This window comes from Escherichia sp. MOD1-EC6162, from assembly GCF_002965125.1.
Taxonomy (GTDB): domain Bacteria; phylum Pseudomonadota; class Gammaproteobacteria; order Enterobacterales; family Enterobacteriaceae; genus Escherichia; species Escherichia marmotae.
This window is the reverse complement of record NZ_PTSB01000010.1, coordinates 1-57,671: the sequence shown is the minus strand read 5'-3', so window position 1 is coordinate 57,671 and position 57,671 is coordinate 1. Positions and strand designations below refer to the sequence as shown.

General features: G+C 49.4%; 45 protein-coding genes, 4 tRNA genes and 1 pseudogene (1 of these 50 running past the window's edge). 26 read left to right on the top strand and 24 right to left on the bottom strand.

The window, feature by feature from the left end:
* The 3 genes in view from A9587_RS10500 to ygeW are tightly spaced (at most 58 nt apart) and all read right to left on the bottom strand, a layout consistent with a single transcriptional unit that may run on beyond the window.
* A protein-coding gene (locus A9587_RS10500) for a YgeY family selenium metabolism-linked hydrolase (RefSeq protein WP_001107131.1) crosses the window boundary here: on the bottom strand, positions 1-739 show its 5' portion. 473 nt of this gene lie to the left of the window's left edge; only the first 739 of its 1,212 coding nucleotides appear in the window; its start codon is at positions 737-739; its stop codon lies beyond the left edge, outside the window.
* Positions 740-797: 58 nt separating this feature from the next.
* The gene (dpaL, locus tag A9587_RS10495) at positions 798-1,994 is read right to left on the bottom strand and encodes a diaminopropionate ammonia-lyase (protein WP_000110506.1); all 1,197 of its coding nucleotides are present in this window, start codon (positions 1,992-1,994) and stop codon (positions 798-800) included.
* Between the two features lie 57 nt (positions 1,995-2,051).
* Positions 2,052-3,239 (bottom strand): knotted carbamoyltransferase YgeW, encoded by a 1,188-nt coding sequence (gene ygeW / locus A9587_RS10490; RefSeq protein WP_001360948.1) that lies wholly within the window; start codon positions 3,237-3,239, stop codon positions 2,052-2,054.
* A gap of 478 nt (positions 3,240-3,717) precedes the next feature.
* Between ygeW and A9587_RS10485 the strand changes: the two genes are divergently transcribed.
* Positions 3,718-5,496, top strand: coding sequence for a sigma-54 interaction domain-containing protein (locus tag A9587_RS10485; protein ID WP_001517013.1), 1,779 nt, complete (start codon positions 3,718-3,720; stop codon positions 5,494-5,496).
* A 39-nt stretch (positions 5,497-5,535) separates the two neighbouring features.
* Here A9587_RS10485 and xdhC read toward each other — a convergent pair whose 3' ends face one another.
* From xdhC to xdhA, 3 genes are read right to left on the bottom strand one after another with little or no spacing between them, the layout of a single operon-like run.
* Entirely contained in the window at positions 5,536-6,015 is a 480-nt protein-coding gene (gene xdhC, locus A9587_RS10480) for a xanthine dehydrogenase iron sulfur-binding subunit XdhC (RefSeq protein WP_001016641.1), read from the bottom strand.
* Positions 6,012-6,890 carry a xanthine dehydrogenase FAD-binding subunit XdhB gene (gene xdhB, locus A9587_RS10475; protein ID WP_016249155.1) on the bottom strand — a complete coding sequence of 293 codons (879 nt, stop codon included), beginning with the start codon at positions 6,888-6,890 and terminating at the stop codon, positions 6,012-6,014. Before xdhB ends, xdhC begins: the two co-directional genes overlap by 4 nt.
* A gap of 10 nt (positions 6,891-6,900) precedes the next feature.
* Positions 6,901-9,198, bottom strand: a complete 2,298-nt coding sequence (gene xdhA, locus A9587_RS10470; protein ID WP_105263562.1) for a xanthine dehydrogenase molybdenum-binding subunit XdhA — start codon at positions 9,196-9,198, stop codon at positions 6,901-6,903.
* Positions 9,199-9,586: 388 nt separating this feature from the next.
* On the opposite strand from xdhA, the gene actS reads away from it, so the two are divergent.
* Positions 9,587-10,342 carry an amidase activator ActS gene (gene actS, locus A9587_RS10465; protein WP_001517011.1) on the top strand — a complete coding sequence of 252 codons (756 nt, stop codon included), beginning with the start codon at positions 9,587-9,589 and terminating at the stop codon, positions 10,340-10,342.
* A 78-nt stretch (positions 10,343-10,420) separates the two neighbouring features.
* Positions 10,421-10,494 (top strand) — tRNA-Gly (locus tag A9587_RS10460).
* Between the two features lie 39 nt (positions 10,495-10,533).
* On the opposite strand, the gene A9587_RS10455 is transcribed toward A9587_RS10460, so the two are convergent.
* The 5 genes from A9587_RS10455 to A9587_RS10435 all read right to left on the bottom strand — a co-directional run bounded on the left by A9587_RS10455 (position 10,534) and on the right by A9587_RS10435 (position 16,554).
* Entirely contained in the window at positions 10,534-11,940 is a 1,407-nt protein-coding gene (locus A9587_RS10455) for a winged helix-turn-helix domain-containing protein (protein WP_105263563.1), read from the bottom strand.
* Positions 11,941-12,604: 664 nt separating this feature from the next.
* Positions 12,605-13,087, bottom strand: a complete 483-nt coding sequence (locus tag A9587_RS10450; RefSeq protein ID WP_001517003.1) for a hypothetical protein — start codon at positions 13,085-13,087, stop codon at positions 12,605-12,607.
* The gene (locus tag A9587_RS10445) at positions 13,074-13,889 is read right to left on the bottom strand and encodes a winged helix-turn-helix domain-containing protein (RefSeq protein WP_010378573.1); all 816 of its coding nucleotides are present in this window, start codon (positions 13,887-13,889) and stop codon (positions 13,074-13,076) included. Before A9587_RS10445 ends, A9587_RS10450 begins: the two co-directional genes overlap by 14 nt.
* A gap of 344 nt (positions 13,890-14,233) precedes the next feature.
* Positions 14,234-14,866, bottom strand: coding sequence for a helix-turn-helix transcriptional regulator (locus tag A9587_RS10440; RefSeq protein WP_001517001.1), 633 nt, complete (start codon positions 14,864-14,866; stop codon positions 14,234-14,236).
* A 458-nt stretch (positions 14,867-15,324) separates the two neighbouring features.
* On the bottom strand, positions 15,325-16,554 hold the full coding sequence (locus A9587_RS10435) for an amino acid permease (protein WP_000036848.1): 1,230 nt from the start codon (positions 16,552-16,554) through the stop codon (positions 15,325-15,327).
* Positions 16,555-16,809: 255 nt separating this feature from the next.
* Here A9587_RS10435 and A9587_RS10430 point away from each other — a divergent pair, with 255 nt between their 5' ends.
* The 5 genes from A9587_RS10430 to ygeA all read left to right on the top strand — a co-directional run bounded on the left by A9587_RS10430 (position 16,810) and on the right by ygeA (position 22,463).
* Positions 16,810-17,991 (top strand): acetyl-CoA C-acetyltransferase, encoded by a 1,182-nt coding sequence (locus A9587_RS10430; protein ID WP_105263832.1) that lies wholly within the window; start codon positions 16,810-16,812, stop codon positions 17,989-17,991.
* 288 nt (positions 17,992-18,279) lie between these two features.
* Positions 18,280-19,116, top strand: coding sequence for a 5-dehydro-4-deoxy-D-glucuronate isomerase (gene kduI / locus A9587_RS10420; protein ID WP_000383241.1), 837 nt, complete (start codon positions 18,280-18,282; stop codon positions 19,114-19,116).
* A gap of 29 nt (positions 19,117-19,145) precedes the next feature.
* Positions 19,146-19,907, top strand: coding sequence for a 2-dehydro-3-deoxy-D-gluconate 5-dehydrogenase KduD (gene kduD / locus A9587_RS10415; RefSeq protein ID WP_000602501.1), 762 nt, complete (start codon positions 19,146-19,148; stop codon positions 19,905-19,907).
* A gap of 314 nt (positions 19,908-20,221) precedes the next feature.
* Complete coding sequence (araE, locus tag A9587_RS10405; protein WP_000256427.1) at positions 20,222-21,640, top strand: arabinose-proton symporter AraE; 1,419 nt, start codon at positions 20,222-20,224, stop codon at positions 21,638-21,640.
* A 130-nt stretch (positions 21,641-21,770) separates the two neighbouring features.
* Positions 21,771-22,463: an amino acid racemase gene (gene ygeA, locus A9587_RS10400; protein WP_001516999.1), complete on the top strand. Its 693-nt coding sequence runs from the start codon at positions 21,771-21,773 to the stop codon at positions 22,461-22,463.
* 4 nt (positions 22,464-22,467) lie between these two features.
* Here ygeA and lysR read toward each other — a convergent pair whose 3' ends face one another.
* Positions 22,468-23,385 (bottom strand): DNA-binding transcriptional regulator LysR, encoded by a 918-nt coding sequence (gene lysR / locus A9587_RS10395; protein ID WP_001516998.1) that lies wholly within the window; start codon positions 23,383-23,385, stop codon positions 22,468-22,470.
* Positions 23,386-23,506: 121 nt separating this feature from the next.
* Here lysR and lysA point away from each other — a divergent pair, with 121 nt between their 5' ends.
* Positions 23,507-24,769 carry a diaminopimelate decarboxylase gene (gene lysA, locus A9587_RS10390; RefSeq protein WP_105263833.1) on the top strand — a complete coding sequence of 421 codons (1,263 nt, stop codon included), beginning with the start codon at positions 23,507-23,509 and terminating at the stop codon, positions 24,767-24,769.
* Positions 24,770-24,775: 6 nt separating this feature from the next.
* On the opposite strand, the gene galR is transcribed toward lysA, so the two are convergent.
* Positions 24,776-25,807: an HTH-type transcriptional regulator GalR gene (gene galR, locus A9587_RS10385; RefSeq protein WP_001516996.1), complete on the bottom strand. Its 1,032-nt coding sequence runs from the start codon at positions 25,805-25,807 to the stop codon at positions 24,776-24,778.
* Positions 25,808-26,394: 587 nt separating this feature from the next.
* Between galR and aas the strand changes: the two genes are divergently transcribed.
* Positions 26,395-28,554, top strand: coding sequence for a bifunctional acyl-ACP--phospholipid O-acyltransferase/long-chain-fatty-acid--ACP ligase (gene aas, locus A9587_RS10375; protein ID WP_001516995.1), 2,160 nt, complete (start codon positions 26,395-26,397; stop codon positions 28,552-28,554).
* A complete protein-coding gene (gene lplT, locus A9587_RS10370; RefSeq protein ID WP_000004668.1) occupies positions 28,547-29,740 on the top strand; it encodes a lysophospholipid transporter LplT in 1,194 nt (397 codons plus the stop codon). Before aas ends, lplT begins: the two co-directional genes overlap by 8 nt.
* A 38-nt stretch (positions 29,741-29,778) precedes the next feature.
* Here the strand turns inward: lplT and A9587_RS25020 are convergent, their stop codons facing one another.
* The 6 genes from A9587_RS25020 to mutH all read right to left on the bottom strand — a co-directional run bounded on the left by A9587_RS25020 (position 29,779) and on the right by mutH (position 33,701).
* On the bottom strand, positions 29,779-30,153 hold the full coding sequence (locus A9587_RS25020; RefSeq protein ID WP_001516993.1) for a DUF4139 domain-containing protein: 375 nt from the start codon (positions 30,151-30,153) through the stop codon (positions 29,779-29,781).
* The gene (locus A9587_RS25015) at positions 30,113-30,595 is read right to left on the bottom strand and encodes a DUF4140 domain-containing protein (protein ID WP_225996897.1); all 483 of its coding nucleotides are present in this window, start codon (positions 30,593-30,595) and stop codon (positions 30,113-30,115) included. The genes A9587_RS25020 and A9587_RS25015 overlap by 41 nt, the downstream gene beginning before the upstream one ends.
* A gap of 129 nt (positions 30,596-30,724) precedes the next feature.
* Positions 30,725-31,765, bottom strand: coding sequence for an NADP(H)-dependent aldo-keto reductase (locus A9587_RS10360; protein ID WP_001199280.1), 1,041 nt, complete (start codon positions 31,763-31,765; stop codon positions 30,725-30,727).
* Positions 31,766-31,872: 107 nt separating this feature from the next.
* Positions 31,873-32,091, bottom strand: a complete 219-nt coding sequence (ygdR, locus tag A9587_RS10355; protein WP_000758660.1) for a lipoprotein YgdR — start codon at positions 32,089-32,091, stop codon at positions 31,873-31,875.
* A 137-nt stretch (positions 32,092-32,228) separates the two neighbouring features.
* Positions 32,229-32,942 (bottom strand): TerC family protein, encoded by a 714-nt coding sequence (locus A9587_RS10350; RefSeq protein WP_000895631.1) that lies wholly within the window; start codon positions 32,940-32,942, stop codon positions 32,229-32,231.
* A 69-nt stretch (positions 32,943-33,011) separates the two neighbouring features.
* Positions 33,012-33,701: a DNA mismatch repair endonuclease MutH gene (gene mutH / locus A9587_RS10345; protein ID WP_000082178.1), complete on the bottom strand. Its 690-nt coding sequence runs from the start codon at positions 33,699-33,701 to the stop codon at positions 33,012-33,014.
* 185 nt (positions 33,702-33,886) lie between these two features.
* Between mutH and A9587_RS25435 the strand changes: the two genes are divergently transcribed.
* The 13 genes from A9587_RS25435 (at position 33,887) to recD (ending at position 52,730) form a co-directional block, all read left to right on the top strand.
* Positions 33,887-34,033, top strand: coding sequence for a hypothetical protein (locus A9587_RS25435; RefSeq protein ID WP_001516990.1), 147 nt, complete (start codon positions 33,887-33,889; stop codon positions 34,031-34,033).
* 352 nt (positions 34,034-34,385) lie between these two features.
* Positions 34,386-34,916 carry an RNA pyrophosphohydrolase gene (gene rppH, locus A9587_RS10340; protein WP_000564487.1) on the top strand — a complete coding sequence of 177 codons (531 nt, stop codon included), beginning with the start codon at positions 34,386-34,388 and terminating at the stop codon, positions 34,914-34,916.
* A gap of 12 nt (positions 34,917-34,928) precedes the next feature.
* Complete coding sequence (gene ptsP, locus A9587_RS10335; protein WP_000957931.1) at positions 34,929-37,175, top strand: phosphoenolpyruvate--protein phosphotransferase; 2,247 nt, start codon at positions 34,929-34,931, stop codon at positions 37,173-37,175.
* Between the two features lie 150 nt (positions 37,176-37,325).
* Complete coding sequence (lgt, locus tag A9587_RS10330; RefSeq protein ID WP_000204650.1) at positions 37,326-38,201, top strand: prolipoprotein diacylglyceryl transferase; 876 nt, start codon at positions 37,326-37,328, stop codon at positions 38,199-38,201.
* Between the two features lie 6 nt (positions 38,202-38,207).
* Positions 38,208-39,002 carry a thymidylate synthase gene (thyA, locus tag A9587_RS10325; RefSeq protein ID WP_000816232.1) on the top strand — a complete coding sequence of 265 codons (795 nt, stop codon included), beginning with the start codon at positions 38,208-38,210 and terminating at the stop codon, positions 39,000-39,002.
* A 185-nt stretch (positions 39,003-39,187) separates the two neighbouring features.
* Positions 39,188-39,658: a prepilin peptidase-dependent protein gene (locus A9587_RS10320; RefSeq protein ID WP_105263834.1), complete on the top strand. Its 471-nt coding sequence runs from the start codon at positions 39,188-39,190 to the stop codon at positions 39,656-39,658.
* On the top strand, positions 39,649-40,212 hold the full coding sequence (locus A9587_RS10315) for a prepilin peptidase-dependent protein (RefSeq protein ID WP_000111600.1): 564 nt from the start codon (positions 39,649-39,651) through the stop codon (positions 40,210-40,212). Before A9587_RS10320 ends, A9587_RS10315 begins: the two co-directional genes overlap by 10 nt.
* Positions 40,209-40,616, top strand: coding sequence for a DUF2509 family protein (locus tag A9587_RS10310; RefSeq protein WP_016249147.1), 408 nt, complete (start codon positions 40,209-40,211; stop codon positions 40,614-40,616). Before A9587_RS10315 ends, A9587_RS10310 begins: the two co-directional genes overlap by 4 nt.
* Positions 40,601-40,924 carry a prepilin-type N-terminal cleavage/methylation domain-containing protein gene (locus A9587_RS10305; protein WP_001276464.1) on the top strand — a complete coding sequence of 108 codons (324 nt, stop codon included), beginning with the start codon at positions 40,601-40,603 and terminating at the stop codon, positions 40,922-40,924. The genes A9587_RS10310 and A9587_RS10305 overlap by 16 nt, the downstream gene beginning before the upstream one ends.
* A gap of 12 nt (positions 40,925-40,936) precedes the next feature.
* A complete protein-coding gene (gene recC / locus A9587_RS10300; RefSeq protein WP_016249146.1) occupies positions 40,937-44,305 on the top strand; it encodes an exodeoxyribonuclease V subunit gamma in 3,369 nt (1,122 codons plus the stop codon).
* A 175-nt stretch (positions 44,306-44,480) separates the two neighbouring features.
* A complete protein-coding gene (ptrA, locus tag A9587_RS10295; RefSeq protein WP_001516985.1) occupies positions 44,481-47,369 on the top strand; it encodes a pitrilysin in 2,889 nt (962 codons plus the stop codon).
* Positions 47,362-50,904 carry an exodeoxyribonuclease V subunit beta gene (gene recB / locus A9587_RS10290; RefSeq protein ID WP_001516984.1) on the top strand — a complete coding sequence of 1,181 codons (3,543 nt, stop codon included), beginning with the start codon at positions 47,362-47,364 and terminating at the stop codon, positions 50,902-50,904. Before ptrA ends, recB begins: the two co-directional genes overlap by 8 nt.
* On the top strand, positions 50,904-52,730 hold the full coding sequence (recD, locus tag A9587_RS10285) for an exodeoxyribonuclease V subunit alpha (protein ID WP_000775997.1): 1,827 nt from the start codon (positions 50,904-50,906) through the stop codon (positions 52,728-52,730). Before recB ends, recD begins: the two co-directional genes overlap by 1 nt.
* Before the next feature lie 236 nt (positions 52,731-52,966).
* Here recD and argA read toward each other — a convergent pair whose 3' ends face one another.
* A complete protein-coding gene (gene argA / locus A9587_RS10280; protein WP_038355694.1) occupies positions 52,967-54,298 on the bottom strand; it encodes an amino-acid N-acetyltransferase in 1,332 nt (443 codons plus the stop codon).
* A gap of 230 nt (positions 54,299-54,528) precedes the next feature.
* On the opposite strand from argA, the gene amiC reads away from it, so the two are divergent.
* Positions 54,529-55,782: an N-acetylmuramoyl-L-alanine amidase AmiC gene (amiC, locus tag A9587_RS10270; RefSeq protein WP_000016909.1), complete on the top strand. Its 1,254-nt coding sequence runs from the start codon at positions 54,529-54,531 to the stop codon at positions 55,780-55,782.
* 74 nt (positions 55,783-55,856) lie between these two features.
* Here amiC and A9587_RS10265 read toward each other — a convergent pair.
* The 3 genes from A9587_RS10265 to A9587_RS10255 form a co-directional block, all read right to left on the bottom strand.
* Positions 55,857-55,933 (bottom strand) — tRNA-Met (locus A9587_RS10265).
* A gap of 34 nt (positions 55,934-55,967) precedes the next feature.
* A tRNA-Met gene (locus tag A9587_RS10260) sits at positions 55,968-56,044 on the bottom strand.
* Between the two features lie 34 nt (positions 56,045-56,078).
* Positions 56,079-56,155 (bottom strand) — tRNA-Met (locus A9587_RS10255).
* A gap of 208 nt (positions 56,156-56,363) precedes the next feature.
* Between A9587_RS10255 and mltA the strand changes: the two genes are divergently transcribed.
* On the top strand, positions 56,364-57,458 hold the full coding sequence (gene mltA, locus A9587_RS10245) for a murein transglycosylase A (RefSeq protein WP_105264081.1): 1,095 nt from the start codon (positions 56,364-56,366) through the stop codon (positions 57,456-57,458).
* On the opposite strand, the pseudogene A9587_RS10240 reads toward mltA, so the two are convergent.
* Positions 57,455-57,671: pseudogene (locus A9587_RS10240) on the bottom strand (IS4 family transposase); the annotation flags it as partial. The gene mltA and the pseudogene A9587_RS10240 sit on opposite strands and share 4 nt — an antisense overlap.

The window sequence follows — 57,671 nt, the reverse complement described above, 5'->3', positions numbered from 1 at the left end:
TAAAGAAGATTTCGGAAACGGTCAGCGTACCTTTACCGAGAAATTCGTCATAGCCCAGACGTTGGGACAGTTCTTGTAATTCGCCAAGAATTGGGCCCATTTTGAAAATGGCGTTATCTCCGCGTTCTGGTGCAGAACCGTGGCAGCTAACACCCTGAACATCAACACGAATTTCCATACGACCGCGCTGACCACGGTAGACCTGGCAGTCGGTCGGTTCAGTACTGACCACAAATTCCGGACGAATACCGGATTGTTCAATAATGTACTGCCAGCACAGACCGTCGCAGTCTTCTTCCTGCACTGTCCCCGTTACCAGCAGGGTGTATTCATCTTCCAGCCCCAGATCTTTGATGATTTTACCGGCATAAACCATAGACGCCATGCCGCCTTCCTGGTCAGAAGTACCGCGACCGCCGATCAGTTCATCAGTTTCCATACCTTCGTACGGGTCGAATTCCCAGTTTTTGATGTTGCCAATACCGACGGTGTCGATGTGAGCATCCATTGCAACCAGACGCGGGCCGTGGCCGATATAACCGAGAACGTTGCCCATCGGGTCGATTTCAACTTTATCGAAACCTACTTTTTCCATCTCTTCTTTAATACGATGCACTACGCGTTTTTCATCGCAACTTTCGCTGGGAATCGCAACCATATCGCGCAGGAAGCGGGTCATGTCTGCCTGGTAATCTTTTGCTTTTTCAAGAATCAGTTTGAATGGAATATTCTTAGCCATTATTTTTCTCCAGATTTTTGACTCCCCGTTTGGCGGGGAGCTATTTCCAATAGGGTGATTATGGTGCTACAGAGTGTTTGCCTTCCCAGACAACTTCGCGGTAGTGCTTCACGTCAGTGTCGCCTTCAGTGCTGATAACCAGCACCACGGCATCTTTGTTCAGCGCCAGTTTTTCCATCAGACTTTGACGTTGCGGGTGATAATGAACAGCCGCAAGAACGCCTAAACCGACAGCGCCAGATTCACCGGAGATGATGCGCGGATCGTTGCCGTAGGGATTACCCAGCACGCGCATACCTAATGCGGCAACGCTGTCCTGGCAGGAGATGAATTGGGTGGCACAGTTACGTAAGATTTCCCAACCCAGCGGATTCGGTTCGCCGCAGGCCAGGCCCGCCATGATGGTGGCCATATCGCCGCCAACGTTAACGATGTCGCCTTTGACGCCAGAGCGATAAATACAGTCAGCTTTGTCAGGTTCAACAATGATGCTGTGCAGATTTTGAGGACTATAGACATCCACCAGATATCCCAGCACGCCGCCGGCCATTGCGCCGACGCCAGCCTGCAGCAGGACGTGAGTTGGCGTAACGCCCATTTCACGCATTTGCTCAACAGCCTCATCCGCTAATGTGGCGTAGCCCTGCATGATCCAGGTTGGGATTTTGGTATAGCCTTCCCAGGCGGTATCTTGTACGACTTCCCAGCCGTGTTGCTGAGCGTGTTGCATGGTCAGGCGGACGGTATCGTCATAATTCATGTCGGTGACGATGCACTCGGCGCCGAGGTTCAGAATGGCGTCTACACGCTCCTGAGCAGAACCTTTCGGCATGTAAATCACCGCGTTTTGACCGAGTTGTTGAGCAGCCCAGGCAACACCGCGCCCGTGGTTGCCGTCGGTGGTGGTGGCGAAGGTCATCTTTTCGCCAATGGCATTTTTCAGATGCTCAAATGACAGTGTTTCGATATCCAGATGATATTTTTCGCACAGTAACTGAGCGATAGCGTACGCACCGCCGAGCATTTTGAAGGCGTTCAGACCGAAGCGTTTTGATTCGTCCTTAACGAGAATTTTCTTTACACCAAAAAGAGTTGCGAGATCGTCCAGCGCACAAAGCGGTGTTGGGCGATAGCCAGCAATTTTCTGGTGAAACTGGCGCGCCAGTTTTGCCTGGTTTTGCGAAAAGAGCGGTGATGTTTCGCCGTTGAAAAATTTGTTATCGACGATATCAACCTTCAATGAGAAAACGGACATATCCTATCCTTTTGGCCTCTGGAAATAGAGAGCCGACCTGCCGATCGGCTCGAGGGGTTATTTCACGCGTTCTTGCGCTTCTTTCAGCAGTTGTTCGAGCAGTGCACCAGGTTTGGAATATTTACGGGAAAGGATCATCGCGGCGATGATATAGGGTTTCCAACTGGCTTCTTTGTAGGTAGCGATACGGTATTTTTCGAATACGCCTTCCGTGACTTCACCTTCTTTGCAGGATACGCCGCTAATATCGGCTGGCAGACAGTGCATATACAGGGCTTCACCGTCGCGGGTGAGTTCCATCATCTCTTCAGTGCAATGCCAGTCTTTATGTTGCGCGTTCTGTGCCAGGCACTGTTTTTCCAGTGCTTTTAAGCCTTCGTGATCGTTCGCGCGCAGCAGTTCAGTTCGCTCTTCCATCACTTTATAAGGTGCCCATGACTTCGGATAAACGATGTCTGCGTCTTTGAATGCTTCTTCCATGCTGGTGACCTGACGGAAGCTACCGCCGGATGCTTTAGCGTTGTTTTTAGCCACTTCAACGACATCCGGAATCAGGTCATAGCCTTCCGGATGAGCCAGGGTGACATCCATACCGAAGCGAGTCATCAGGCCGATAATGCCTTGCGGTACAGAGAGCGGTTTACCGTAGCTTGGGGAATACGCCCAGGTCATGGCGATTTTTTTACCTTTCAGGTTTTCCAGTGAACCAAAGTGTTCACGTAACCATGCCAGGTCGGCCATAGACTGAGTCGGGTGGTCGATATCGCATTGCAGGTTAACTAAAGCCGGACGCTGCGGCAGTACGCCCTGTTTGTAGCCGTCGTCAAGCGCGGCTCCCACTTCACGCATATAGGCGTTGCCTGCCCCCAGATACATATCGTCACGAATACCGATAGCATCGGCACAGAAGGAGATCATATTGGCCGTTTCACGAACGGTTTCGCCGTGCGCAATTTGTGATTTACCTTCATCAAGATCTTGCTGCGCCAGGCCGAGCAGATTAAGCGCGGAAGCATAAGAAAAACGGGTGCGGGTAGAGTTGTCGCGGAATACGGAAATACCTAATCCACTATTAAAGACTTTGGTCGAGATGTTTTCAGCACGCAGTGCTTTTAACGCTGCGGCAACGTCCAGTACTTGTTTCAGTTCATCTGGCGTCTGTTCCCACGTTAACAAAAAATCTTTCTCGTGAAGGTGAGAGGTCAGCGAATTGATATCCTTAATCAGCTCATTAACAGTTTTCATCATAAAGTCCCGATAGTGGAATGACAGGCAAAGTGGTTTATTTCACTGTGACATGCCAATGTGATTGGTGTTTTCACAGCTATACCAGGAACTAACAATAAACATGCCAGAATTATCTGCATGGTTATGAAATGCTAATTTAACGAATAATGTGTGGGTTTGATCACAAATTATTGATGTGCTATGGAACATCAAAATATACGGAAACGATTGGCTTTTTTTATGCAGTTATTTATTTGCTGCTAAGCATCAGAAATAAGATAAAGAGGCAGGTAAATCGACGTCAGTTTGATAAATGCACTCCCGTAATTCTCATATTGATATAGAAATGTGATATTACTTCCATAATTTCATTAGAAAATGATAAAAATCCTATGTTTTTAGCAAAGCTATATTTGTCTGAGTTAATATCGTCATGACCTGTGAACCATCAACGTCTTCAATGATCGACTTTTAAGTGATTCTGGAAGGTAAAGCTATGGAGCTTGTTTCTACGCAGTCAGTATTGATGCAAATTCAACCAACAATTCAGCGTTTTGCCAGAATGCTAGCCAGCGTTTTGCAGCTTGAGGTTGAGATCGTTGATGAAAACTTGTGCCGCGTCGCTGGAACTGGCGCATATGGGAAATTTCTTGGTCGCCAGTTGAGTGGCAACTCGCGCTTGCTCCGCTATGTCCTCGAAACCAAAACCGAAAAGGTTGTGACACAATCTCGCTTCGATCCCCTTTGTGAAGGTTGCGACAGTAAAGAGAGTTGTCGTGAAAAGGCATTTCTGGGCACGCCTGTTATTCTACAGGAACGCTGTGTCGGGGTAATAAGTTTGATTGCTGTTACTCATGAGCAACAAGAACATATCAGTGATAATTTACGCGAATTTTCAGATTACGTTCGCCATATATCGACTATTTTTGTTTCAAAGCTTCTGGAAGATCAGGGGCCAGGAGATAATATAAGTAAAATATTCGCTACCATGATTGATAATATGGATCAGGGAGTATTAGTTATTGATGAAGACAATCGTGTTCAGTTTGTTAACCAGACTGCATTAAAAACTCTCGGTGTTGCTCAAAATAATATGGTTGGGAAACCTGTTCGTTTCAGGCCATTAACATTTGAGAGTAATTTTACTCATGGCCATATGCAGCATATCGTTTCGTGGGATGATAAAAGTGAATTGATAATTGGTCAGTTGCATAACATACAGGGCCGACAGTTATTTTTAATGGCATTTCACCAATCTCATACCAGTTTTTCCGTGGCGAATGCCTCTGATGAACCGCATATTGAACAATTAGTTGGCGAATGCCGGGTTATGCGGCAATTAAAACGACTCATTAGCCGCATTGCGCCTAGCCCATCCAGTGTTATGGTCGTTGGTGAAAGTGGCACCGGGAAAGAAGTGGTGGCTCGCGCAATCCATAAGCTGAGTGGACGGCGGAACAAACCATTTATTGCTATCAACTGTGCGGCGATTCCGGAGCAGCTTCTGGAGAGTGAGCTGTTCGGTTATGTTAAAGGCGCATTTACTGGCGCTTCAGCCAACGGCAAAATAGGGTTGATTCAGGCGGCGAATACAGGCACGTTGTTTCTTGATGAAATTGGCGATATGCCATTGATGTTGCAGGCTAAATTACTGCGAGCTATTGAGGCGCGTGAAATCCTGCCGATTGGTGCCAGTAGTCCAATACAGGTCGACATCCGCATCATTTCTGCAACCAACCAGAATTTAGCCCAGTTCATTGCCGAAGGTAAATTTCGCGAAGATCTCTTCTACCGACTCAATGTCATTCCTTTAACTTTGCCACCGCTGCGTGAACGTCAGGAAGATATTGAACTGCTGGTGCATTACTTTTTACATCTACATACCCGTCGTTTGGGATCGGTTTACCCAGGTATTGCTCCCGATGTTGTGGAGTTACTGCGTAAGCATTATTGGCCAGGGAACCTGCGAGAGTTAAGCAATCTGATGGAATATCTGGTCAACGTTGTTCCTTCTGGTGAAGTCATTGACAGCACGCTTTTGCCACCCAATCTGGTAAATAACGGTGCGATGGAGCAAAGTGAGATGCCAGAAGCTTGCGAGGCACATTTGGCACTTGATGATACTGGAGGCACGGCGCTGGAGGAGATGGAAAAACAGATGATACGCGAGGCGCTTTCACGTCATAACAGCAAGAAGCAAGTTGCTGATGAACTGGGTATCGGCATTGCTACCCTCTATCGTAAGATTAAAAAATATGAGTTGTTAAGCGTGTAACCACGGTAAATCCGGCCTGAATTCAGGCCGGATTTCGTTTTACTTCGTTTCTTCGCAGTCCAGTACTGTATTCACAATCATCTGATAACCGGTGCAGCGACAGAGATTTCCCGCCAGGCCACGACGAATCTCCGTAATGGTTAATGGTTTCTCTCGTGGTTTCGCCAGCATTGCCGTGGTGGCCATAATCAGCCCTGGCGTACAAAAGCCACACTGCACTGCGCCGGATTTCGCATAAGCCTGTTGAACATGAGAAAGTTTGCCACCTTTTGCTTCGCCTTCCAGCGTGCGGATCTCTTTTCCTTCAGCCCATGCGGCCAGGTATAAACAACTGTCGATTGCCGTTCCGTCAACCAGTACTGTACAGGCACCGCATTCGCCAACGCAGCAACCTTGCTTGACACTAAGCAGTCCTTGTTCGCGGAGCATCTCCGAAAGTGGCATTCCTGGTGCGGCGTGAAGCTGAAAAGGCATACCGTTAATGACACATTCAATGGTAATACTTTTGCTGTGATTCATTGCAATGTTCCCCCCGCCGCGGCGACGGCTTCGCTAATGACTTTTTTGGTCATCGTCTGGATGAGATGCAGACGAAACTCTTTACTTGCACGCCAGGAAGAACGCGGGGCGACATCCTGTAGGACTGATTCGCTAATAGCTTCCAGCGTTTGCTGAGTTAATGGCGCGTTTTGTGCAGCCTGTTCAGCATGTTGGCAGCGAATCGGCGTTGGTGCGGCAACACCAAATGCCAGGCGTAATTCACTGAAATTGCCGTTGTCCAGGCGGCAATGAGCAGCGCAACCGATGGTTGAAATATCCATCGCGTCGCGCATGGCATATTTAAAATGCGCGCTACCTGCATGTTCTTTCGGTTGCGGTGGGAAATGAAATGCGACAAGGATTTCATCATGCTCAAGGGAAACCTTGCCCGGCCCGGTATGAAAGCCGTTAATCGGGACGAAGCGAACACCGCGCGGGGAGTGGATCTCCAACTTCGCGTCATATATCAGTGTTGGCGTGGCTGAGTCTGCGCTGGTGGCACCGTTGCAAATATTTCCACCGTAGGTCGCGACGTTACGGATCTGCGGCCCGGCAATTGACGAAGCCGCAGCACATAACGCCGGGAGATGACGCTGGGTTAATAGATTTTCAATTAACTGGGTAAAGGTTGTCGCGGAACCGATTCGTAGCGCGCCATCTTCCGCCAGCGTAATCCCCCGAAGATCTGCCAGATTGTGGATATCAACAATATGACGGTAACGGTCATTGTGATGGTGGAGCTGAATCAGCACGTCAGTGCCACCGGCGAGCAGTTTGGCCTGCGGATTGTGAGTCAGCAGGTTGATGGCATCGGCAAGGGTGGTTGCGCGATGGTAAGATGCAAAATCAAACATGATGTTATCCTCAAATCAATCCTGCCAGATGGAACTCTTCGTATAACCGTTTTGGCGTCAGCGGCAGGGTATTGATTGCAACACCGGTAGCCATTTTCACCGCGTTACGAATCGCAGCGGCGACAGGAATTATTGGCGGCTCACCCAGTGACTTATGTCCGTATGCGGATTGTGGTTCATTGATTTCGACAAACGCGCTTTCCAGTTGTGGCAGATCCGGCATGGTCGGCATTTTGTAATCCAGCAGATTGGGGTTACGTACCACACCACTTTTCGCATCGATAATCATCTCTTCAAATAACGCCCAGCCAATGCCCATTCCCATTCCGCCGTGAACCTGACCTTCAGCCAGCAGCGGGTTAAGAATATGGCCCGAATCATGGACGTTGAGGATGCGATTGATGGTCACTTTACACAGCGCAATATCAACCGTCAGATCAACAAAAGTACAGCCAAATGCCGGTGGGTTAGTGGTGGTTTTGATCGAGCTTTCAGCAGAAAGTTGCCCGCCGCGCTCAGGATGATAAAAAGCATCCATCGCCAGATCTTTTAACGACAGCAATGGCTCTTCCGGCCTTTTAACCAGCGCGATATGGCCTTTTATCAGTGTCAGATTCATCGCTGACTGATGTAGCATTACAGCGGCATGAGCGATGATTTTCTCTTTCAATAGCAATGCAGCACTGCGTAACGCAGGCGCGGCAACATAGCTCTGGCGTGAAGCAAACGCACCTGGATCGAATGGCGTAATATCGGTATCTTGTGTCGAAATCACGCGGACATCGCTGACCGGAACACCCACGGTTTCAGCCACCATTTGCGAGAACACAGTGTCGGCACCCTGACCGATTTCCGTAGCGCCGCTTTGCACGTTGATAGTTCCATCCTGATTCATCAACAAGCGTGCGCCCGCGATTTCTACACCAACAGGCCAGGTGTTAGAGGTGTAGCTAAAACAGGCAACGCCAACGCCGCGGCGCAAATTGCCTTGCAGGTTCTGGCACTCTGCACGTCGTTTTTCCCATTCAAAGATTTCCCGCCCTTTTTCCAGACACTCAGGTAATCCGGCACTGTAAATGCGTTTTCCAGTGAGTGGATTTGCATCGCCTTCACGGGCGGCATTACGTAAACGAATTTCTACCGGGTCAAGATCTAACGCGGTAGCGGCGTCATCCAGCATTGATTCGACGGCAAAAACGACTTGCGGTGCGCCATAACCACGCATTGCGCCAGCCGTGGGTAGATTGGTATAGCAGGTCTTTGAGCTGTAAGCGTAGGCGCAACGAGGATAAAGATACGCGACTTTGTTACCACCTGCGGAAGCAATGGAATGGCCGTGAGAGGCATAAGCACCCGTGTTGGACAGAACATCCAGACTATAGCCTTTCAGCGTACCATCGTGGTTAACCCCCATTTTCCCGTCAATGGTAAAAGCGTGGCGGGTACGGGTCGCCAGGAAACACTCTTCACGACTAAGGGAAACTTTCACCGGAATACCGCCGAGCTTGCTGGTCAGGAATGCCGCCATTGGCTCCTCCAGCACATCTTGTTTATTACCAAAACCTCCACCGACAAACGGTTTGATTACCCGCACGCATGACCAGGGAATATCCAACGCCTGACCGACAACGCGGCGAACAATGTGCGGGATCTGCGTACTGGAGACGATGGTAATTCGCGCGTCATCCTCCATCCACGCCAGCGATGTCACACTTTCCATGTGGCAATGTTGAATGACGGGGGTCTGATAGTGTCCCTGCACCTGGTAATCGGCGGCATCGATTGTTTGCTGGACATTGCCCGTAGACATCGTGCTTTGCTTAAGCAAATTACCGCGGCTGTGAATTTTAGCGGCGTCTTCTGCAAGTGCCGCTTCTGGTGTGGTGATAACGGGTAATTCTTGCCACTCAATACTGACTAATTGCGCTGCTTTTTCTGCTGTGAGTTCATCTCGGGCCACGACGATGGCAACGGCATCACCATGATGGCGAACATGGCGAGTTAACAGTGCGCGATCGGCGGTATCGCGTTTATTTTCGTCAAGTGTCCAGGCATGCCCTGCCGTGGCGAATGGGATATCCGGTACATCTTCCCAGGTAAAAATAGCCAGTACGCCAGGCAGACTTCTGGCTTGTTCATCATTAATACTTACGGCATAACCATGTGCGATAGGACTACGTACATATTTCGCGTAACACATGCCCGCCATAACATAATCGTCAGTATATCGTGCCCGCCCGGTAACCTTAGCAATGGCATCTACGCGCATACATGATTCACCTGTAGCGGTTGCTTCCCGCGCTTCCATAGAAATCCCCTTGATTTGAACATTTGGTTCTTATGGCAATGATTTAGTCTTTGAAGGCAAGAATTACGCCAGAAACGACTATAAGCATGAGGGGAGGAGGGAAGTGTGATGTTGTTAATAAAACGCCAGGGATGATGTGGTTTTTATCAGCAAAGCAAGAGAGGGCTGTGTATCAATATGAGTGTGATAAAAATCATTGTGATAAATGAATATTAGGAGGCAGTCAGGATGCTTTCTTTTTCGTTATGATGTACTAATGGTGGTTATCCTATCCTAATAGATTCATTAACAATTCTTGATTTGTACATCCATTTTCCGAGCAATGGATTGGGTATCTGACAGGTGACTGCTATGATATAGCGTCTTGTTTTTTGAGCGAGGAAAGATTTTGAGCGCAGGACGCCCGAATAAAAAAATGCTGGGTATCGTGATGCTGTTATCGGCTGGACTGCTTCTGGCGGGCTGTTCGGGTAGCAAATCATCAGACACAGGAACGTATTCCGGCTCCGTTTACACCGTGAAACGGGGGGATACGCTTTATCGTATTTCACGCACCACGGGAACAAGCGTAAAAGAACTTGCCCGGCTCAACGGCATTTCTCCCCCCTATACCATCGAAGTAGGCCAAAAGTTGAAACTTGGTGGGGCAAAAAGCAACCGCAGTTCGCGGAAATATACTGCCAAATCAACGACGAAAACAGCGTCAGTAACGCCGCCGCCAGTGGTTCCGAAATCTTCATGGCCTCCTGTTGGACAACGTTGCTGGTTATGGCCAACGAGTGGAAAAGTTATCATGCCTTACTCAATGGCAGATGGCGGCAATAAAGGGATTGATATTGCTGCAGCGCGCGGGACGCCAATATACGCAGCCGGTGCCGGTAAGGTGGTGTATGTCGGTAACCAATTACGCGGCTACGGTAATCTCATCATGATAAAACACAGTGAAGATTACATCACAGCCTACGCTCATAACGACACGATGCTGGTAAACAATGGGCAAAGCGTTAAGGCTGGGCAAAAGATAGCGACGATGGGCAGTACTGATGCAGAATCCGTGCGGTTACATTTCCAGATTCGTTACCGTGCTACGGCAATTGATCCTTTGCGCTACTTGCCGCCACAGGGCAGCAAACCAAAGTGTTGATGGTGAATTAATCAGCAGTCAGTAGCAAGACACTTGCTAAGAAGAGCGTAAGGTTTATAATGCCTTACGCATCTCAAAGCGGGCGTAGTTCAATGGTAGAACGAGAGCTTCCCAAGCTCTATACGAGGGTTCGATTCCCTTCGCCCGCTCCAGTTTTTTTACGTCCTCATATATTATTTCTTTATAATGCATCAAGCTACCGCATATTGATTATTAAAATCGATAGTATTGTTATAATTTGTCAATTGCCTTAGTTTTTGGATGTTGTTAATAATAGCTAAATGGTGTTCTTTCTCTGTGCCGTGATAAGAGAGTACGCTTTTTTTATTCTGCATTGTAGAGACATATGCATCAATGGATTTTTTTATTATCGCAGTTTTATGTATTTTTGGTTCAAGTAACAGTGATTGTTCTATACAAGAGATTGCATCCTCAATTCTTTCATTATATATGTTTACCAGTGACTTATAGTAGTATAGGGAAGCGACATCTAATATTTTTATTTGTGCATGATCAAAAAAAATACGTGATGTTGTTGCTTGTCCAGAAAGACCAGTTATCAACCCCATAATTCCTAATATCTTACCATCAAAAATAGCTTTATCTGATACCTTATCTATAAATTCTAATGCCTTTTGAGTAGCATGTTTATGTTCATATATACCATGAAGAGCCAGAGACATATGGCATTCAGCTAACAGACAATAGCATTCATTTATTAGTAACTGAGTATTGTATTTTTTTATCAGGTTTTCAAATATAGTTATTGCTTTGACAATGCTTTCTGGTGTGAACTCATTTAGTGCATTTTTCCCAGCAGACATTTCTTTGGATAAAACATGCTCATTAGATGATTCGTTTTGGCTAATTAATCCTGGTGCAGTTTCAGGATCCTTCATGACCATATACAAGTTACTTATTATAAATTGTGATATTTTTTGTATATCATCAGCCTGAAGATGAGTGCTGGCAACAAGATAAAAACTTTTTGCATCGATCACCTCAACATATAAGCTGTTTGATGTGTCATGTTGGTTAATCCTTCCTGTTATAAAATAATCTGGTTTGAATCTGGCCAGAAAAGCTGTTTGGGATTTATTATCTATACAATACTGGGTTGCAGCCATTGGGTATATATATAGGTTATCGTTTTTTTTATTTGAAATGAACTGTATAAGCTCTTGGTTAAGTGTTAATGGATCCTGGTGGCTGTGAGACGTTGTAAATGGGAATAAAGCAATAGTGCTTCCTGCTTCATTATATTGATTTCCTTTTATTTTGAATACTTGTCCACTGAATCGGTAACCTTTTCTATATATGGTTTCTATACAACGGGTATAACCAACTTGTTCAAAAATACATCTTAATGAATATATACAACGTGTAAGGGACTCATCACTTACAATTACATTTTTCCACACGGATTCGATGATCATATCTTTTGATACAACATTGCCAGCAGATTCAAGCAATACAAATAATACACCTAGCTCTTTGGGGGGAATGTAAGATTGCTCATTCCCTTTAGTAAGAATACCATCTTCTGTCAGTATTATCCCATCAGGGAAATGATATGAAAATTTAATTTCTAAATCCATTAGCTAACCTCTGTGAATTTTATGGCTATTTGCGTCCTGCATGAGTAATAGATATGACTGATACTCATATATATTTCATTAAACTGTATATGACTTTGTATATACAAAATTCCCATGACTGTTGGCATTAATTTATCCAGAATTGCTTTGAATGTAATCTGAAATATTCTTAAGTAATGCATGTTAATCATGTATGTGTATAACTAATTGAAATACATAGATAAAAACTGGGTGTTTCATTTCTTAACTGAGCATTAATTTCATTTAAGAAAGATAAAATACTAAAAGGTAATCTATATATCGAGATACAATCTGTTTGTAGAAACAATATGAGTAACACTTCTATTCATTAGCTAACTATTGTTTTTGATATAATAGGTTAAGATAATCATATGCGCTTGCTTTTTGCACCGTTAAATCATCTATTTTTATAATGTAGCATCTTCGCCAAAGAGTGCTTTTGATGTTTTCTGACAAAAATATTATGTAAAGTAATTGTCATGCGGGGGAGGGATGTACTATTGGTGTTTTTATAGCGCGAGGGAGTTATGTATAAGAGTTTAGATGTACAGAATTATAAATTTCAAAAAATTATGGCGTGTTTCAGTACCAATAATATTCAAATGGTTATTTTTAACATTTTTGTTTCTATAGTGATATTATATTATCTTGCACAGTACATAATTGCTCTATTACTAATATTAAAAAGAAATCCATGATTACGTTGTTTTTGTATATTATAGCTTATTATTTTTCCTGAAAAGACATAAAAATCAGGAAGGAGTAGTGCAAGTTTATCATCCTCAACTTGATCAATAATATCAAATTTGTTTATTTTGTTGGAGATGAGATGCAAAGTATTATAATTTTCACTCCATGTGTATTCAATATCTCGTCGAATTGCTTTATAAACCTTTGTGTTTTGTTTCCATGTGCCACTCAGTGCAACTGTTCCAGTCTTTTGGTTTTTATTATACATAAAATCAAGAGTAAGATTGGCTTGCCCCTGGTCATTAAAAATCACCCAATTAGCCGTACATTTTTCATTATATGCGATTTGTTCTTTAGAATAATGATAGGCAATGAATAAAATAAACCCACTGATAAAGCATAAAACAATAAGCAGGACTTTTTTACAGCGAGTCACGATTAACCTCACGATAAGACAGAGTTAAACAGCCGGCAACTTCGTTATTACTGTAGTTTTTTTTGCATGCCATAACAATCAAACCCGGAGACGACCTGGAGAGTGAAAAATATAGCCACGGATATTTTTTACAGTCAATTCCTGACCCTAATATACGGTTCTTATATTTATCGAAATCTTTCAAACCATCGATGCTATCTTCTGCAACATTAAAATGACAACCATTTATTTGTGCAACAGTTCTGTAATCTTTGAAAAATGATCTGGGTTGACTATTATTCCATAGTAAAAATGCGGTAAGCAAACCTACACCAAACGCACTTAACATTGGTAAATAAAATTTAGAGCGCCAGAGTATGTTCCTGACATGATTATCTGGAGCAACATTTATGTCTCTAAGCTCATCTGTAACGTTCAGGCTGTGAGGAGAATTGTTCTTTTGAACATCTACTGAAGAGGGGAGGGTATGACTTCCTATGTTTATATCATTATTGATCTTGAACCCTTTTCTCGGCACGGTTGCAATAAGCGAATGCGTAGTCTCACCAACCGCACGAAATCCGCGTCTGATAATCGATATGTTTTGGTATAACGTGTTGACCGGTACACGCATACCTTCTTCTTCCCAGACTCTGGAGAAAAAATCTTGTTGGGCGACCACATCTGGAAAAGCTTCAAGTAGCAACGATAAACACCTGCTTGCTGGCGTTGTCAGAACGACGTTCAGCTCGGCGTCATGTACCGAAATTAATTTCCTGTGTTCCGGCCAGAACTCAATATTATTGTTAATAATCCAGTACATACGTCAATAAAATACGGCATCAAGAAAATTGAAATTAAATAGTTTGATAAGTATATTAGTATTTATCTAATAAATATATATTAATTTTATATTCATTCCGATAATCATGATTGCAATATGTTAATGTAACTTAAAATTCTATATGTATTAACAAATTTAACAGTTGTAACGACGTTTTTATGATTTTTCTCTCATGATGTCTCTTCATCTTTTGAGATAACACACAAAACTTACATGATTAAACTAAATATTTAACAAATGGCGTTAAAAGTGCGTGATATAAAATACGGGCATCTTTATAAATGCCCGTATATACAATAATTATGATTATTGATAGTTACGTTTCAATGCTGAACTGAGTTTGAACGTATAAACAATTCGTTAATTTTACCACCCATCCTTTTTTCAATTCTTTGCTTGTAGGCGTAGATGCTACGGATATCCATGTTGAGTGTTTCTGCAATCTGATATGGATTATAGCCAGAGACCATATGCCCCATTATGGTGAACTCCATTTGAGTTAACGTATTGCCTCTGGTAAACGACAGATAACGACCGATAAACAACTGTCTGATCTTTTCGTTAGCAACATCCAGTCCATCATCATTATATATAATGGCTGATATTGCTGGGTTATGTTTTCTCCAGTAATTAGCAAGAGATTGCATATTCCTGTCGCTTACCAATACAATTCCCATATCAGTACTCGTAAGATAGTCAATCCAGTCTTTATCTAAAAAAAGACGTAAAAAACTTACTGAAAAATCTACAAAAATGTATCCGCTTAATCGTGCGTTATGGTTTTTACTTAATATGCCTTCAACCACACCACGATTAAAATACGAACTATCTTCGGGCCACATACAAAAGCATGCGTTTGCACAATACTGCAAACGTGGTGACTTTTCTGGCATTATTTGACAATGCATTGAGCAACTATTGCATGTAAGACTTTTATATCTACTACAAAGTCTCATGTTAATAACCTCCCTATTCATAGATAATCGCATAATTTCATTGGTTATTGATGATGTCAATACACTCTGATTTAATAAGCTTTTAATAGAAATTTGCGTTTAATCTGTATTTGATATTATTCTCAATAAACTATTTAAGAATACGTCGTTAAGTTTTAAATATGGTTTGATTTCACTTGGTTAACCATATTGGCTTTATTGCAAATCAGATAACTACCTAATGCATTAGGAATATCTATACTGCAAATTGTTTTCGAATAACCAGAAGATATCTTGTAAATCTAAGTGAAGCATCTTAAATAGTCTTATTTAAGATGTTCAGATTTTTACTGATGATAACAGCTTGATAATGCTTGTTTATGCTATGAATAGTCAGAGGGAGGATTAATGGTGGGCAGGCATTGTAAGAATTGGAATGGTTCAAAATTATGACTATTTTGAACCATTCACCTCAGAGATTAACTAAAGAACATTACCGAAACGCACAAAATACCCACGATCAACGTAATTAGATTTCCGATGGAACGCCAGGGTTTAAGCGCAGGGATGAGGTACGTAGACAGTGTAGGCATGATAAAAAGAATCATGGCAATGAGCGGACCGCTGATTGCGTAGATCATCGAAATTGCGTTAGGGTTGATGCAGCAGACGATGAAAGTAATCAGTGATACCAACATAATTGACAGTGCGCGGTTAAATGCACGGCTTTTTTTAACCCCTACCTGCTGTAACGTTGTTTTGACTAATTCCGTCGCACCTTCAATAACGCCAAAGTAGGTGCCTAAAAATGATTTAGACATTGCAACTACCGCGACAATAATCCCAGAAATTGACAACCATGCAGGGGCATTTGGCAACATAGACAGTGCCGATAAAATGGTGACGCCTTCCTCTTTTGCCGTTTCAATATATGAAGGTGGAATTGATAACAGGCAGCTAAAGACAAAGAATAGCACGCTCACGCAGATGATGAGATAAGCGACCTTCATAATTTTTTTGCATTTATCCATAGCGTGTTCGCCGTATTTTTCACGTCTGTCGATGGCAAACGTAGAAATAATCGGTGTATGGCTAAAGGCGAAAACCATCACGGGAATCGATATCCATATCTGGTGAAGGGTATTCTGATTGAACTCTACCTGGGTTGTTAATAAAGAAGGCTGCCAGCTACCGACCAGGTAGATGGAAAGAAATAAAAAGTAGGCAATCAGCGGGAAAACCAAAAATCCCATTACCCGAATTGTGGCATGGCGTCCCATCAGAAAAATGAGATTCAGGATCAACACAACACCAAGACTCACCAGCATACGGATGCGTAGATCAATGGCCATATGCTTCGCCAGTTGTTCAGTGAGTGAGTTGGTGATTGCCACTGCATATATCAACACGACGACAAAAAAAGCAATGAAGTACAGAGTGGTAATCAGATTACCAATCTTCTTGCCATAGTAGTGAGTTACCGCGCCAGTGATCCCTTCGCCTGCTGATGTTTTTGAAGAAAGGATGAACTGGCACAAGGCCTTATGTGGCCAATATGTTAAAGGCCAGGCGACCAGTGCAGTAATAAACAGGACCACCGCTCCCGCTGAACCTAACTGAATAGGAAGGAAGAGTGTGCCTGCGCCAACGGCAGTGCCGTAGAGTGCGAAGCTCCAGAGAGTTTCTTCTTTTGACCAAATCTTAGACATTATTTGAACGTATCATCTACAAATTAAACAAAATGGAGGGCAATTTACCATAAACCAGGCCAGACATGGGAGATTAACGCTATATCAACCGTGGATTGGTGTGTTAGTAGATGCAAACCTTGCGTGCCAGCCTGGTATCTCCATCCCTCATTCCGACGAATTTCCTTTGTGATAAAAATCACTATTTTTAAACATTTAAGATAATTGTTGTTAACAATCATTTACTATTACGCGGTTAATTGGTGCGAGGTTGTGATGAAAGACGTTGTGATTGTCGGGGCGTTACGAACACCTATCGGTTGCTTTCGTGGAGCATTGGCAGGCCATTCCGCCGTGGAATTAGGCAGCCTGGTCGTGAAAGCATTATTAGATCGCACTGGTGTTGCAGCACATGCGGTAGATGAGGTGATTCTGGGACAGGTTCTGACCGCCGGGGCAGGGCAGAATCCAGCACGGCAATCAGCGATTAAAGGTGGTCTTCCCAACAGCGTTTCGGCAATTACCATTAATGATGTTTGTGGTTCCGGACTAAAAGCTTTGCATCTCGCCACTCAGGCGATCCAGTGTGGTGAGGCTGATATTGTTATTGCCGGTGGCCAGGAAAATATGAGTCGCGCGCCGCATGTTTTGACTGATAGCCGCACCGGAGCACAGCTTGGCGATAGCCAATTGGTTGATAGCCTGGTGCATGACGGCTTGTGGGATGCATTCAATGATTACCATATTGGTGTCACCGCCGAAAATCTGGCGCGCGAATATGGTATCAGCCGCCAGTTACAAGATGCCTACGCACTTAGTTCGCAGCAAAAAGCGCGGGCGGCCATTGACGCCGGACGATTCAAAGATGAGATCGTCCCGGTCAGAACGCAAAGCAACGGGCAGTTATTGATCGTTGATACCGATGAACAGCCGCGTACTGATGCCAGTGCAGAAGGGCTAGCCAGTTTAAATCCGTCATTTGATAGCCACGGCTCTGTTACTGCGGGAAATGCCTCATCCATCAATGATGGTGCTGCTGCGGTAATGATGATGAGCGAAGCCAAAGCGCGAGCGTTGAATTTACCCGTGCTCGCACGTATTCGCGCCTTTGCCAGCGTTGGTGTCGATCCTGCACTGATGGGCATTGCCCCGGTGTATGCAACCCGCCGTTGCCTGGAGCGTGTTGGCTGGCAACTGGCCGATATCGATCTTATTGAGGCTAATGAAGCATTTGCCGCGCAGGCGCTTTCTGTTGGCAAGATGCTCGAGTGGGATGAACGCCGGGTCAATGTCAATGGGGGCGCGATTGCGTTGGGCCACCCGATTGGTGCCTCCGGGTGCCGCATTTTAGTTTCTTTGGTTCATGAAATGGTGAAACGCAACGCTCGTAAAGGATTGGCTACACTCTGCATTGGTGGTGGTCAGGGGGGGGCATTAACTATTGAGCGTGACGATTAGATCTGTATTTCTTCCTTATCCGTTAAACATCTGCCGCCATCAATCTGCTTTATGATGATGGCTGGCACCGCTATGCACATTTCATATAAAACCTGACTTTTCTCCTTCTACCTGGCTGATTCGTGATCGGTACTACACTTTTTTCAATCCTTTTCCAGAAAATGAAACAATGTTTTATTTTTAATTGAAAACCATATCCCATGGGCATATCATCCCTTTAAAGAGAAAACGAAACGATGTTTCACTATCGTTTGTAATTTCATGCTTCACTGATTATCGGAGGTTGATGTGGACGTAAGACAGAGCATCCACAGTGCGCACGCGAAAACGCTGGATACCCAGGGGCTGCGCAATGAATTTTTGGTTGAAAAGGTATTCGTCGCGGATGAGTACACCATGGTTTACAGCCACATTGACCGTATTATTGTTGGCGGTATTATGCCGGTAGCAAAAACGGTTTCCGTTGGCGGGGAAGTCGGAAAACAACTGGGCGTGAGCTACTTCCTTGAGCGTCGCGAGCTGGGTGTTATCAATATTGGCGGTGCCGGAACGATTACTGTCGATGGTCAATGCTATGAAATCGGTCACCGCGATGCCTTGTATGTAGGTAAAGGTGCAAAAGAGGTTGTCTTTGCCAGCATCGATAGTGCCACTCCAGCGAAGTTTTACTACAACTGTGCGCCTGCTCATACAACGTATCCCACCAAAAAAGTGACTCCGTCCGAAGTGTCTCCGGTTACGCTGGGCGATAACCTCACCAGCAACCGCCGCACGATTAACAAATATTTTGTGCCGGATGTGCTGGAAACCTGCCAGTTGAGTATGGGGCTGACGGAGCTGGCACCGGGTAACCTGTGGAACACGATGCCGTGCCACACCCACGAACGTCGGATGGAAGTTTATTTCTATTTCAACATGGACGATGACGCCTGCGTTTTCCACATGATGGGGCAGCCGCAAGAAACGCGTCATATTGTGATACATAACGAACAGGCAGTGATCTCCCCAAGTTGGTCTATCCATTCTGGCGTAGGAACCAAAGCTTATACCTTTATCTGGGGCATGGTCGGTGAAAACCAGGTCTTTGATGATATGGACCACGTTGCCGTTAAAGATCTGCGCTAGTCGCGAGTATAAATGAATAAGGTATTATTATGATTTTAAATGCATTTTCTCTTGAAGGTAAAGTTGCGGTAGTCACCGGTTGTGACACCGGGCTGGGACAGGGAATGGCACTGGGGCTGGCACAGGCGGGTTGTGACATTGTCGGCATCAACATTGTTGAGCCAACAGAGACTATTGAACAGGTTACTGCGCTGGGGCGTCGCTTTTTAAGTCTGACTGCCGATCTGCGTAAGATTGATGGCATCCCAGCACTGCTGGATCGTGCGGTAGCAGAGTTCGGTCATATTGATATCCTGGTGAATAACGCCGGATTGATTCGCCGTGAAGATGCCCTCGAGTTCAGCGAAAAAGACTGGGATGATGTGATGAACCTGAATATCAAAAGCGTGTTCTTCATGTCTCAGGCTGCGGCGAAACACTTTATCGCTCAGGGCAACGGCGGCAAGATTATCAATATTGCGTCAATGCTTTCATTTCAGGGCGGGATCCGTGTGCCTTCGTATACCGCATCAAAAAGCGGCGTGATGGGCGTGACGCGCCTGATGGCGAACGAATGGGCAAAACATAACATCAACGTTAATGCGATTGCTCCGGGTTACATGGCGACCAACAATACTCAGCAATTGCGGGCTGATGAACAACGTAGTGCGGAAATTCTTGAGCGCATTCCTGCCGGACGCTGGGGGCTACCGAGCGATCTGATGGGGCCGGTGGTATTCCTTGCCTCCAGTGCTTCAGACTATGTGAATGGTTATACCGTTGCTGTGGATGGCGGCTGGCTGGCACGTTAATTTATTCAGTTTGCTATTAAGACCCTACCTGACGGCGGGGTTTTTTATTTCTGATAATCAGCATAATCCATATCATGGTTATGAAATAATCCATATTAATTATCAATTAATAAACTTTATGATTTTTATCTGCTTTAAAATTATATGCTTAATTATAATGTCATTAATTTCACTTAATTTTAAAAGTGTAATGTCCATCACATAACAGTATGTAGCAGCAGTTTAATCCATATTTATGATGTTTCCGACCTGACACCTGAGTTAATTGTTCACGTATTTTTTCACTATGTCTTACTCTGTGCTGGCAGGAAAAAATGGTTACTATCAATACGGAATCTGCTTTAACGCCGCGCCCTCTGCGCGATACGCGGCGTATGAATATGTTTGTTTCGGTAGCTGCTGCGGTCGCGGGATTGTTATTCGGTCTTGATATCGGAGTTATTGCCGGAGCGTTGCCGTTCATCACCGATCACTTTGTGCTGACCAGTCGTTTGCAGGAGTGGGTGGTCAGCAGCATGATGCTTGGCGCAGCAATCGGTGCGCTGTTTAACGGTTGGCTGTCGTTCCGCCTGGGGCGTAAATACAGTCTGATGGCGGGGGCTATCCTCTTTGTGCTCGGTTCGATAGGGTCGGCTTTTGCGACCAGCGTTGAAATGCTGATTGCCGCCCGTGTGGTGCTGGGGATTGCTGTCGGAATCGCCTCTTATACTGCACCTCTCTATCTCTCAGAAATGGCGAGTGAAAACGTTCGTGGCAAGATGATCAGTATGTACCAGTTGATGGTCACACTCGGCATTGTGCTGGCGTTTTTATCCGATACAGCCTTCAGCTATAGCGGTAACTGGCGCGCAATGTTAGGTGTTCTTGCCTTACCTGCAGTCCTGTTGATTATTCTGGTGGTCTTCCTGCCGAATAGTCCGCGCTGGCTGGCGGAGAAAGGGCGTCATATTGAGGCGGAAGAAGTGCTGCGTATGCTGCGCGATACATCGGAAAAAGCGCGAGAAGAACTCAACGAAATACGTGAAAGCCTGAAATTAAAACAGGGCGGTTGGGCGCTGTTTAAGATCAACCGTAACGTCCGTCGTGCCGTGTTCCTCGGTATGTTGTTGCAGGCGATGCAGCAGTTTACTGGTATGAACATCATCATGTACTACGCGCCGCGTATCTTCAAAATGGCGGGCTTTACGACTACCGAACAGCAGATGATAGCGACTCTGGTGGTGGGGTTGACCTTTATGTTCGCCACCTTTATTGCCGTCTTTACGGTCGATAAAGCGGGGCGTAAACCGGCGCTGAAAATTGGTTTCAGCGTGATGGCGTTGGGAACTCTGGTGTTGGGTTATTGCCTGATGCAGTTTGATAACGGAACGGCTTCCAGTGGTTTGTCCTGGCTCTCTGTTGGCATGACGATGATGTGTATTGCCGGTTATGCGATGAGTGCCGCGCCTGTGGTGTGGATCCTGTGCTCCGAAATTCAGCCGCTGAAATGTCGCGATTTCGGTATTACTTGCTCGACCACCACCAACTGGGTGTCGAACATGATTATCGGCGCGACCTTCCTGACGTTGCTCGACAGCATTGGCGCTGCCGGTACGTTCTGGCTCTACACCGCATTGAACATTGCGTTTGTGGGCATCACTTTCTGGCTCATTCCTGAAACCAAGAATGTCACGCTGGAACATATCGAACGTAAACTGATGTCTGGCGAGAAGTTGAGAAATATCGGCGTCTGATTTCACTGGCCGGATGTGCTGTACATCCGGCCTTTTTTTCGCTAATAGAGATCGGGCACCTGGCCGTTGAGGCGTTCGTTACGTCCTTTATTCTGCCTCGCTGCGGTAACTCACAAGACAGGAGAGAGGAATGAAAACAATTGGTTTGCTGGGGGGAATGAGTTGGGAATCCACCATCCCTTACTATCGCCTGATAAATGAAGGCATTAAACAGCGGCTTGGTGGACTTCACTCTGCGCAAGTGCTGCTACATAGCGTCGATTTTCATGAAATAGAAGAGTGTCAACGTCGTGGTGAATGGGATAAAACCGGGGAGATTCTGGCAGAGGCGGCGATTGGCTTACAGCGGGCGGGTGCAGAGGGCATTGTGTTATGTACCAATACGATGCACAAAGTGGCAGATGTCATCGAATCCCGTTGCTCGCTGCCTTTTTTACATATTGCGGATGCCACCGGACGAGCAATCAGCCGCGCCGGAATGACGCGCGTAGCGCTACTGGGCACGCGCTACACTATGGAGCAGGATTTTTATCGTGGGCGGTTGGCGGAGCAATTTTCTATCGATTGTCTGGTGCCTGAAGCAGATGAACGGGCGAAAATTAATCAGATTATTTTTGAAGAGCTGTGTCTGGGGCAATTTACCGAAGCATCGCGCGCTTATTATGCGCAAGTGATTGCTCGCCTCGCAGAACAGGGCGCGCAGGGCGTGATTTTCGGCTGCACAGAAATTGGTTTACTGGTGCCTGAAGAACGCAGCGTTCTTCCCGTATTTGATACTGCAGCGATCCATGCCGAGGATGCGGTTGCCTTTATGCTGTCGTAACTGACTACAAAATAGCGTCAAGCGAGGCAACCAGTTTCGGTAAACCGACTTGTAAATGCTCTGTAAATGCCTGCACCAATGCTGAAGACGGGCGGTGCAGGGGGCGAATCAGGCTAACGGTGAAGGGAACAGCAATACTGAATCGCCGCACGACTAATCCGCTTGCTGCATAATCCAGAGCGGTGAGTGGGTTAACTATCGAAACGCCCGCTCCCGCCCGTACCATCGCGCAGACTGACGCGGCACTATGGGTCTCCACAATCATGCGGCGTTTAACCTGATGTTCATTAAACAGTTGATCCAGCAACTGGCGATAGCTGTCAGTACGGGAAAGGCTGATGTAATTCTCACCCTGAAAATCTTCCGGCGTTAATACCTCTTTTGTCGCCAGCGGATGTGCCCGCGGTAAAACACAGACTTCATCTAAAGACAGTAATTCGGTACGTTCCGTACCCGCAGGCGTATGCAGCGTTTCGGTGAGTCCTAAATCATGGCGCTGGGCCGAAAGCCACTCTTCAAGTAGCGGCGATTCCTGCGGCACGATATTTAAACTGACTTCAGGATAACGGGCCAGAAAAGGTTGTAGCAGCGGGGGCAAAAAAGACTGCGAAAAGACCGGCAGGCAGGCAATTGAAAGTTCTCCCTGGCGAAACTCGCGCAGACTTTCAGCGGCGCTGACGATGCGATCCAGCCCGTACCAGGAGCGCTGCACCTCTTCAAATAGCCGCAGTCCTTGCACGGTAGGATGTAATCTTCCGCGTATGCGCTCAAACAGTTTCAGCCCAATCACCTTTTCAAAACGTGCCAGTTCGCGGCTGACAGTTGGCTGTGAGGTGTGCAGCAGTTGTGCGGCTTCAGTCAGGCTTCCGGCGGTCATAACCGCATGAAAAATTTCAATATGACGTAAGTTAACGGCGGCCATCGACTTTCTCTCGCAATCCGGTAATCCATATCATTTTTGCATAGACTCGGCATAAATCGATATTTTTTATTCTTTTTATGATGTGGCGTAATCATAAAAAAGCACTTATTCGGAGTTTGTTATGCCACATTCACTGTTCAGCACTGATACCGATCTCAGCGCCGAAAATCTGCTGCGCTTGCCCGCAGAATTTGGCTGCCCGGTGTGGGTCTACGATGCACAAATTATTCGTCGGCAGATTGCGGCGTTGAAACAGTTTGATGTGGTGCGCTTCGCACAGAAAGCTTGTTCCAATATTCATATTTTGCGCTTAATGCGTGAGCAGGGCGTGAAAGTAGATTCCGTCTCGTTGGGTGAAATCGAGCGTGCGCTGGCGGCGGGATACAATCCGCAAACGCATCCCGATGACATCGTCTTTACCGCGGATGTTATCGATCAGGCAACGCTTGAGCGCGTCAGTGAATTGCAAATTCCAGTGAATGCTGGCTCTGTCGATATGCTCGACCAACTGGGGAAGATTTCGCCAGGGCATCGGGTATGGCTGCGCGTTAACCCGGGGTTTGGTCACGGTCATAGCCAAAAAACCAATACTGGTGGCGAAAACAGTAAGCACGGCATCTGGTATGCCGATCTTCCCGCCGCACTGGAAGTGATACAACGTCATCATCTGCAACTGGTCGGCATTCACATGCACATTGGTTCCGGTGTTGATTACGCGCATCTGGAGCAGGTGTGTGGGGCGATGGTGCGTCAGGTCATCGAATTTGGTCAGGATTTACAGGCTATTTCTGCAGGTGGTGGGCTTTCTGTTCCTTATCAGCAGGGAGAGGAGTCGGTTGATACTGAACATTATTATGGTCTGTGGAATGCCGCGCGTGAGCAGATCGCTTGCCATTTGGGGCATCACGTGAAACTGGAAATTGAACCGGGTCGCTTCCTGGTGGCGCAGTCTGGCGTGTTGATTACTCAGGTGCGGAGCGTCAAACAAATGGGCAGTCGCCGCTTTGTGCTGGTTGATGCCGGATTTAACGACCTGATGCGTCCGGCAATGTACGGCAGTTACCACCATATTAGCGCCCTGGCGGCTGATGGTCGTTCTCTTGAACAGGCACCAACGGTGGAAACCGTTGTCGCCGGGCCGTTATGTGAATCGGGCGATGTTTTTACCCAGCAGGAGGGGGGAAATGTCGAAACCCGCGCTTTGCCGGAAGTGAAGGCGGGTGATTATCTGGTGCTGCATGATACGGGGGCATATGGCGCGTCAATGTCATCAAACTACAATAGCCGCCCACTGTTGCCAGAAGTTCTGTTTGATAATGGTCAGGCGCGGTTGATTCGCCGCCGCCAGACCATTGAAGAATTACTGGCGTTAGAGTTGCTTTAATCACCGCTAGTCGCTGGCGGTGTTATGCGTTGCCTCCAGCGACGGCGTTGAAACTGAATGGCGGCGTACCAGCGTAGGACTAAAGACATTGGTGATTTCGGGGAGGGGGCGATTATCCGCCAGCGCTAATGCCAGTTCGGCAGCCTGGGTTGCCATCGTCACAATGGGGTAACGTACGGTGGTCAGCCGTGGGCGCACATAGCGTGATACCAGCACATCATCAAAACCAATCAACGAAATCTCGCCCGGTACATCGATCCCATTGTCATTGAGTACGCCCATCGCGCCCGCCGCCATTGAGTCGTTATAACAGGCCACCGCGGTGAAATTCCGGCCTCTTCCCAGCAGTTCAGTCATTGCCTGTTCGCCGCCACTTTCATCCGGTTCACCAAAAGTTACTAACCGGTCATTAACTGGAATACCGCTTTCAGTAAGGGCATCGTAATACCCCAGGAGGCGATCTTCGGCGTCAGAAATAGAGTGGTTAGAGCAAAGGTAACCAATACGGGTATGGCCTTGCTGAATTAAATGACGTGTCGCCAGCCAGGCACCGTAACGATCGTCCAGAGCGATACAACGGTTCTCAAAACCAGGGAGTATCCGGTTGATCAGCACCATGCCTGGCATTTGTTTCATCAATGCGGCTAAATCGGCATCCGGGATCATTTTGGCATGGACAACCAGTGCGGCGCAGCGATGACGGATCAACTGCTCAATGGCCTGACGCTCTTTTTGCTCGTTGTGGTAACCATTGCCAATCAATAAGAAATTACCGGTGTGATAAGCCACCTGTTCGACCGCTTTCACCATTGCGCCGAAAAAGGGATCGGAAACATCGCCAACGATCAGGCCAACGGTTTCAGTTGTCTGTTGTGCCAGCGCCCGGGCGTTGGCGTTTGGGTGATAGCTAAGAGATTCCATCGCGCTATGCACAGCCAGACGAGAAGCTTCACTGGCTTTTGGAGAGTTATTAATGACGCGGGAAACTGTGGCGACTGAAACGCCTGCCAGTCGGGCTACATCCTTTATGGTCGCCATGAAAATACCTTTGTGGGTAAACGCTTACATTCTGTCAGTGTTACGGAAAACGCCCGTTGGTTCAAGGGGTGTGGTGTTTTCTGCGCGGGGAATGTGAGCGAAACGCGAATAAGTAAGACAAAAAAAGAGATTACAAACCTTTGGTTACACTTTGCGAAACGCTGTTGCGATTGACCGCTGGTGGCGTTTGGCTTCAGGTTGCTAAAGTGGTGATCCCAGAGGTATTGATAGGTGAAGTCAACTTCGGGTTGAGCACATGAATTACACCAGCCTGCGCAGATGCGCAGGTTTTTTTTCGCCTGACATCAATCTGTAACAGTAACCGATAATTTACACACCTCGTTGCATTTCCCTTCATTCCTTTGCGTTTTCTCGCTGGCGAACATGCTTTGCGCAGACCACAATCAAGATCCCAGAGGTATTGATTGGTGAGATTATTCGGTACGCTCTTCGTACCCTGTCTCTTGCACCAACCTGCGCGGATGCGCAGGTTTTTTTTCATACCTATTTTACTGTCGCTCGAGTTCTCCTTCTGGTGTAATCTCGCACCATTCATTATTACTGAAGAATGAGCAAAGGGAGTTGGAATGCTTTTTAGCTTTTTTCGTAATTTGTGCCGTGTTCTGTACCGCGTTCGCGTGACAGGCGATACCCAGGCACTGAAGGGCGAGCGCGTTCTTATCACGCCCAATCACGTCTCATTTATTGATGGCATATTGCTGGCGCTGTTTTTACCCGTTCGCCCTGTTTTTGCCGTTTATACTTCCATTAGCCAGCAGTGGTATATGCGTTGGCTGAAATCATTTATCGACTTCGTTCCCCTCGATCCGACGCAACCCATGGCGATTAAACATCTGGTGCGTCTGGTGGAACAGGGCCGCCCGGTGGTGATTTTCCCTGAAGGGCGAATCACGACAACCGGTTCGTTGATGAAAATCTACGATGGTGCGGGGTTTGTCGCGGCGAAGTCAGGCGCGACGGTTGTTCCGCTGCGTATTGAAGGGGCGGAGCTTACGCACTTCAGCCGCCTGAAAGGGCTGGTTAAACGCCGCTTGTTCCCGACAATTCATCTGCATATTTTGCCGCCAACACAAGTGCAGATGCCAGATGCGCCGCGCGCGCGTGATCGTCGCAAAATTGCAGGCGAAATGCTGCATCAAATTATGATGGAAGCGCGTATGGCCGTGCGTCCACGTGAAACGCTGTACGAATCGCTGCTGAGCGCGATGTACCGTTTCGGGGCCGGAAAAAAGTGTGTTGAAGACGTCAACTTCACCCCGGATACCTATCGCAAATTACTCACTAAGACACTGTTTGTTGGGCGTATACTTGAAAAATACACTGCTGAAGGGGAAAGAATCGGCTTAATGCTGCCTAACGCAGGTATTAGCGCAGCAGTAATTTTCGGTGCTATCGCCCGTCGCCGTATCCCGGCAATGATGAACTACACCGCCGGGGTAAAAGGGCTGACCAGCGCCATTACCGCGGCTGAAATCAAAACCATTTTCACTTCCCGTCAGTTTCTCGATAAAGGCAAACTCTGGCATTTGCCGGAACAGCTTACCCAGGTACGCTGGGTCTATCTGGAAGATTTAAAAGCGGATGTCACTACCGCCGACAAAGTGTGGATCTTCGCGCATTTGCTGATGCCGCGCCTGGCACAGGTAAAACAGCAGCCGGAAGAAGAGGCGCTGATCCTGTTCACCTCCGGTTCAGAAGGCCATCCGAAAGGCGTGGTTCATAGCCATAAAAGCATTCTGGCGAATGTCGAGCAGATTAAAACTATTGCCGACTTCACCACCAATGATCGCTTTATGTCGGCATTGCCACTGTTCCACTCTTTTGGTCTGACTGTTGGCCTGTTTACGCCACTGCTGACTGGGGCGGAAGTGTTCCTTTATCCAAGCCCGCTGCACTATCGAATTGTGCCGGAACTGGTGTACGACCGCAGTTGCACCGTGCTTTTCGGCACCTCGACCTTCCTCGGTCACTACGCGCGCTTTGCCAACCCGTATGATTTCTATCGTCTACGCTATGTGGTGGCAGGCGCAGAAAAACTGCAAGAAAGCACCAAACAGCTTTGGCAGGATAAATTTGGCCTGCGCATTCTTGAAGGTTACGGCGTGACGGAATGTGCTCCGGTGGTGTCCATCAACGTACCGATGGCGGCGAAACCCGGTACGGTAGGGCGTATTTTGCCAGGTATGGATGCGCGACTGCTGGCGGTTCCGGGTATCGAAGACGGCGGTCGCCTGCAACTGAAGGGGCCGAACATTATGAACGGCTACCTGCGAGTGGAGAAGCCGGGCGTGCTGGAAGTACCTGCGGCCGAGAATATCCACGGCGAGATGGAGCGCGGCTGGTATGACACTGGCGATATTGTGCGTTTCGACGAGCAGGGATTTGTGCAGATTCAGGGGCGAGCGAAACGCTTTGCCAAAATTGCCGGGGAGATGGTGTCGCTGGAAATGGTTGAGCAACTGGCTATTGGTGTTTCACCAGACAAGATGCATGCCACCGCCATTAAGAGTGATGCCAGCAAAGGCGAGGCGTTGGTGCTCTTTACCACAGACAATGAATTGACTCGCGATAAGCTGCAACAATATGCCCGCGAGCACGGTGTGCCGGAACTTGCCGTACCGCGCGACATTCGCTATCTGAAGCAGATGCCATTACTGGGCAGCGGCAAACCTGACTTTGTCACGTTGAAAAGCTGGGTAGACGAAGCGGAAAAACACGATGAGTGAGTCAGTGCAAACTAACACTTCGCTATGGTCGAAAGGGATGAAAGCGGTTATCGTCGCGCAGTTTCTCTCTGCGTTTGGCGATAACGCGCTGCTGTTTGCCACTCTGGCGTTACTGAAAGCGCAGTTCTATCCGGAGTGGAGCCAGCCCATCCTGCAAATGGTGTTTGTAGGTGCTTACATTCTTTTTGCACCGTTTGTCGGTCAGGTTGCCGATAGTTTTGCCAAAGGTCGGGTGATGATGTTTGCCAACGGTCTTAAGCTGCTGGGTGCTGCCAGTATCTGCTTTGGCCTCAACCCCTTTCTCGGTTATACGCTGGTGGGCGTTGGTGCGGCAGCCTATTCACCAGCAAAATACGGCATTCTTGGTGAATTAACCACCGGCAGCAAGTTAGTGAAAGCTAACGGTTTAATGGAAGCTTCCACCATTGCGGCAATTTTGCTCGGTTCCGTAGCTGGTGGTGTGCTGGCTGACTGGCATGTTCTTGCTGCTCTGGCTGCTTGTGCTCTGGCTTATGCTGGCGCGGTCGCGGCAAATCTGTACATTCCGAAGCTGGCAGCGGCGCGTCCGGGACAGTCGTGGAATCTCATCAACATGACCCGTAGTTTCCTACTGGCCTGCACTTCACTGTGGTGCAATGGCGAAACGAGATTCTCGCTGGTAGGCACTAGTTTGTTCTGGGGAGCCGGCGTCACGCTGCGTTTCCTTTTAGTGCTGTGGGTGCCGGTGGCGCTGGGCATTACTGATAACGCCACACCAACCTACCTCAACGCGATGGTGGCGATCGGTATTGTGGTTGGCGCAGGCGCGGCAGCGAAGCTGGTCACGCTGGAAACCGTTTCACGCTGTATGCCTGCTGGAATTTTGATTGGCGTGGTGGTGCTGATTTTCTCCCTGCAACACGATCTGCTGCCTGCCTATGCCTTGCTGATGTTGATTGGCATGTTGGGTGGTTTTTTTGTTGTACCGCTCAATGCGTTATTACAGGAGCGAGGCAAAAAAAGCGTCGGGGCGGGGAATGCCATTGCAGTACAGAACCTGGGCGAAAATAGTGCTATGTTGCTGATGCTGGGGATTTATTCACTGGCGGTAATGGTGGGAATTCCGGTTGTGCCCATTGGCATTGGTTTTGGTGCGCTGTTTGCGCTGGCAATAACGGCGCTGTGGATCTGGCAACGCCGTCATTAATCTTTTGCCAGATGGCACATTCAGCCATCTGGTGAAGGTCACATTCCCGAAGGGGGCATACCTTTCGGATACTTCACGCTGTAAGAGAATGGCAGACTCACGTTCTCTTTGCCCGACAGTTTCAGCGTCCAGGTCAGTTCACCCGTTTTCGCATCAAACTGCGCCTGCCCGTACTGCATTTTTTCTACCGTAATATCACTATTAGTACTGACTGGGATCTGGTCGAGCAGAGTGATATCCACCGCTTCGCCGTAGCTGTTCTTCACATTAAGGGTGTAACTGAAGTTACGTATTGCGCTGTCGTTAAAGATAGATAACGCATTCTCTTTTTTGAGAGCGGCTTTACGCTGAATAATCAACTTAGGATCGCGGTTAAGCTGAATATCCAGCGACTTGCCATCTTCCGGCGGCACTTTTATTGGTTAATGTGCTATTTGCCTCTAATACCTTAATTTGAGCCGCAATATTGTTTTTCTCGGCGGTTAGTTTTGCCTGTTCCACCTTTGCTGCTTTTAACTGTTGCTGAATCTCTGACGGCAACGCATTCGGTTGTGTTTCCTGTAGCTCGATACGTGAGGAAAGCACCGTCACTCCGTTATCGATAGAGATGGCGATGCTGTCGTCAGTTACCGAATTGGCAATATGGGTGAAGATGATTTCGCTTTCACCTGCCGGTAAGTTGAGTGTCTCTTCACCTTGCAGGCTGGCACCATGCAGATAAACAGTGACGTCTTTAAGTGTTAGCGCTGGGTTAACTGCGCCCTCCAGGCGGAGGACATACACCCGGTAAGTAACATGGCGAGGGGAAGAGGTTTGAAAATCAACATGGTTATCCTTAACAATGGGCACAGACATTGAAACGCGCTCTGGCGTTGACCAAAAGAGTCTATTGCGCTTTGTCAGGAAAGATGCGGCGAAAAGTAGTGAATATATTCTGAAAAGTGGAGAAAAGAGACGCCTGGCGCATAACACCAGGCGAAAGGATCACGGTGCCGGATAAGTATAAACCTGATGTACCGCTTCAATTTCAGCCAATACGTCTTCGCTTAACTCCAGATGCAAACTTTCGACGTTGGTTTTTAACTGTTCCATCGTCGTTGCGCCCAGCAGAGTGCTGGCAACAAACGGTTGACGGCGTACAAAGGCCAGCGCCATCTGCGCAGGATCGAGACCATGACGTCTGGCGATATCAACATACGCCGCGACGGCTTTTTGCGTCTGCTCGCTGCTGTAGCGGGTGAAGCGACTAAAGAGTGTATTGCGTGCGCCAGCCGGTTTTGCACCATTGAGATATTTCCCGGTCAGCGTGCCGAAACCCAGACACGAATAGGCCAGTAACTCGACGCCTTCATACTGACTGACTTCCGCCAGACCCACTTCAAAGCTGCGGTTTAACAGACTATAGGGGTTCTGAATAGTGACGATGCGCGGCAGATCGTGTTTGTCTGCCAGATGCAGATAACGCATTACGCCAAATGCGGTTTCATTCGACACGCCGATATAACGAATTTTTCCCGCGCGTTGGTACTCCGCCAGTGCATCCAGCGTGTCGAGCAGAGAAATCGCAGGGGCAGAATCCGTCCAGCTATAACCGAGCTTGCCGAAGCAGTTAGTCGGGCGCTGTGGCCAGTGCACCTGATAAAGATCGAGATAATCCGTCTGCAAACGTTTGAGGCTGTCATGCAGGGCTTCGCGGATATTTTTTCTGTCCAGCGCCTGATCCGGGCGAATGCCCTTGTCATTATTGCGCGACGGTCCGCTCACTTTGGAGGCGATAATTAACTTTTCGCGGTTGCCATGTTTTGCCAACCAGTTACCGACATAGGTTTCGGTTAAACCCTGAGTTTCGGGGCGCGGCGGTACGGGGTACATTTCGGCAACGTCAATAAGATTAATGCCCTGAGCGACGGCATAGTCGAGTTGTGCGTGGGCGTCGGCTTCGCTGTTCTGTTCACCAAACGTCATCGTGCCAAGCCCCAGCGTGCTGACTTCCAGCGAGCTGTGGGGTATACGGTGATATTGCATAGCCGTTTCCTTTTTATAATCACGACATAAGGAATATAAAAATGGCAGAGGGAAGGGAAAAGGGAAAGCGAAAAATCTTAAGGCCAGCCGGATGCTGACCTTATTTTTTAACGTTCAATAATTTGCGAGACATCATCACGGTTAATTTGCATAGCGTTACCTTGCTGATCGTGATAACTCACAAGCCCGGTATCATCGTCAATTTCCGGTTTTCCATCCGTCAGGATCATTCGACCATCTTTAGTTGCCATCACATAATCACTGCTACAACCGGAAACAGCAAATGCCAGTCCGACTGCAGAGATTAATACTGCCCATTTTTTCATCCAGTTATCCTCATTAAGCCCATCAATGATAATAGTCTGTTTATAATCTGACGTTATACATCTTGAAAGCAGGAAAGTCTTAAACTGTGAGGATAAAGGGAAGGCATTCGCTCTCCCGCAGAAGAGCGAACGGAACATCAGAGTGGATTCTTTTTATTGCGAATCAGGTTGAGGCTTTCTACTGCAATGGAGAAGAACATTGCGAAGTAGATGTAACCTTTCGGTACGTGGATATCGAAACTTTCCAGAATCAGGGTAAAGCCCACCAGAATCAGGAAAGAGAGCGCCAACATTTTCACTGATGGATGGCGTTCAACAAAATCACCAATTGAACGTGCGGCGAACATCATCACGCCTACGGCAATCACTACGGCCGCCATCATAATAAACAGATGATCCGACAGACCCACGGCGGTAATGACCGAGTCGAGGCTGAAAATAATATCCAGCAGCATAATCTGCACGATAGCACCGAGGAATGAAGAAACGCGTGTTTTCAGCCCTTCTTCTTCGCCTTCGATAGACTCGTGGATCTCCTTACTGGCTTTCCAGATAAGGAACAGACCGCCCAGCAGCAGAATCAAATCACGAGCGGAAATTTCCTGACTGAAGATTGTAAAAAGCGGATTCGTCAGGCGAGTAACCCAGGCAATCGATGCCAGCAGCGCCAGACGCATAACCATGGCTCCAGCCAGCCCCAGACGCCGCGCATGACCACGCTGTGCGGTGGGCAACTTTGCGACCACCAGAGAAAGGAAAATAATATTATCGATCCCAAGAACGATTTCCAGCAGCGTCAGCGTACCGAGCGCAAGCCAGGCGTTAGGATCGGTTATCCATGCAAATAACATCTAAAAAGCCCTGCCAAAAAAAATGAAGCGGTAATTATATGCCCGGAATGCGGCAGGTCAAAGTGATGGCTACTGGATCAAAAAATGACGCGCCAGTAGCGCACTGGTGAAATTCTTCTTCAAATAAAAACCGCGTGGCAGCGTCAGAATCCGTTCGCCCCGGGTGCCAATGGCTTCGGTCAGAGCTTTCGCATTCGCTGCTTTCGGCCGTATTTGTAAATATTCCCCATGACGAGCGGTGATTCGCTCAACCTGACCGAGGACAATCATATCCATCAATTCTTCCCAGTCCTCGCGCAACTGCTGGTCTTCCTCTTCATTCGGGCTCCACAACAACGGTGACCCTACGCGACGTAGCGCCAGCGGGATGCTGCGCTCGCCTTCAACCGGTATCCACAGCACCCGTTTGAGTTTGTGGCGCACGTGGCTGGTTTCCCAGGTCACGCCGCTATTGCCGGTTAACGGTGCAACACAAACAAATGTCGTTTCCAGCGGACGTCCCAGACTATCCACAGGAATCGTTTTGAGTTCCACGCCTAAAGCAGCAAAATCTTGTTCAGGTTTACTGCCAGCGCTGGCTCCGAGCCAGATCTCCAGTAACACACCGATCCAACCCTTATCGCGTTTTAAATTCTCCGGTGTAACCAACCCGGCAAGCGCCGCCAGTTCACCTAGTGTGTAACCAGAAAGTTGCTGTGCTTGCGCCAGTAACTGCGCTTCAGTTTCGGGGGGAGAGAGCAATGGGCGAGGTTGGGACATGGCTTAACACCTTGGTTAAAAAACAAGCAGCTATTCTGTGCCGAATACTCAGAGTGTAACTTTTTCCACATGCGTTGTTCAATTCTATGATTTATCTTGTTTTTTAATCTACAGGCTACTGTGTTGCGCAACGTCCAGGTGGGTTTTCCAATTCTGGTCACTGAAAATAAACAGGATCTTACACCATGTTATCCACAGAAAGCTGGGATAACTGTGAAAAACCCTCACTACTGTTTCCATTTACAGCCTTGACGTGCGACGAAACTCTAATTTTTAGTGGTACGGTGCTTAACTTAGTGGCACATTCTGTGGATAAATACGACGTTGGTTGATCTTTCGCCAACGCGTAAATGAGTGGTGTGACCATGGTCACAAATATCTCTGTTTCATCACTCTTTATGTATATAATATACTGATTAATAAAAAATATTTTAAAACGCGTTTATCCGGCTGATTCAGAGTGTTCTGGGTTTTCCCGTGGTAATTCCGTACTTCTTCACAACTCTATCCACAGAAAAGGTGAATAAAAACGGTTATCCGCCCCTTCCTCTGTTTATAACTCTGCACTTAACTGTGAGTTATTCAATTGTTATTAGTGTGTAATGCCCTGCAGAGAGTGGTTTACCGTCTTCCTGGAGTATGAAACAATCATTCGTATATAAAGCTTTATTTTGAGGTAGTCCGGTGATTGATGACGATGGCTACCGCCCAAACGTAGGTATCGTGATTTGTAATCGTCAGGGGCAAGTAATGTGGGCCCGGCGATTTGGTCAGCACTCCTGGCAGTTTCCGCAAGGCGGAATTAATCCCGGAGAATCCGCAGAACAGGCGATGTACCGTGAATTGTTTGAAGAAGTAGGATTAAGCCGTAAAGACGTTCGAATCCTTGCTTCAACACGTAACTGGTTGCGCTACAAATTACCGAAACGTTTGGTGCGTTGGGACACGAAGCCGGTTTGTATCGGCCAAAAACAAAAATGGTTTCTCTTGCAGTTGGTGAGCGGCGATGCGGAAATCAATATGCAAACCAGCAGTACACCAGAGTTTGACGGCTGGCGATGGGTAAGTTACTGGTATCCGGTCAGACAGGTGGTGTCATTTAAACGTGATGTCTACCGTAGGGTAATGAAAGAGTTCGCGAGTGTTGTGATGGCGCTTCAGGAAAATACGCCTAAACCACAAAACGCATCAGCTTATCGACGTAAAAGAGGTTAAGTCACGCCAATTATGCTCACTCGCCTGCGCGAAATAGTCGAAAAGGTAGCCAGCGCACCACGCCTGAACGAGGCGTTAAATATTCTGGTTACCGACATCTGTCTTGCGATGGATACTGAGGTCTGTTCGGTCTACCTGGCCGATCACGACCGACGTTGTTACTACCTGATGGCGACCCGGGGATTAAAAAAACCACGTGGTCGCACTGTAACGCTTGCGTTTGATGAAGGGATCGTCGGTCTGGTTGGCAGGCTGGCGGAACCGATAAACCTTGCGGATGCGCAAAAACACCCCAGCTTCAAATATATCCCCTCCGTAAAAGAAGAGCGTTTCCGTGCGTTTTTAGGCGTGCCGATTATTCAACGTCGCCAGTTGCTTGGTGTACTGGTGGTGCAGCAACGCGAACTGCGGCAGTACAACGAAAGCGAAGAATCCTTCCTGGTGACGCTCGCCACCCAGATGGCCGCCATTCTATCCCAGTCGCAGTTGACTGCGTTGTTCGGGCAATATCGCCAGACGAGAATCCGCGCATTACCGGCCGCGCCCGGTGTAGCGATTGCCGAAGGTTGGCAGGATGCAACGTTACCCTTAATGGAACAGGTGTATCAGGCATCAACGCTGGATCCGGCGCTGGAACGTGAGCGACTGACCGGGGCGCTGGAAGAGGCGGCCAATGAGTTTCGCCGTTACAGCAAACGCTTTGCCGCCGGGGCGCAAAAAGAAACGGCGGCTATTTTCGATCTTTACTCACACTTGCTTTCCGATACGCGTCTGCGTCGCGAACTGTTTGCTGAAGTGGATAAAGGTTCGGTCGCAGAGTGGGCGGTGAAAACGGTCATTGAAAAATTTGCCGAACAGTTCGCCACACTAAGCGATAGCTATCTCAAAGAACGAGCGGGCGATCTACGCGCGCTGGGTCAGCGATTACTGTTTCATCTTGATGATGCCAATCAGGGGGCGAACGCCTGGCCGGAGCGTTTCATTCTGGTGGCAGATGAACTGTCAGCGACTACCCTTGCGGAACTGCCTCAGGATCGCTTAGTCGGCGTTGTCGTGCGCGATGGTGCTGCCAACTCCCACGCCGCAATCATGGTGCGTGCACTGGGGATCCCCACCGTGATGGGCGCGGACATTCAGCCTTCGGTGCTGCATCGTCGGACGTTGATCGTTGACGGTTATCGTGGGGAATTGCTGGTCGACCCGGAGCCGGTGCTGCTACATGAATATCAGCGGCTGATTAGCGAAGAGATTGAGCTTAGCCGTCTGGCAGAAGATGATGTCAATTTACCCGCGCAGCTAAAAAGCGGCGAGCGCATAAAAGTTATGCTCAATGCGGGGTTAAGTCCGGAACATGAAGAAAAATTAGGCAGCCGCATTGATGGCATCGGACTCTATCGCACTGAAATTCCCTTTATGCTGCAAAGCGGCTTCCCGTCGGAAGAAGAACAGGTGGCGCAGTATCAGGGCATGTTGCAAATGTTTAATGATAAGCCCGTCACGCTGCGCACGCTGGATGTCGGTGCTGATAAGCAACTGCCTTACATGCCTATCAGCGAAGAGAATCCATGTCTTGGTTGGCGTGGGATCCGCATTACGCTCGATCAGCCGGAGATCTTTTTGATTCAGGTACGGGCGATGTTGCGTGCTAACGCCGCCACGGGCAACCTGAACATCCTGTTGCCGATGGTCACAAGTCTCGATGAAGTTGACGAAGCACGCCGCCTGATCGAGCGTGCCGGACGTGAAGTCGAAGAAATGATTGGTTACGCAATCCCTAAACCGCGTATCGGTATCATGCTGGAAGTGCCATCGATGGTATTTATGTTGCCGCATCTGGCAAACCGGGTCGATTTTATCTCGGTAGGCACCAATGATCTGACCCAGTACATTCTGGCTGTCGATCGCAACAACACGCGGGTGGCAAACATTTATGACAGTCTTCATCCTGCAATGCTTCGAGCCCTGGCGATGATCGCCCGGGAAGCGGAAGCGCAGGGGATCGACTTACGTTTGTGCGGTGAAATGGCGGGCGATCCCATGTGTGTGGCGATCCTCATTGGGCTTGGGTATCGCCATCTATCTATGAACGGACGCTCTGTCGCGCGCGTAAAATACTTGCTGCGGCGCATTGATTTTGCCGAAGCAGAAAATCTTGCTCAGCGCAGTCTGGAAGCGCAACTGGCGACTGAAGTTCGTCATCAGGTTGCGGCATTTATGGAGCGTCGCGGCATGGGTGGGCTGATTCGCGGAGGATTATAGCGCGGTTCCTATACATATCTTTTAACGGTATCCGGCAACCAGCCAGGTCCCCTTGTGCTATTATTCGCACCTTTGGAGCGCCTGAAACCTGCGGCGCGCATTTCAATCGCTGTTCTCTTTCAGCGAAATAACAAGAACTTGTGGTGACAGATGACCAGTAGCTATCTGCATTTTCCGGAATTTGATCCGGTCATTTTCTCAATAGGACCCGTTGCGCTTCACTGGTACGGCCTGATGTATCTGGTGGGGTTCATTTTTGCAATGTGGCTGGCGGGGCGTCGGGCGAATCGTCCGGGCAGTGGCTGGACCAAAAATGAAGTTGAAAACTTACTCTATGCGGGCTTCCTCGGTGTCTTCCTGGGCGGACGTATTGGTTATGTTCTGTTCTACAACTTCCCGCAGTTTATGGCCGATCCGCTGTATCTGTTCCGCGTCTGGGACGGCGGCATGTCCTTCCACGGCGGCCTGATTGGCGTTATCGTGGTGATGATTATCTTCGCCCGCCGTACCAAACGCTCCTTCTTCCAGGTCTCTGATTTTATTGCACCGCTCATTCCGTTTGGTCTTGGTGCCGGGCGTCTGGGCAACTTTATTAACGGTGAACTGTGGGGCCGCGTTGACCCGAACTTCCCGTTTGCCATGCTGTTCCCTGGCTCCCGTACCGAAGACATTCTGCTGCTGCAAAACAACCCACAGTGGCAATCCATTTTCGACACTTACGGTGTGCTGCCGCGCCACCCGTCACAGTTGTACGAACTGCTGCTGGAAGGTGTGGTGCTGTTTATCATCCTTAACCTCTACATTCGTAAACCGCGCCCAATGGGGGCTGTCTCAGGCTTGTTCCTGATTGGCTATGGCGCGTTTCGCATCATTGTTGAGTTTTTCCGCCAGCCCGACGCGCAGTTTACCGGTGCCTGGGTGCAGTACATCAGCATGGGGCAAATTCTTTCCATCCCGATGATTGTCGCGGGTGTGATCATGATGGTCTGGGCATATCGTCGCAGCCCACAGCAACACGTTTCCTGAGGAACCATGAAACAGTATTTAGAACTGATGCAAAAAGTGCTCGACGAAGGCACACAGAAAAACGACCGTACCGGAACCGGAACGCTTTCCATTTTTGGTCATCAGATGCGTTTTAACCTGCAGGATGGATTCCCACTGGTGACAACCAAGCGTTGCCACCTGCGTTCCATCATCCATGAGCTGCTATGGTTCCTGCAGGGCGATACCAACATTGCTTATCTGCATGAAAACAATGTCACTATCTGGGACGAATGGGCCGATGAAAATGGCGATCTCGGCCCGGTGTATGGCAAACAGTGGCGCGCATGGCCAACGCCAGATGGTCGTCATATTGATCAAATCACCACGGTATTGAATCAATTGAAAAACGACCCGGACTCCCGCCGCATTATTGTTTCTGCGTGGAACGTGGGCGAACTGGATAAAATGGCGCTGGCTCCGTGCCATGCGTTCTTCCAGTTTTATGTGGCAGACGGCAAGCTTTCTTGCCAGCTTTATCAACGCTCCTGTGACGTCTTCCTCGGCCTGCCGTTTAACATCGCCAGCTACGCACTACTGGTGCATATGATGGCGCAGCAGTGCGATCTGGAAGTGGGTGATTTTGTCTGGACCGGTGGCGACACGCACCTGTACAGCAACCATATGGATCAAACCCATCTACAATTAAGCCGCGAGCCGCGTCCGCTGCCGAAGCTGATTATCAAACGTAAACCAGAATCCATCTTCGACTACCGTTTCGAAGATTTTGAGATTGAAGGCTACGATCCGCATCCGGGCATTAAGGCTCCGGTTGCTATCTGATTTACGAAACATCCTGCCAGAGCCGACGCCAGTGTGCGTCGGTTTTTTTTACCCTCTGTTAAATTCTTCGAGACGCCTTCCCGAAATTTTGCAACGCCCTGCAACAACGTAAATAGTGCGGAAGACGCGCCGAGAAAATAGAAACAGGGCCTCGCCTTTTTTTCTCCTCGTCGCATACTGCCGACATGAAAACACAACGTGGTTATACGCTGATTGAAACACTGGTTGCGATGCTGATTTTAGTCATGTTAAGCGCAACTGGACTCTATGGCTGGCAATACTGGCAGCAGTCGCAACGGCTATGGCAAACCGCCAGCCAGGCGCGGGATTATTTGCTCTATTTACGTGAGGATGCCAACTGGCATAACCGCGACCACAGTATCAGCGTCATCAGGGAGGGAACGTCATGGTGTCTTGTAAGTGCCACCGCAGGGACGAATACCTGTCATGGCCATTCACCGTTGGTCTTTGTGCCACGCTGGCCCGAAGTCGAAATGAGTGACCTGACCCCTTCGCTTACGTTCTTTGGCCTGCGCAATACCGCATGGGCCGGGCATATTCACTTCAAAAACTCAGCGGGCGAGTGGTGGCTGGTGATTTCACCGTGGGGAAGACTCCGGCTTTGTCAGCAAGGAGAAACACAAGGATGTCTGTAAAAGAGCAAGGATTTTCGCTGCTGGAAGTGCTGATTGCTATGGCTATCAGTAGCGTATTGCTGCTGGGGGCTGCGCGGTTTCTGCCAGCATTACAGCGGGAAAGCTTGATTACAACGCGCAAGCTGGCACTGGAAGATGAGATCTGGCTGCGGGTCTACACCGTTGCGAAGCATCTTCAAAGGGCTGGTTATTGTCATGGTAACTGCACTGGTGAAGGGCTGGAAATTGTCGGGCAGGGTGACTGCATTATTGTGCAGTGGGACGCGAACAGTAACGGTATCTGGGATCGTGAGCCGGTAAAAGAGTCCGACCAGATTGGATTTCGTTTGAAAGAGCATGTGCTGGAAACGTTACGTGGTGCCGCATCCTGTGAAGGTAAAGGCTGGGATAAAGTCACCAACCCGGACGCCGTCATTATCGACACTTTTCAGGTCCTGCGTCAGGATGTCAGCGGATTCTCGCCGGTATTAACGGTTAGTATGCGCGGTGCCAGTAAGGCTGAACCACAAACCGTGGTGGATGCCAGCTATAGCGTAACAGGATTCAACCTGTGAACCGTGAACGGGGCGTTTCATCGCTGGCACTGGTCCTGATGTTGCTGGTATTGGGCAGCTTGCTGCTACAAGGAATGAGCCAACAGGAGCGCAGTTTTGCTTCTCGGGTGACTATGGAAAGCCAGTCATTGCGTCGTCAGGCAATTGTACAGTCGGCGCTGGAATGGGGAAAAATGCACACCTGGCAGACGCAACCCGTAGTTCAGTGCTCACAGTTCGCTGCAACCGGTGCCCGAGTTTGTCTGCGTTTACTGGCTGATAGTGAAATCTTGCTGATTGCCAGTTATGAAGGCGTTTCATTATGGCGAACAGGCGAAGTGAACGATGGAAATATTGCTTTTTCGCCGCACGGCTGGAGTGATTTTTGTCCGCAGAAAGAGGTGGCGTTATGTCAGCTTCCCTGAAGAATCAACAAGGCTTTAGTCTACCGGAAGTGATGCTGGCGATGGTGCTGATGGTGATGATTGTCACTGCGTTATCCGGTTTCCAGCGAACATTAATGAACAGTCTTACCAGCAGAGGCCAGTACCAACAGCTCTGGCGGCATGGCTGGCAGCAAACGCAACTGCGCGCGATTTCGCCACCTGCCAACTGGCAGGTCAACCGAATGCAGACATCGCAGGCGGGATGTGTCAGCATCAGCGTTACGTTAGTTTCACCCGGGGGCAGAGAAGGCGAGATGACCCGCCTGCATTGCCCGAATCGTCAGTAGTCAGGAGCCGCTATGTTAAGGGTCTACCATTCCAATCGTCTGGACGTGCTGGAAGCGTTGATGGAGTTTATCGTCGAACGCGAGCGGCTGGACGATCCTTTCGAGCCAGAGATGATTCTGGTGCAAAGTACCGGTATGGCACAGTGGCTGCAAATGACCCTGTCGCAGAAGTTCGGTATTGCGGCAAACATTGATTTCCCGCTCCCTGCGAGTTTTATCTGGGATATGTTCGTCCGCGTATTGCCGGAGATCCCCAAAGAGAGTGCCTTTAACAAGCAGAGCATGAGCTGGAAACTGATGACTCTGCTGCCGCAACTGTTGGATTGCGAAGATTTTACCCTGTTGCGCCATTACCTGACTGACGATAGTGACAAGCGGAAACTGTTTCAGCTTTCCTCAAAAGCGGCGGACCTGTTTGACCAGTATCTGGTCTATCGCCCGGACTGGCTGGCTCAGTGGGAAGCGGGACATCTGGTTGAAGGGCTGGGAGAAGCGCAGGCCTGGCAAGCTCCATTGTGGAAGGCGCTGGTAGAATATACTGACGAGCTGGGGCAACCTCGTTGGCACCGTGCCAATCTCTATCAACGCTTTATCGAAACGCTGGAGTCTGCAACGACCTGCCCGCCAGGGCTACCTTCGCGCGTATTTATCTGCGGTATTTCCGCATTACCGCCAGTTTATCTACAGGCGTTACAGGCGCTGGGTAAACATATTGAAATCCATCTTCTGTTTACCAACCCTTGCCGTTATTACTGGGGCGATATTAAAGATCCTGCGTATCTGGCGAAACTGCTAACCCGCCAGCGTCGGCACAGCTTTGAAGATCGCGAATTGCCGCTATTTCGCGATAGCGAAAATGCCGGGCAGTTGTTTAACAGTGACGGCGAACAGGATATTGGCAACCCTCTGCTGGCCTCATGGGGCAAGCTGGGGCGAGACTACATCTATCTGCTTGCTGATCTCCAGAGCAGTCAGGAACTGGATGCCTTTGTCGATGTTACTCCAGACAGCCTGCTGCATAACATTCAGTCCGACATTCTGGAACTGGAAAACCGCGCCGTCGCAGGCGTGAACCTTGAAGAGTTTTCCCGCAGCGATAACAAACGGCAGCTCGATCCGCAGGATAACAGCGTCACCTTCCATGTTTGCCATAGCCCGCAGCGCGAAGTTGAAGTCTTGCACGATCGATTGCTGGCGATGCTGGAAGAAGATCCGACACTCACTCCGCGCGATATCATCGTGATGGTGGCTGACATCGATAGCTACAGTCCGTTTATTCAGGCGGTGTTTGGTAGTGCTCCGGCGGATCGTTATCTGCCTTACGCCATTTCCGACCGTCGGGCGCGACAGTCGCATCCGGTACTGGAAGCATTTATCAGCCTGTTATCGTTGCCTGACAGCCGCTTTGTATCGGAGGACGTTTTGGCGCTGCTGGACGTACCGGTGCTGGCGGCGCGGTTTGATATCACCGAAGAAGGGCTGCGTTATTTACGCCAGTGGGTCAATGAATCCGGCATTCGCTGGGGGATTGATGACGACAACGTTCGCGAGCTGGAACTTCCCGCCACCGGGCAACACACCTGGCAATTTGGCCTGACGCGTATGTTGCTGGGCTACGCGATGGAGAGTGCTCAGGGAGAATGGCAATCTGTTCTTCCTTATGATGAGTCGAGCGGCTTAATTGCAGAGCTGGTGGGGCATCTGGCGTCACTGCTGATGCAGCTCAACATCTGGCGTCGCGGGTTGGCACAGGAGCGACCGCTGGAAGAGTGGCTGCCGGTATGCCGCGACATGCTCAATGCTTTCTTCCTGCCGGATGCGGAAACCGAAGCGGCGATGACGCTTATTGAACAACAGTGGCTGGCTATCATCGCAGAAGGGCTGGGAGCGCAGTATGGCGACGTGGTGCCGCTGTCACTGTTACGTGATGAACTGGCACAACGTCTGGATCAAGAACGTATCAGCCAGCGTTTTCTTGCCGGTCCGGTCAATATTTGTACCCTGATGCCAATGCGTTCCATCCCGTTCAAAGTAGTTTGCCTGCTGGGAATGAACGATGGTGTTTACCCGCGCCAGCTCGCGCCGCTGGGTTTTGATTTAATGAGCCAGAAACCAAAGCGTGGCGACCGCAGTCGTCGCGATGACGACCGCTATCTGTTCCTGGAGGCGTTAATTTCCGCGCAGCAAAAACTCTATATCAGCTATATTGGGCGCTCCATTCAGGATAACAGCGAACGTTTCCCGTCGGTTTTGGTGCAGGAACTGATCGACTACATCGGGCAAAGCCATTATCTGCCGGGCGATGAAGCGCTTAACTGCGATGAAAGTGAGGCGAGGGTGAAAGCGCATCTTACTTGCCTCCATACCCGGATGCCGTTTGATCCGCAAAACTACCAACCCGGTGAGCGACAAAGCTATGCGCGCGAGTGGCTACCGGCAGCCAGCCAGGCAGGCAAGGCGCACTCTGAATTTGTTCAGCCACTGCCGTTTACCTTGCCGGAAACTGTGCCGCTGGAGACGCTACAACGATTCTGGTCACATCCGGTGCGAGCATTTTTCCAGATGCGCTTGCAGGTGAACTTCCGCACCGAAGACAGCGAAATCCCCGACACCGAGCCATTTATTCTGGAGGGACTTAGCCGTTATCAGATCAACCAGCAGCTATTAAATGCATTGGTCGAGCAGGATGATGCCGAACGTTTGTTCCGCCGGTTCCGGGCGGCAGGTGATTTGCCGTATGGCGCATTTGGTGAAATTTTCTGGGAAACGCAGTGCCAGGAGATGCAGCAACTTGCCGACAGAGTCATTGCCTGTCGGCAACCGGGGCAGAGTTTAGAAATCGATCTCACCTGCAATGGCGTGCAAATTACGGGCTGGTTGCCGCAGGTCCAGCCGGATGGTCTGTTGCGCTGGCGTCCCTCTTTGCTCAGTGTGGCACAGGGAATGCAACTTTGGCTGGAACACCTTGTCTACTGTGCCAGCGGTGGTAACGGTGAGAGTCGCCTTTTCCTGCGTAAAGACGGTGAGTGGCGTTTTCCGCCGCTTGCAGCCGAACAGGCTTTACATTACCTCTCACAACTGATTGAAGGGTATCGTGAAGGAATGTCCGCGCCGTTACTGGTGTTACCTGAAAGTGGCGGCGCGTGGCTAAAAACCTGTTATGACGCTGAACACGATGTCATGCTGGATGACGAGTCCACTGTGCAAAAAGCCCGTACGAAATTCCTTCAGGCTTACGAAGGCAACATGATGGTGCGTGGAGAAGGTGACGATATCTGGTATCAGAGGCTCTGGCGGCAATTAACGCCAGAGACAATGGAAGCCATCGTTGAGCAGTCGCAACGTTTCCTGTTACCGCTGTTTCGTTTTAATCAGTCATGAGTGTTGTATAAAAATTGCGCAATCCATTTGCTTACTTTATGATGCGCACCAGTCACGGACTGATGGTTATATAGACATAGGCTGACTTGTTCAGCGCGAGATTAAATTCTGCCGGATGATTTACGTTAACGTGTTGAATCTGGCTGAAAAATAAAGTTGATAATGAGGTCCGTGAATGCCCCGCAGCACCTGGTTCAAAGCAGTACTGTTGTTTGTTGCCCTTTGGGCACCCTTAAGTCAAGCAGAAACGGGATGGCAGCCGATTCAGGAAACCATCCGTAAAAGTGATAAAGATAACCGTCAGTATCAGGCTGTGCGTCTGGATAACGGCATGGTGGTATTGTTGGTTTCTGACCCGCAGGCGGTAAAATCCCTTTCTGCACTGGTGGTGCCCGTTGGATCGCTGGAAGATCCCGAGGCTTATCAGGGGCTGGCACATTATCTTGAACATATGAGCCTGATGGGGTCGAAAAAGTACCCGCAGGCTGACAGTCTGGCCGAATACCTCAAAATGCACGGTGGCAGTCATAACGCCAGCACGGCACCGTATCGCACCGCTTTCTATCTGGAAGTGGAAAATGACGCCTTACCAGGGGCGGTAGACCGCCTGGCGGACGCCATTGCGGAACCTTTACTCGACAAGAAATATGCCGAACGTGAGCGTAATGCAGTGAACGCCGAATTAACTATGGCGCGCACGCGTGACGGGATGCGTATGGCGCAGGTCAGCGCAGAAACCATTAACCCGGCCCACCCTGGTGCAAAGTTTTCTGGTGGCAACCTGGAAACCTTAAGCGACAAACCCGGTAATCCGGTGCAGCAGGCGCTGAAAAATTTCCATGAGAAATATTACTCCGCCAATCTGATGAAGGCTGTTATCTACAGTAACAAACCGCTGCAGGAGCTGGCGAAGATGGCGGCGGACACCTTCGGTCGAGTGCCGAACAAAGAGAGCAAAAAACCGGAAATCACCGTGCCGGTAGTCACCGATGCACAAAAGGGCATTATCATTCATTACGTCCCGGCGTTGCCGCGTAAAGTGCTGCGTGTCGAGTTTCGCATCGATAACAATTCGGCGGAGTTCCGTAGTAAAACTGATGAGTTAATTACCTATCTGATTGGCAATCGCAGCCCAGGAACGCTTTCTGACTGGTTGCAAAAACAGGGATTAGTTGAGGGCATTAGCGCCAACTCCGATCCTATCGTCAATGGCAACAGTGGCGTGTTAGCGATCTCTGCGTCCTTAACCGATAAAGGTCTGGCTAATCGCGATCAGGTTGTAGCGGCTATTTTCAGCTACCTCAATCTGTTACGCGAAAAAGGGATTGATAAACAGTATTTCGATGAACTGGCGAATGTGCTGGATATCGATTTCCGTTATCCGTCAATCACTCGTGATATGGATTACGTCGAGTGGCTGGCAGATACCATGATTCGCGTTCCCGTTGAGCATACGCTGGACGCGGTCAATATAGCCGATCAGTATGATGCTAAAGCAGTAAAAGAACGTCTGGCGATGATGACGCCGCAAAACGCGCGTATCTGGTATATCAGCCCGAAAGAGCCACACAATAAAATGGCTTACTTTGTCGATGCGCCGTATCAGGTCGATAAAATCAGCGAGCAAACTTTCGCTGACTGGCAGAAAAAAGCTGCCGACATAGCGCTCTCCCTGCCGGAGCTTAATCCCTATATTCCTGACGATTTCTCGCTGATTAAATCAGAGAAGAAATACGACCATCCAGAGCTGATTGTTGATGAATCCAATTTGCGTGTGGTGTATGCGCCGAGTCGCTATTTTGCCAGCGAACCAAAAGCCGATGTCAGCCTGATTCTGCGTAACCCGAAAGCGATGGACAGCGCCCGCAACCAGGTGATGTTTGCGCTCAATGATTATCTCGCAGGGTTGGCGCTTGATCAGTTAAGCAACCAGGCGTCGGTTGGCGGCATTAGTTTTTCCACCAATGCTAACAACGGCCTTATGGTTAATGCTAATGGTTACACTCAGCGTCTGCCGCAACTTTTTCAGGCTCTGCTGGAGGGCTACTTTAGCTATACCGCTACACCAGAGCAGCTTGAACAGGCGAAATCCTGGTATAACCAGATGATGGATTCCGCAGAAAAAGGCAAAGCGTTTGAGCAGGCGATTATGCCCGCGCAGATGCTCTCGCAGGTGCCGTACTTCTCGCGAGATGAGCGCCGTAAAATTTTGCCCACTATCACCCTGAAAGAGGTGATGGCCTATCGCGACGCCTTAAAATCCGGGGCACGACCAGAGTTCATGGTTATCGGCAACATGACCGAAGCCCAGGCAACAACGCTGGCGCGCGATGTGCAAAAACAGTTAGGGGCTGATGGCTCAGAGTGGTGTCGTAACAAAGATGTCCTGGTCGATAAAAAACAGTCCGTCATTTTTGAAAAAGCCGGTAACAGTACCGACTCCGCACTGGCAGCAGTATTTGTACCGACTGGCTATGATGAATACACCAGTTCAGCCTACAGTTCTCTGTTGGCGCAGATTGTACAACCGTGGTTCTACAATCAGTTGCGTACTGAAGAGCAGTTGGGGTACGCCGTGTTCGCGTTCCCAATGAGCGTGGGACGTCAGTGGGGCATGGGCTTCTTACTGCAAAGTAATGATAAACAGCCTTCGTACCTGTGGGATCGTTACAAGGCCTTTTTCCCAACGGCTGAGGCGAAACTGCGCGCGATGAAGCCAGAAGAGTTCGCGCAAATCCAGCAGGCGGTTATCAGCCAGATGCTACAGGCACCGCAAACGCTGGGCGAAGAAGCATCGAAGTTAAGTAAAGATTTCGATCGCGGCAATATGCGCTTTGATTCGCGTGATAAAATCGTGGCACAGATAAAACTGCTGACGCCGCAAAAACTTGCCGATTTCTTCCATCAGGCAGTGGTCGAGCCGCAAGGCATGGCTATCCTGTCGCAGATTTCCGGCAGCCAGAATGGGAAAGCTGAATATGTGCATCCTGAAGGCTGGAAAGTGTGGGAGAACGTCAGCGCGTTGCAGCAAACAATGCCCCTGATGAGTGAAAAGAATGAGTGATGTCGCTGAGACACTAGATCCTTTGCGCTTGCCCTTACTGGGTGAGCGCCTGATTGAAGCCTCTGCCGGCACAGGCAAAACCTTTACGATAGCAGCGCTCTATTTGCGCCTGTTACTTGGACTAGGTGGTTCTGCTGCCTTTCCCCGCCCGTTGACCGTTGAAGAACTGCTGGTGGTGACCTTTACCGAGGCTGCCACCGCAGAGTTGCGCGGTCGTATCCGTAGCAATATTCATGAGTTGCGCATCGCCTGTCTGCGTGAAACCACCGACAACCCTCTGTATGCGCGCCTGCTGGAAGAGATTGACGATAAAGCGCAGGCCGCGCAGTGGCTGCTGTTAGCCGAACGACAGATGGATGAAGCGGCAGTTTTTACCATTCACGGTTTTTGTCAGCGAATGCTCAACCTGAATGCTTTTGAATCCGGTATGTTGTTTGAGCAGCAACTGATTGAAGATGAATCGCTACTGCGCTACCAGGCCTGCGCCGATTTCTGGCGTCGCCACTGCTATCCTCTGCCGCGTGAAATTGCTCAGGTGGTCTTTGAAACATGGAAAGGGCCGCAGGCGTTGCTGCGCGATATTAATCGATATCTGCAAGGGGAAGCGCCAGTTATTAAAGCGCCGCCGCCCGATGATGAAACGCTGGCTTCCCGCCACGCGCAAATTGTGGCGCGTATCGATACCGTAAAACAGCAGTGGCGTGATGCGGTAGGTGAACTGGATGCGCTAATCGAATCTTCAGGTATTGATCGACGCAAGTTTAACCGTAGCAATCAGGCTAAATGGATTGACAAGATTAGCGCCTGGGCAGAAGAAGAGACCAACAGTTATCAGTTGCCGGAGTCGCTGGAAAAATTCTCTCAGCGTTTCTTAGAGGATCGCACAAAAGCAGGGGGCGAGACACCGCGCCATCCGCTGTTTGAGGCGATCGATCAATTACTTGCCGAACCATTATCGATCCGCGATCTGGTGATCACTCGCGCATTAGCTGAGATCCGTGAAACGGTAGCGCGTGAAAAACGCCGCCGTGGCGAACTGGGTTTTGACGACATGTTAAGTCGGCTGGATTCCGCGTTGTGTAGCGAAAGCGGAGAGGCGCTGGCGACGGCGATCCGCACGCGATTCCCGGTGGCAATGATCGACGAGTTTCAGGATACCGACCCTCAGCAGTACCGGATTTTCCGCCACATCTGGCACCATCAGCCGGAAACCGCATTGTTACTGATTGGTGATCCGAAACAGGCTATTTATGCGTTCCGTGGTGCGGATATCTTCACCTACATGAAGGCGCGTAGCGAAGTTCACGCTCATTACACGTTGGATACCAACTGGCGTTCCGCACCAGGAATGGTGAACAGTGTGAACACGCTTTTTAGCCAGACTGATGACGCTTTTATGTTTCGCGAAATACCGTTTATTCCTGTGAAATCAGCTGGGAAAAATCAGGCGCTGCGTTTCGTATTTAAAGGTGAAACGCAGCCTTCGATGAAAATGTGGCTGATGGAAGGCGAAAGCTGCGGCGTTGGCGATTATCAAAGTACCATGGCGCAGGTATGCGCCGCGCAAATCCGCGACTGGCTGCAGGCCGGGCAGCGCGGAGACGCGTTGTTGATGAATGGCGATGACGCGCGTCCGGTGCGTGCTTCAGACATCAGTGTGTTGGTGCGCAGCCGCCAGGAGGCCGCCCAGATACGTGATGCCTTAACGCTGCTGGAAATCCCTTCCGTTTACCTTTCGAACCGCGACAGTGTTTTTGAAACTCTGGAAGCGCAGGAGATGCTTTGGCTGTTGCAGGCAGTGATGACGCCTGAACGTGAAAATACTCTGCGTAGCGCGCTGGCAACGTCAATGATGGGGCTGAACGCGCTGGATATCGAAATGCTGAATAATGACGAACATGCCTGGGATGCAGTCGTTGAAGAGTTCGATGGTTATCGACAAATCTGGCGAAAACGCGGCGTTATGCCAATGCTGCGGGCGCTGATGTCGGCGCGCAACATTGCAGAAAACCTGCTGGCAACGGCGGGTGGTGAGCGGCGTCTTACAGATATTTTACATATCAGTGAATTACTTCAGGAAGCGGGAACGCAGCTTGAAAGTGAACATGCGCTGGTACGCTGGTTATCACAGCATATCCTCGAGCCAGACAGTAACGCGTCCAGCCAGCAAATGCGCCTCGAAAGTGACAAACATCTGGTGCAGATTGTTACGATCCACAAGTCGAAAGGACTGGAGTATCCGCTAGTCTGGTTGCCATTTATTACCAATTTCCGCGTCCAGGATCAGGCGTTCTATCACGATCGTCATTCATTTGAGGCTGTTCTGGATCTTAACGCTGCGCCAGAAAGCGTCGATCTCGCTGAGGCCGAACGTCTGGCGGAAGATCTGCGTTTGCTTTATGTGGCGCTGACGCGTTCGGTCTGGCATTGCAGTCTTGGCGTCGCGCCACTGGTGCGCCGTCGAGGCGATAAAAAAGGTGACACCGACGTCCATCAAAGTGCGCTCGGACGCTTGCTGCAAAAAGGGGAACCAAAGGATGCGGCAGGACTTCGCGCCTGTATTGAAGCATTGTGCGATGAGGATATTGCCTGGCAAACGGCACAAACCGGTGATAATCAGCCCTGGCAGGTTAATGATGTTTCTACAGCAGAACTGAATGCGAAGACGTTACAACGTTTACCTGGCGATAACTGGCGGGTCACCAGCTACTCTGGTTTGCAGCAGCGTGGTCACGGTATCGCTCAGGATTTGATGCCACGGCTGGATGTTGACGCCGCAGGTGTGGTCAGCGTCGTTGAAGAACCGACGTTAACACCGCATCAGTTTCCGCGCGGAGCGTCACCGGGGACGTTCTTGCACAGTTTGTTTGAGGATCTGGATTTTACCCAGCCGGTTGAGCCTGACTGGGTGCGGGAAAAACTGGAACTTGGCGGTTTTGAAGCGCATTGGGAACCGGTGTTGACCGAGTGGATCATGGCTGTTCTCCAGGCACCGCTCAATGAAACGGGAGTCAGCCTGAGTCAGCTTTCCGCCCGCGATAAACAGGTGGAGATGGAATTTTATCTGCCAATTAGTGAACCGCTCGTCGCCAGCCAACTTGATGCGCTAATCCGCCAGTTTGACCCGCTTTCTGCTGGCTGCCCGTCGCTGGAGTTCATGCAGGTGCGTGGCATGTTAAAAGGCTTTATCGACCTGGTGTTTCGCCACGAAGGGCGTTATTACCTGCTCGACTATAAATCCAACTGGCTGGGTGAAAACAGCTCAGCATACACCCAACAGGCTATGGCAGCGGCGATGCAAGCACACCGCTATGATCTGCAATATCAGCTTTATACCCTGGCATTGCATCGTTATCTGCGCCATCGCATTGCTGATTACGACTATGAGCGCCACTTTGGCGGCGTTATCTATCTGTTCCTGCGCGGCGTTGATAAAGAGCATCCGCAACAAGGGATTTACGCGACCCGCCCCGATGCCGGGTTGATTGCCCTGATGGATGAGATGTTTGCTGGTATGACCCTGGAGGAGGCGTAATGAAATTGCAAAAGCAATTACTGGAAGCTGTGGAGCACAAACAGCTACGCCCGCTGGACGTGCAGTTTGCCCTGACCGTGGCGGGTGATGAACATCCCGCCGTCACCCTTGCGGCGGCACTGTTAAGTTATGATGCCGGGGAAGGACATGTCTGTTTGCCGCTTTCACGGCTGGAGAACAACGAAGCCTCGCACCCGCTCCTGGCGACCTGCGTCAGTGAAATCGGTGAGCTACAAAACTGGGAAGAGTGTCTGCTGGCTTCACACGCGGTCAGCCGGGGAGATGAACCTACACCAATGATCCTTTGTGGCGATCGTCTCTATCTCAACCGCATGTGGTGTAACGAGCGCACGGTGGCGCGCTTTTTCAATGAAGTGAATCATGCCATTGAGGTTGATGAAGCTCTACTGGCGCAAACCCTGGACCAACTTTTTCCAGTAAGCGATGACATTAACTGGCAAAAAGTGGCGGCAGCGGTGGCGCTGACGAGGCGGATCTCGGTGATTTCCGGTGGCCCCGGCACCGGTAAAACGACCACCGTGGCGAAGTTGCTGGCAGCGTTAATTCAGATGGCCGACGGTGAACGTTGTCGCATCCGTTTGGCTGCGCCGACGGGGAAAGCCGCCGCGCGCTTAACCGAATCACTTGGCAAAGCTTTGCGCCAGTTACCGCTGACGGATGAACAAAAGAAACGTATTCCGGAAGATGCCAGCACTCTGCACCGCTTGCTGGGCGCGCAGCCGGGCAGTCAGCGTTTACGCCATCATGCGGGTAACCCATTGCATCTTGATGTGTTGGTGGTCGATGAAGCGTCAATGATCGATCTGCCCATGATGTCACGATTGATCGACGCATTGCCCGATCATGCCAGAGTGATCTTTCTTGGCGACCGTGATCAACTGGCCTCTGTTGAGGCTGGGGCTGTTCTTGGCGATATTTGCGCTTATGCCAATGCGGGCTTTACCGCAGAACGAGCGGAGCAGCTAAGTCGCCTGACGGGGAGCTACGTTCCTGCGGGCAGTGGCACAGAGGCGGCATCTTTGCGCGATAGTCTCTGCCTTTTGCAAAAAAGTTACCGTTTCGGCAGCGATTCTGGCATTGGTCAGCTCGCGGCGGCTATCAATCGCGGCGATAAAACGGCAGTAAAAACCGTTTTTCAGCAGGATTTTACTGATATCGAAAAACGGATTTTACAGAGTGGCGAAGATTATATTGCGATGCTTGAGGAAGCTCTTGCGGGTTACGGACGCTATCTGGATCTGCTGCAAGCGCGTGCCGAGCCGGATTTAATTATTCAGGCATTCAATGAATACCAGCTTTTGTGCGCCCTGCGGGAAGGGCCGTTTGGCGTAGCCGGGCTGAATGAGCGAATTGAGCAGTTTATGCAACAGAAGCGCAAAATCCATCGCCATCCGCACTCGCGTTGGTACGAAGGCAGGCCGGTGATGATTGCCCGCAATGACAGCGCCCTTGGGTTGTTTAATGGTGATATTGGTATTGCACTGGATCGCGGGCAAGGAACGCGCGTCTGGTTTGCAATGCCGGACGGTAATATCAAGTCAGTGCAACCAAGTCGTTTACCGGAACACGAAACCACGTGGGCGATGACGGTACATAAATCGCAGGGGTCTGAGTTCGACCATGCGGCGTTGATTTTGCCGAGCCAGCGCACGCCGGTCGTGACGCGAGAGCTGGTTTACACCGCAGTGACCCGTGCGCGTCGCCGTTTATCGTTGTATGCCGATGAGCGCATATTAAGTGCGGCAATCGCCACACGTACCGAGCGGCGTAGCGGACTGGCAGCGTTATTTAGTTCGCGGGGATAAACGCGAATGCCTGATGCGACGCATGCGCGTCTTATTATGCCCCCGGGCATTGCGCATATCGCATCTGGCGATTTCAACCACTTACCCTAAATCCGCCATCAACGTCTTCGACTTGACGTAGGTCGGATAAGGCGTTCACGCCGCATCCGACGATGAGCGTCAATGCCTGATGCGATGCTAGCGTGTTTATCATGCCCCCGGGCATTGCGCATATCGCATCTGGCGATTTCAACCACTTACCCTAAATCCGCCATCAGCACTTTGGATTTACGCTGATAGTTGTACATCAGCTTTTTGCTCTCTGGCAGTGAATCAATATCCACCGGGGTAAAACCACGCTCCTGGAACCAGTGAATACTGCGCGTGGTCAGCACAAATAATTTGCTTAAGCCGCTTTGCCTGGCCTGGGCTGCGATACGCTCCAGCAGGACTTCACCACGGGAAGAACTGCGGTAATCCGGGTGTACCGCCACGCAGGCCATTTCGCCAATTTTCTCTTCCGGGAACGGATAGAGCGCAGCGCAGGCAATAGTTGTGTTATCGCGCTGAATAATGGTGAATTTGTCGATTTCCATCTCCAGTTGTTCACGAGAACGACGCACCAGAATACCTTGCTGCTCCAGCGGGCGGATCAACTCCAGAATACCGCCGATATCATTGATTGTTGCGCGACGAATCTGCTCGGCGCTTTCCATCACAATTTGCGTACCGATACCGTCACGTGAGAACAGCTCTTGTAGCAGCGCGCCATCTTCCTGATAACTGATTAAATGACAGCGACGAACACCGCTGCGGCAAGCCTTCACTGCACCACGTAAAAAGCGCACCGTACCGGAGTTGTAATCGCCTTTCTCTTCCTGAGCTTCTACCCGCGATTGCGCTTCGTTGGGGAAAAGCTCGGAGACGATGTCACCGTCGTCATTGGTGACCCCCTGTGAAGAGCAAAAACCAATCATCTTCTCGGCTTTCAGCTTGATGGCGAGTTGAGTGGCAATCTCTTCCGAGGTCAGGTTAAAACTCTCGCCAGTGACCGAAACCGCCACCGGCCCCATCAGCACAATTGCACCGCTGTCCAGTTGGCGATGAATCGCTTCTTCGTCAATCCGCCGGATGCGCCCACTATGACAGTAATCCACGCCGTCATCGACGCCCAGCGGCTGGGCAATAATAAAATTGCCACTGACGACGTTGATATGCGCTCCCTGCAATGGCGTGTTATTAAGGCTCATCGACAGGCGTGCAGTGATGTCCAGTTGTAATGTCCCCGCAGCCTGCTTCACCAGTTCCAGTGTTTTGGCGTCGGTCACACGTATATTTTTGTGATACAGCGGTTCGTGGCGATGCGCTGCCAGATTCGCATCTATTTGTGGACGCGCGCCATAGACCACGACCAGACGGATGCCGAGGCTGTGCAGCAACCCGATATCATTAACGATACTGGAGAAATTTTCATGCTCAATGGCTTCACCGCCGAGCATGATGACAAACGTTTTCCCCCGGTGGGTGTTGATATAGGGAACCGAATGGCGGAATCCCTCGACCAGCTCGGTTTTACGTTCCTTCACCACGGCACACCTCTTTGCATGATTATTCGAAATTAATGTATTTTTATTCTGTTTTTTTGCCGTGTGCAAGTGCAAATTTTATGCGTGAACATTTTTTTTATCAGTAATGCCGTGAATATAAAAAGAATGTTTACCGTTTTATAGATGACAGAATATGCGTCTTTCGCTAAAGTTTCCGGTCAAATTGGTCGTTTACTTGTTACACAGCTTAGATTTATTTGCTCGGGAGAGGCATGTCGGGATCCAACACTGCAATCAGCCGTCGTCGTTTACTGCAAGGCGCGGGTGCCATGTGGCTATTGAGCGTAAGTCAGGTGAGTCTGGCTGCGGTCAGTCAGGTCGTGGCGGTGCGCGTCTGGCCTGCGTCCAGCTATACCCGTGTAACGGTAGAATCAAATCGTCAACTGAAATATAAGCAGTTTGCGTTGAGTAACCCTGAACGCGTGGTAGTGGATATCGAAGATGTAAACCTGAACTCGGTGCTTAAGGGGATGGCTGCGCAAATTCGTGCTGACGACCCGTTCATCAAGTCTGCACGCGTCGGGCAATTTGATCCGCAAACCGTGCGGATGGTTTTTGAGTTAAAGCAAAACGTAAAACCGCAGATGTTTGCCCTCGCGCCAGTTGCCGGGTTTAAAGAGCGTCTGGTGATGGATCTCTACCCGGTCAATGCCCAGGATATGCAGGATCCACTGCTGGCACTGCTGGAGGATTACAACAAAGGCGATCTCGAAAAGCAGGTGCCGCCTGCGCAGAGTGGCCCACAGCCTGGCAAGGCTGGGCGCGATCGTCCTATTGTCATCATGCTTGATCCGGGCCATGGCGGCGAAGACTCCGGCGCGGTGGGGAAATACAAAACGCGTGAAAAAGATGTGGTATTGCAAATTGCCCGCCGTCTGCGCTCTCTGATCGAGAAAGAGGGCAATATGAAGGTGTACATGACGCGTAATGAAGACATCTTCATTCCGTTGCAAGTGCGTGTAGCAAAAGCACAGAAACAACGTGCTGATCTTTTTGTTTCTATCCATGCAGATGCCTTTACCAGCCGCCAGCCGAGCGGTTCTTCCGTGTTTGCGCTTTCGACCAAAGGCGCGACCAGTACTGCGGCAAAATATCTGGCACAAACTCAGAACGCCTCGGATTTGATTGGTGGCGTGAGCAAAAGCGGTGACCGCTATGTCGACCACACCATGTTCGATATGGTGCAGTCGCTGACCATTGCCGACAGCCTGAAGTTTGGTAGGGCAGTCCTGAATAAACTTGGCAAAATCAACAAGCTGCATAAAAATCAGGTCGAGCAGGCCGGGTTTGCTGTACTGAAAGCGCCAGATATTCCATCTATTCTCGTCGAAACGGCGTTTATCAGTAACGTTGAGGAAGAGCGCAAACTGAAAACGGCGACTTTCCAGCAGGAAGTTGCAGAGTCTATCCTCGCGGGGATTAAAGCGTATTTTTCTGATGGGGCGACGCTGGCGAGAAGGGGATAGTAAAAAAGCGCTGAATAGCGCTTTTTTTATGGAAGAGCAGAAATAAAAAAACACCCATAAGGGTGCTTAATAATTGGTTGCGGGGGCCGGATTTGAACCGACGACCTTCGGGTTATGAGCCCGACGAGCTACCAGGCTGCTCCACCCCGCGTCACCGTACTGCTTTTACTTCGTCAAATTTTGATTGGTTGCGGGGGCCGGATTTGAACCGACGACCTTCGGGTTATGAGCCCGACGAGCTACCAGGCTGCTCCACCCCGCGTCACCGTACTGCTTTTACTTCATCAAATTTTAATTGGTTGCGGGGGCCGGATTTGAACCGACGACCTTCGGGTTATGAGCCCGACGAGCTACCAGGCTGCTCCACCCCGCGTCCGTGGATGCGCACTATACTCCGCTCGCGTTTTCATGCAACCTTTTTTTTACCCGGATCACGGAATTGGGATGTTTTTGAACAAAAACAAACCACTAAAGCCTATTTTTTGTGCAAAATTTGCGTCAGGGAGCGGCTACGCATTTCATTAAACCCAACGGTTTGTTATCTTCGTTGCGCCTTATTTTTTAACCTGAAGAAGAGAACAATGAAAGGACGTTGGGTAAAGTACCTTCTTATGGGCGCAGTCGTAACGATACTTGCCGCCTGCTCCTCCAAACCAACCGATCGCGGACAGCAATATAAAGACGGGAAATTTACCCAGCCTTTCTCTCTGGTGAACCAGCCAGATGCCGTTGGCGCGCCAATTAACGCCGGTGATTTTGCCGAGCAAATTAACCATATCCGTAACGCGTCGCCGCGTCTGTATGGCAACCAGAGTAATGTTTATAACGCGGTGCAGGAGTGGCTGCGCGCAGGTGGTGATACCCGCAATATGCGTCAGTTTGGCATTGACGCCTGGCAGATGGAAGGGGCGGATAACTACGGCAACGTGCAGTTTACGGGTTACTACACACCGGTAATTCAGGCGCGCCATACTCGCCAGGGCGAGTTTCAGTACCCTATTTACCGTATGCCGCCAAAACGCGGTCGTCTGCCGTCTCGTGCGGAGATCTACGCGGGGGCACTGAGCGATAAATATATCCTTGCTTACAGCAACTCTCTGATGGATAACTTCATTATGGATGTGCAGGGGAGTGGATATATCGATTTTGGCGATGGCAGCCCGCTTAACTTCTTCAGCTATGCCGGAAAGAACGGTCATGCCTATCGCAGTATTGGTAAGGTTTTGATCGATCGTGGCGAAGTGAAAAAAGAAGATATGTCGATGCAGGCGATTCGTCACTGGGGTGAAACGCACAGTGAAGCCGAAGTTCGCGAACTGCTGGAACAGAATCCATCTTTCGTCTTCTTTAAACCGCAATCTTTCGCGCCGGTGAAAGGGGCAAGTGCAGTGCCGCTGGTTGGCCGTGCGTCGGTTGCCTCTGATCGTTCGCTTATCCCACCAGGTACTACCTTGCTGGCAGAAGTGCCGCTGCTGGATAATAACGGCAAATTCAATGGTCAGTACGAACTGCGTCTAATGGTGGCTCTGGATGTCGGTGGCGCAATCAAAGGCCAACACTTCGATATCTATCAGGGGATTGGCCCTGAAGCTGGCCACCGCGCCGGTTGGTACAATCACTATGGTCGTGTCTGGGTGCTGAAAACGGCCCCGGGCGCAGTAATGCCAGTCAGTTAAGCAACTGACTGGCTCTTTTTCGGAGCTGTGGGGTATTTCCAGGGCCTCTCCTTTACCACTCTCGGGAAGGCCCTTTCCCTTCTTGCCGGTAATTTCACAAGTTGTCCCATACTTGCAAGATCGCGCATCAGCTCCGGTATACGTCCCGGTGAAGCGCCCTGCAATGTCATCAGCATTCTCATCACCATTCCGCATGATTCTGAGAAACTCAGT

Bases quoted from the DNA above. Each gene is read 5' to 3' on its own strand.
- A9587_RS25435 (WP_001516990.1), top strand. From the start codon at position 33,887: ATGTTATCCACAGAAAGCTGGGATAACTGTGAAAAACCCTCACTACTG.
- ptrA (WP_001516985.1), top strand. From the start codon at position 44,481: ATGCCCCGCAGCACCTGGTTCAAAGCAGTACTGTTGTTTGTTGCCCTT.
- aas (WP_001516995.1), top strand. From the start codon at position 26,395: ATGCTTTTTAGCTTTTTTCGTAATTTGTGCCGTGTTCTGTACCGCGTT.
- recC (WP_016249146.1), top strand. From the start codon at position 40,937: ATGTTAAGGGTCTACCATTCCAATCGTCTGGACGTGCTGGAAGCGTTG.
- lgt (WP_000204650.1), top strand. From the start codon at position 37,326: ATGACCAGTAGCTATCTGCATTTTCCGGAATTTGATCCGGTCATTTTC.
- A9587_RS10360 (WP_001199280.1), bottom strand. From the start codon at position 31,765: ATGCAATATCACCGTATACCCCACAGCTCGCTGGAAGTCAGCACGCTG.
- kduD (WP_000602501.1), top strand. From the start codon at position 19,146: ATGATTTTAAATGCATTTTCTCTTGAAGGTAAAGTTGCGGTAGTCACC.
- ygdR (WP_000758660.1), bottom strand. From the start codon at position 32,091: ATGAAAAAATGGGCAGTATTAATCTCTGCAGTCGGACTGGCATTTGCT.
- A9587_RS10435 (WP_000036848.1), bottom strand. From the start codon at position 16,554: ATGTCTAAGATTTGGTCAAAAGAAGAAACTCTCTGGAGCTTCGCACTC.
- recD (WP_000775997.1), top strand. From the start codon at position 50,904: ATGAAATTGCAAAAGCAATTACTGGAAGCTGTGGAGCACAAACAGCTA.
- mltA (WP_105264081.1), top strand. From the start codon at position 56,364: ATGAAAGGACGTTGGGTAAAGTACCTTCTTATGGGCGCAGTCGTAACG.
- ptsP (WP_000957931.1), top strand. From the start codon at position 34,929: ATGCTCACTCGCCTGCGCGAAATAGTCGAAAAGGTAGCCAGCGCACCA.
- A9587_RS10350 (WP_000895631.1), bottom strand. From the start codon at position 32,942: ATGTTATTTGCATGGATAACCGATCCTAACGCCTGGCTTGCGCTCGGT.
- A9587_RS10445 (WP_010378573.1), bottom strand. From the start codon at position 13,889: ATGTACTGGATTATTAACAATAATATTGAGTTCTGGCCGGAACACAGG.
- xdhB (WP_016249155.1), bottom strand. From the start codon at position 6,890: ATGTTTGATTTTGCATCTTACCATCGCGCAACCACCCTTGCCGATGCC.
- A9587_RS10430 (WP_105263832.1), top strand. From the start codon at position 16,810: ATGAAAGACGTTGTGATTGTCGGGGCGTTACGAACACCTATCGGTTGC.
- lysR (WP_001516998.1), bottom strand. From the start codon at position 23,385: ATGGCCGCCGTTAACTTACGTCATATTGAAATTTTTCATGCGGTTATG.
- araE (WP_000256427.1), top strand. From the start codon at position 20,222: ATGGTTACTATCAATACGGAATCTGCTTTAACGCCGCGCCCTCTGCGC.
- xdhA (WP_105263562.1), bottom strand. From the start codon at position 9,198: ATGGAAGCGCGGGAAGCAACCGCTACAGGTGAATCATGTATGCGCGTA.
- amiC (WP_000016909.1), top strand. From the start codon at position 54,529: ATGTCGGGATCCAACACTGCAATCAGCCGTCGTCGTTTACTGCAAGGC.
- xdhC (WP_001016641.1), bottom strand. From the start codon at position 6,015: ATGAATCACAGCAAAAGTATTACCATTGAATGTGTCATTAACGGTATG.
- lysA (WP_105263833.1), top strand. From the start codon at position 23,507: ATGCCACATTCACTGTTCAGCACTGATACCGATCTCAGCGCCGAAAAT.
- ygeA (WP_001516999.1), top strand. From the start codon at position 21,771: ATGAAAACAATTGGTTTGCTGGGGGGAATGAGTTGGGAATCCACCATC.
- A9587_RS25015 (WP_225996897.1), bottom strand. From the start codon at position 30,595: ATGTCTGTGCCCATTGTTAAGGATAACCATGTTGATTTTCAAACCTCT.
- A9587_RS10440 (WP_001517001.1), bottom strand. From the start codon at position 14,866: ATGAGACTTTGTAGTAGATATAAAAGTCTTACATGCAATAGTTGCTCA.
- recB (WP_001516984.1), top strand. From the start codon at position 47,362: ATGAGTGATGTCGCTGAGACACTAGATCCTTTGCGCTTGCCCTTACTG.
- A9587_RS10455 (WP_105263563.1), bottom strand. From the start codon at position 11,940: ATGGATTTAGAAATTAAATTTTCATATCATTTCCCTGATGGGATAATA.
- dpaL (WP_000110506.1), bottom strand. From the start codon at position 1,994: ATGTCCGTTTTCTCATTGAAGGTTGATATCGTCGATAACAAATTTTTC.
- thyA (WP_000816232.1), top strand. From the start codon at position 38,208: ATGAAACAGTATTTAGAACTGATGCAAAAAGTGCTCGACGAAGGCACA.
- mutH (WP_000082178.1), bottom strand. From the start codon at position 33,701: ATGTCCCAACCTCGCCCATTGCTCTCTCCCCCCGAAACTGAAGCGCAG.
- lplT (WP_000004668.1), top strand. From the start codon at position 28,547: ATGAGTGAGTCAGTGCAAACTAACACTTCGCTATGGTCGAAAGGGATG.
- A9587_RS10305 (WP_001276464.1), top strand. From the start codon at position 40,601: ATGTCAGCTTCCCTGAAGAATCAACAAGGCTTTAGTCTACCGGAAGTG.
- galR (WP_001516996.1), bottom strand. From the start codon at position 25,807: ATGGCGACCATAAAGGATGTAGCCCGACTGGCAGGCGTTTCAGTCGCC.
- ygeW (WP_001360948.1), bottom strand. From the start codon at position 3,239: ATGAAAACTGTTAATGAGCTGATTAAGGATATCAATTCGCTGACCTCT.
- A9587_RS10320 (WP_105263834.1), top strand. From the start codon at position 39,188: ATGAAAACACAACGTGGTTATACGCTGATTGAAACACTGGTTGCGATG.
- A9587_RS10315 (WP_000111600.1), top strand. From the start codon at position 39,649: ATGTCTGTAAAAGAGCAAGGATTTTCGCTGCTGGAAGTGCTGATTGCT.
- A9587_RS10485 (WP_001517013.1), top strand. From the start codon at position 3,718: ATGGAGCTTGTTTCTACGCAGTCAGTATTGATGCAAATTCAACCAACA.